At 61.9% G+C, this 56,871-nt stretch carries 51 protein-coding genes and 1 pseudogene (1 of these 52 cut by a window edge); 24 read left to right on the top strand and 28 right to left on the bottom strand.

Annotated features, from left to right (window positions below; translation table 11 throughout):
• Positions 1-168: 168 nt before the first annotated feature.
• The 4 genes from AArcSt11_RS07455 (at position 169) to AArcSt11_RS07470 (ending at position 3,366) form a co-directional block, all read left to right on the top strand.
• A complete protein-coding gene (locus AArcSt11_RS07455) occupies positions 169-1,191 on the top strand; it encodes a Cdc6/Cdc18 family protein (RefSeq protein WP_250595952.1) in 1,023 nt (340 codons plus the stop codon).
• 249 nt (positions 1,192-1,440) lie between these two features.
• Positions 1,441-2,391: a hypothetical protein gene (locus AArcSt11_RS07460; RefSeq protein WP_250595953.1), complete on the top strand. Its 951-nt coding sequence runs from the start codon at positions 1,441-1,443 to the stop codon at positions 2,389-2,391.
• A 1-nt stretch (position 2,392) separates the two neighbouring features.
• Entirely contained in the window at positions 2,393-2,710 is a 318-nt protein-coding gene (locus AArcSt11_RS07465; protein WP_250595954.1) for a DUF8156 family protein, read from the top strand.
• Entirely contained in the window at positions 2,707-3,366 is a 660-nt protein-coding gene (locus tag AArcSt11_RS07470; protein WP_250595955.1) for a 3'-5' exonuclease family protein, read from the top strand. The genes AArcSt11_RS07465 and AArcSt11_RS07470 overlap by 4 nt, the downstream gene beginning before the upstream one ends.
• Before the next feature lie 72 nt (positions 3,367-3,438).
• Here AArcSt11_RS07470 and AArcSt11_RS07475 read toward each other — a convergent pair whose 3' ends face one another.
• A complete protein-coding gene (locus tag AArcSt11_RS07475) occupies positions 3,439-4,833 on the bottom strand; it encodes an ATP-binding protein (RefSeq protein WP_250595957.1) in 1,395 nt (464 codons plus the stop codon).
• Positions 4,834-5,050: 217 nt separating this feature from the next.
• Here AArcSt11_RS07475 and AArcSt11_RS07480 point away from each other — a divergent pair, with 217 nt between their 5' ends.
• Positions 5,051-7,216 (top strand): type B DNA-directed DNA polymerase, encoded by a 2,166-nt coding sequence (locus tag AArcSt11_RS07480; RefSeq protein WP_250595959.1) that lies wholly within the window; start codon positions 5,051-5,053, stop codon positions 7,214-7,216.
• Between the two features lie 55 nt (positions 7,217-7,271).
• Here AArcSt11_RS07480 and AArcSt11_RS07485 read toward each other — a convergent pair whose 3' ends face one another.
• Positions 7,272-7,433 carry a hypothetical protein gene (locus AArcSt11_RS07485; protein ID WP_250595961.1) on the bottom strand — a complete coding sequence of 54 codons (162 nt, stop codon included), beginning with the start codon at positions 7,431-7,433 and terminating at the stop codon, positions 7,272-7,274.
• A gap of 162 nt (positions 7,434-7,595) precedes the next feature.
• Here AArcSt11_RS07485 and AArcSt11_RS07490 point away from each other — a divergent pair, with 162 nt between their 5' ends.
• The 3 genes from AArcSt11_RS07490 to AArcSt11_RS07500 are packed head-to-tail and all read left to right on the top strand — an operon-like array spanning position 7,596 to position 10,965.
• Positions 7,596-8,501 carry a DUF4129 domain-containing protein gene (locus tag AArcSt11_RS07490; protein WP_250595963.1) on the top strand — a complete coding sequence of 302 codons (906 nt, stop codon included), beginning with the start codon at positions 7,596-7,598 and terminating at the stop codon, positions 8,499-8,501.
• Complete coding sequence (locus AArcSt11_RS16945; protein ID WP_250595965.1) at positions 8,498-10,474, top strand: DUF58 domain-containing protein; 1,977 nt, start codon at positions 8,498-8,500, stop codon at positions 10,472-10,474. Before AArcSt11_RS07490 ends, AArcSt11_RS16945 begins: the two co-directional genes overlap by 4 nt.
• On the top strand, positions 10,471-10,965 hold the full coding sequence (locus AArcSt11_RS07500) for a DUF7519 family protein (protein WP_250595967.1): 495 nt from the start codon (positions 10,471-10,473) through the stop codon (positions 10,963-10,965). Before AArcSt11_RS16945 ends, AArcSt11_RS07500 begins: the two co-directional genes overlap by 4 nt.
• Here the strand turns inward: AArcSt11_RS07500 and AArcSt11_RS07505 are convergent.
• A complete protein-coding gene (locus AArcSt11_RS07505; protein WP_250596312.1) occupies positions 10,962-11,912 on the bottom strand; it encodes an AAA family ATPase in 951 nt (316 codons plus the stop codon). The two genes, AArcSt11_RS07500 and AArcSt11_RS07505, sit on opposite strands and share 4 nt — an antisense overlap.
• 389 nt (positions 11,913-12,301) lie before the next feature.
• Between AArcSt11_RS07505 and AArcSt11_RS07510 the strand changes: the two genes are divergently transcribed.
• Positions 12,302-13,393: a Gfo/Idh/MocA family protein gene (locus AArcSt11_RS07510; RefSeq protein ID WP_250595968.1), complete on the top strand. Its 1,092-nt coding sequence runs from the start codon at positions 12,302-12,304 to the stop codon at positions 13,391-13,393.
• Positions 13,394-13,452: 59 nt separating this feature from the next.
• Positions 13,453-14,586 (top strand): geranylgeranyl reductase family protein, encoded by a 1,134-nt coding sequence (locus tag AArcSt11_RS07515; protein WP_250595969.1) that lies wholly within the window; start codon positions 13,453-13,455, stop codon positions 14,584-14,586.
• On the opposite strand, the gene uppS is transcribed toward AArcSt11_RS07515, so the two are convergent.
• Positions 14,578-15,498 carry a polyprenyl diphosphate synthase gene (gene uppS, locus AArcSt11_RS07520; protein ID WP_353617714.1) on the bottom strand — a complete coding sequence of 307 codons (921 nt, stop codon included), beginning with the start codon at positions 15,496-15,498 and terminating at the stop codon, positions 14,578-14,580. The genes AArcSt11_RS07515 and uppS overlap by 9 nt on opposite strands.
• A gap of 352 nt (positions 15,499-15,850) precedes the next feature.
• Between uppS and glmS the strand changes: the two genes are divergently transcribed.
• Together glmS and AArcSt11_RS07530 are read left to right on the top strand one after the other, a co-directional pair.
• Entirely contained in the window at positions 15,851-17,653 is a 1,803-nt protein-coding gene (gene glmS, locus AArcSt11_RS07525) for a glutamine--fructose-6-phosphate transaminase (isomerizing) (protein ID WP_250595970.1), read from the top strand.
• Between the two features lie 64 nt (positions 17,654-17,717).
• The gene (locus tag AArcSt11_RS07530) at positions 17,718-18,479 is read left to right on the top strand and encodes a hypothetical protein (RefSeq protein WP_250595971.1); all 762 of its coding nucleotides are present in this window, start codon (positions 17,718-17,720) and stop codon (positions 18,477-18,479) included.
• Between the two features lie 91 nt (positions 18,480-18,570).
• Here AArcSt11_RS07530 and AArcSt11_RS07535 read toward each other — a convergent pair whose 3' ends face one another.
• The 3 genes from AArcSt11_RS07535 to thrS form a co-directional block, all read right to left on the bottom strand.
• The gene (locus tag AArcSt11_RS07535) at positions 18,571-19,281 is read right to left on the bottom strand and encodes a phosphoribosyltransferase family protein (protein WP_250595972.1); all 711 of its coding nucleotides are present in this window, start codon (positions 19,279-19,281) and stop codon (positions 18,571-18,573) included.
• A 96-nt stretch (positions 19,282-19,377) separates the two neighbouring features.
• A complete protein-coding gene (locus AArcSt11_RS07540; protein ID WP_250595973.1) occupies positions 19,378-19,953 on the bottom strand; it encodes a cadmium resistance transporter in 576 nt (191 codons plus the stop codon).
• A gap of 106 nt (positions 19,954-20,059) precedes the next feature.
• The gene (gene thrS / locus AArcSt11_RS07545) at positions 20,060-22,009 is read right to left on the bottom strand and encodes a threonine--tRNA ligase (protein WP_250595975.1); all 1,950 of its coding nucleotides are present in this window, start codon (positions 22,007-22,009) and stop codon (positions 20,060-20,062) included.
• A 266-nt stretch (positions 22,010-22,275) separates the two neighbouring features.
• Between thrS and AArcSt11_RS07550 the strand changes: the two genes are divergently transcribed.
• On the top strand, positions 22,276-23,637 hold the full coding sequence (locus AArcSt11_RS07550; RefSeq protein ID WP_250595977.1) for an acyl-CoA thioesterase/bile acid-CoA:amino acid N-acyltransferase family protein: 1,362 nt from the start codon (positions 22,276-22,278) through the stop codon (positions 23,635-23,637).
• A gap of 10 nt (positions 23,638-23,647) precedes the next feature.
• On the opposite strand, the gene AArcSt11_RS07555 is transcribed toward AArcSt11_RS07550, so the two are convergent.
• On the bottom strand, positions 23,648-23,965 hold the full coding sequence (locus tag AArcSt11_RS07555) for a DUF7991 family protein (RefSeq protein WP_250595979.1): 318 nt from the start codon (positions 23,963-23,965) through the stop codon (positions 23,648-23,650).
• A gap of 96 nt (positions 23,966-24,061) precedes the next feature.
• Between AArcSt11_RS07555 and pdhA the strand changes: the two genes are divergently transcribed.
• Positions 24,062-25,087 (top strand): pyruvate dehydrogenase (acetyl-transferring) E1 component subunit alpha, encoded by a 1,026-nt coding sequence (gene pdhA / locus AArcSt11_RS07560; protein ID WP_250595981.1) that lies wholly within the window; start codon positions 24,062-24,064, stop codon positions 25,085-25,087.
• Here the strand turns inward: pdhA and AArcSt11_RS07565 are convergent.
• Entirely contained in the window at positions 25,084-25,479 is a 396-nt protein-coding gene (locus tag AArcSt11_RS07565) for a DUF6276 family protein (RefSeq protein ID WP_250595983.1), read from the bottom strand. The two genes, pdhA and AArcSt11_RS07565, sit on opposite strands and share 4 nt — an antisense overlap.
• Position 25,480: 1 nt before the next feature.
• Positions 25,481-26,176 carry a V-type ATP synthase subunit D gene (locus AArcSt11_RS07570; protein ID WP_250595985.1) on the bottom strand — a complete coding sequence of 232 codons (696 nt, stop codon included), beginning with the start codon at positions 26,174-26,176 and terminating at the stop codon, positions 25,481-25,483.
• A gap of 102 nt (positions 26,177-26,278) precedes the next feature.
• On the opposite strand from AArcSt11_RS07570, the gene rnhB reads away from it, so the two are divergent.
• Positions 26,279-26,923 (top strand): ribonuclease HII, encoded by a 645-nt coding sequence (rnhB, locus tag AArcSt11_RS07575; protein ID WP_250595987.1) that lies wholly within the window; start codon positions 26,279-26,281, stop codon positions 26,921-26,923.
• 14 nt (positions 26,924-26,937) lie between these two features.
• Here the strand turns inward: rnhB and AArcSt11_RS17065 are convergent.
• Positions 26,938-27,087 (bottom strand): annotated as a pseudogene (locus AArcSt11_RS17065) (CBS domain-containing protein); the annotation flags it as partial.
• 195 nt (positions 27,088-27,282) lie between these two features.
• Here AArcSt11_RS17065 and AArcSt11_RS07580 point away from each other — a divergent pair.
• Positions 27,283-28,089, top strand: coding sequence for a ZIP family metal transporter (locus tag AArcSt11_RS07580; RefSeq protein ID WP_250595989.1), 807 nt, complete (start codon positions 27,283-27,285; stop codon positions 28,087-28,089).
• A gap of 133 nt (positions 28,090-28,222) precedes the next feature.
• Here the strand turns inward: AArcSt11_RS07580 and AArcSt11_RS07585 are convergent, their stop codons facing one another.
• From AArcSt11_RS07585 to AArcSt11_RS07600, 4 genes are all read right to left on the bottom strand, one after another.
• Positions 28,223-29,113, bottom strand: a complete 891-nt coding sequence (locus tag AArcSt11_RS07585; RefSeq protein WP_250595991.1) for an NAD+ synthase — start codon at positions 29,111-29,113, stop codon at positions 28,223-28,225.
• 122 nt (positions 29,114-29,235) lie between these two features.
• Positions 29,236-30,861 (bottom strand): preprotein translocase subunit SecD family protein, encoded by a 1,626-nt coding sequence (locus AArcSt11_RS07590; protein WP_250595993.1) that lies wholly within the window; start codon positions 30,859-30,861, stop codon positions 29,236-29,238.
• Entirely contained in the window at positions 30,858-31,739 is an 882-nt protein-coding gene (gene secF, locus AArcSt11_RS07595) for a protein translocase subunit SecF (RefSeq protein WP_250595995.1), read from the bottom strand. The genes AArcSt11_RS07590 and secF overlap by 4 nt, the downstream gene beginning before the upstream one ends.
• A 58-nt stretch (positions 31,740-31,797) precedes the next feature.
• Positions 31,798-33,213, bottom strand: a complete 1,416-nt coding sequence (locus AArcSt11_RS07600) for a hypothetical protein (protein ID WP_250595997.1) — start codon at positions 33,211-33,213, stop codon at positions 31,798-31,800.
• Positions 33,214-33,318: 105 nt separating this feature from the next.
• Between AArcSt11_RS07600 and AArcSt11_RS07605 the strand changes: the two genes are divergently transcribed.
• Positions 33,319-33,843: a hypothetical protein gene (locus AArcSt11_RS07605; protein ID WP_250595999.1), complete on the top strand. Its 525-nt coding sequence runs from the start codon at positions 33,319-33,321 to the stop codon at positions 33,841-33,843.
• Here the strand turns inward: AArcSt11_RS07605 and AArcSt11_RS07610 are convergent.
• The 7 genes from AArcSt11_RS07610 to AArcSt11_RS07640 form a co-directional block, all read right to left on the bottom strand.
• Entirely contained in the window at positions 33,840-34,325 is a 486-nt protein-coding gene (locus tag AArcSt11_RS07610) for a pyruvoyl-dependent arginine decarboxylase (protein ID WP_250596001.1), read from the bottom strand. The genes AArcSt11_RS07605 and AArcSt11_RS07610 overlap by 4 nt on opposite strands.
• Positions 34,326-34,356: 31 nt before the next feature.
• Positions 34,357-35,361: a hypothetical protein gene (locus tag AArcSt11_RS07615; protein ID WP_250596002.1), complete on the bottom strand. Its 1,005-nt coding sequence runs from the start codon at positions 35,359-35,361 to the stop codon at positions 34,357-34,359.
• A 64-nt stretch (positions 35,362-35,425) separates the two neighbouring features.
• The gene (locus AArcSt11_RS07620) at positions 35,426-36,025 is read right to left on the bottom strand and encodes an HTH domain-containing protein (protein ID WP_250596004.1); all 600 of its coding nucleotides are present in this window, start codon (positions 36,023-36,025) and stop codon (positions 35,426-35,428) included.
• Between the two features lie 140 nt (positions 36,026-36,165).
• Positions 36,166-37,401: a proteasome-activating nucleotidase Pan2 gene (pan2, locus tag AArcSt11_RS07625; protein ID WP_250596006.1), complete on the bottom strand. Its 1,236-nt coding sequence runs from the start codon at positions 37,399-37,401 to the stop codon at positions 36,166-36,168.
• 118 nt (positions 37,402-37,519) lie between these two features.
• On the bottom strand, positions 37,520-38,545 hold the full coding sequence (locus tag AArcSt11_RS07630) for a sugar ABC transporter permease (RefSeq protein WP_250596008.1): 1,026 nt from the start codon (positions 38,543-38,545) through the stop codon (positions 37,520-37,522).
• Entirely contained in the window at positions 38,542-39,504 is a 963-nt protein-coding gene (locus AArcSt11_RS07635) for a carbohydrate ABC transporter permease (RefSeq protein WP_250596010.1), read from the bottom strand. Before AArcSt11_RS07635 ends, AArcSt11_RS07630 begins: the two co-directional genes overlap by 4 nt.
• Before the next feature lie 20 nt (positions 39,505-39,524).
• Positions 39,525-40,739, bottom strand: a complete 1,215-nt coding sequence (locus AArcSt11_RS07640; protein WP_250596012.1) for a substrate-binding domain-containing protein — start codon at positions 40,737-40,739, stop codon at positions 39,525-39,527.
• A gap of 287 nt (positions 40,740-41,026) precedes the next feature.
• Here AArcSt11_RS07640 and AArcSt11_RS07645 point away from each other — a divergent pair, with 287 nt between their 5' ends.
• A complete protein-coding gene (locus AArcSt11_RS07645) occupies positions 41,027-42,166 on the top strand; it encodes an ABC transporter ATP-binding protein (RefSeq protein WP_250596014.1) in 1,140 nt (379 codons plus the stop codon).
• Positions 42,167-42,290: 124 nt separating this feature from the next.
• On the opposite strand, the gene AArcSt11_RS07650 is transcribed toward AArcSt11_RS07645, so the two are convergent.
• Positions 42,291-44,366, bottom strand: a complete 2,076-nt coding sequence (locus AArcSt11_RS07650) for a DUF7997 domain-containing protein (protein ID WP_250596016.1) — start codon at positions 44,364-44,366, stop codon at positions 42,291-42,293.
• Between the two features lie 166 nt (positions 44,367-44,532).
• Between AArcSt11_RS07650 and AArcSt11_RS07655 the strand changes: the two genes are divergently transcribed.
• Entirely contained in the window at positions 44,533-46,593 is a 2,061-nt protein-coding gene (locus tag AArcSt11_RS07655) for an alpha-amylase family glycosyl hydrolase (RefSeq protein ID WP_250596018.1), read from the top strand.
• A gap of 126 nt (positions 46,594-46,719) precedes the next feature.
• A complete protein-coding gene (locus AArcSt11_RS07660; RefSeq protein ID WP_250596020.1) occupies positions 46,720-47,769 on the top strand; it encodes a TrmB family transcriptional regulator in 1,050 nt (349 codons plus the stop codon).
• Here AArcSt11_RS07660 and pepF read toward each other — a convergent pair.
• Positions 47,761-49,551: an oligoendopeptidase F gene (gene pepF / locus AArcSt11_RS07665; RefSeq protein WP_250596022.1), complete on the bottom strand. Its 1,791-nt coding sequence runs from the start codon at positions 49,549-49,551 to the stop codon at positions 47,761-47,763. The genes AArcSt11_RS07660 and pepF overlap by 9 nt on opposite strands.
• A 72-nt stretch (positions 49,552-49,623) precedes the next feature.
• On the bottom strand, positions 49,624-49,854 hold the full coding sequence (locus AArcSt11_RS07670) for a hypothetical protein (RefSeq protein ID WP_250596024.1): 231 nt from the start codon (positions 49,852-49,854) through the stop codon (positions 49,624-49,626).
• A gap of 187 nt (positions 49,855-50,041) precedes the next feature.
• Between AArcSt11_RS07670 and AArcSt11_RS07675 the strand changes: the two genes are divergently transcribed.
• The gene (locus tag AArcSt11_RS07675) at positions 50,042-51,748 is read left to right on the top strand and encodes an ATP-binding protein (RefSeq protein WP_250596026.1); all 1,707 of its coding nucleotides are present in this window, start codon (positions 50,042-50,044) and stop codon (positions 51,746-51,748) included.
• A gap of 82 nt (positions 51,749-51,830) precedes the next feature.
• Here the strand turns inward: AArcSt11_RS07675 and truA are convergent, their stop codons facing one another.
• Complete coding sequence (gene truA / locus AArcSt11_RS07680; RefSeq protein WP_250596028.1) at positions 51,831-52,664, bottom strand: tRNA pseudouridine(38-40) synthase TruA; 834 nt, start codon at positions 52,662-52,664, stop codon at positions 51,831-51,833.
• A 98-nt stretch (positions 52,665-52,762) separates the two neighbouring features.
• Between truA and AArcSt11_RS07685 the strand changes: the two genes are divergently transcribed.
• Both AArcSt11_RS07685 and AArcSt11_RS07690 read left to right on the top strand, forming a co-directional pair.
• Positions 52,763-53,797: an amidohydrolase family protein gene (locus tag AArcSt11_RS07685; protein ID WP_250596030.1), complete on the top strand. Its 1,035-nt coding sequence runs from the start codon at positions 52,763-52,765 to the stop codon at positions 53,795-53,797.
• Positions 53,798-53,898: 101 nt separating this feature from the next.
• Positions 53,899-54,063, top strand: coding sequence for a 30S ribosomal protein S14 (locus tag AArcSt11_RS07690; protein ID WP_250596032.1), 165 nt, complete (start codon positions 53,899-53,901; stop codon positions 54,061-54,063).
• On the opposite strand, the gene AArcSt11_RS07695 is transcribed toward AArcSt11_RS07690, so the two are convergent.
• Complete coding sequence (locus AArcSt11_RS07695; protein WP_250596034.1) at positions 54,060-54,503, bottom strand: TIGR00725 family protein; 444 nt, start codon at positions 54,501-54,503, stop codon at positions 54,060-54,062. The two genes, AArcSt11_RS07690 and AArcSt11_RS07695, sit on opposite strands and share 4 nt — an antisense overlap.
• Positions 54,504-54,535: 32 nt before the next feature.
• Positions 54,536-55,861, bottom strand: a complete 1,326-nt coding sequence (locus tag AArcSt11_RS07700) for an oxidoreductase (protein WP_250596036.1) — start codon at positions 55,859-55,861, stop codon at positions 54,536-54,538.
• Between the two features lie 117 nt (positions 55,862-55,978).
• Here AArcSt11_RS07700 and AArcSt11_RS07705 point away from each other — a divergent pair, with 117 nt between their 5' ends.
• Positions 55,979-56,871, top strand: partial view of a heme-binding protein gene (locus AArcSt11_RS07705; RefSeq protein WP_250596038.1) — the 5' end (the start) only. It continues 967 nt past the right edge of the window; the window shows 893 of its 1,860 coding nt (coding positions 1-893); its start codon is at positions 55,979-55,981; its stop codon lies off the right edge, out of view.

The raw sequence follows: 56,871 nt of genomic DNA on the forward strand, positions 1-56,871 counted from the left end.
GTAAGTTCCATTGCCGAACGTCGAACGTTTCCGGAAACTAGCCTGTTCCACGAACAAAATGTACGAGTGAGACACTCTACTCGATGAAAGCACTCACGTGAGGTCGATTCCGGAAACCTCCCAGACACACTTTTGTGACCAGACGAAAAACCAGGGTAGCGAACAGAGATGATCCGCGATGCTCGCGTCCTCCGTGCTGGTTTTGTCCCGCGAGAAGTCGAGCATCGCGATGCCGAAGTCAATCACCTCTCTAGCGTGCTCGAACCAATTGCCAACGGCGAACCCGCAGATACCGCCATCGTTACTGGACCCAGTGGAACCGGAAAGACCTGTCTCTCAAAGTTCGTCACCGAACGGCTCCGTGAGGAGGTGCTTGACGTCGAGGGCACCTACGTCAACTGCTGGCGCAACTACACCCGATTTCGGGCGCTGTACCAGATTCTCGATGATCTCGGCAAGACGATCGACATCCATCGCCAGTCGACGCCACACGACGAACTGATCGAACGTCTCCAACAGTACGACGGACCGCGGGCAGTCATCATCCTCGACGAGGTCGACCAGCTCGAAGATCCGGGAGTACTCTACGATCTACACAGCCTCCCGCAGTTCGCGGTCATCTGTATTGCTAACGAGGAAGAACAGTTGTACAGCCGTGTCGACGACCGGCTCGTGAGTCGCCTGCGATCCAGCGAGCACGTCCGTATGGACAAGTACCATAACGACCAGCTCTTCGACATCCTGACCGCCCGTGCGAAATGGGGTCTCGAACCCGATATCATCACCGACGACCAGCTCTATCACATCGCGGATGCGGCCGCTGGCGACGCCCGGCTGGCGATCGGCATGCTTCGTACCGCAGCCAGCACGGCTGCTCGCGAAAATCACGACCGGATCACCGGCGACCTACTCCAGGACGCCGCCGGTGATGCCCGCGCACAGATCAGACAGAAGAGCCTCGACTCGCTGACTCCACACCAGCAGGTCGTCTACGAGATCGTCAACAAGTACGGCCCGGTCGGACCGAGTGAGATCCACGACCGCTATACTGAGGAAGTCGAAGACCCCCGGACGAAACGGACTGTCCGAACATACCTCTCGAAGATGGCCCAGTACAACCTTCTCGAAGCGGAGGGGACGAGCCGGGACCGAGAGTACTCGCTGGTCGAGTCGCCGACGGCATCGCAGTAGTCGGGTTTTTGTGGAACGGAACCGGTTCAAACAATCCCGGAGCCATCAGTAGCAACAGTCATGACCAGAACTGGAGTGACCCTGCTCGATGACTGATCGAGCCGTGACGCTTCCGGAACCGTTCCCAGAAGTCGCCCCGATCGGTGGAAATCAATGGAGGGCCAGCAGTCCCTCCCGGACAGCAACCGTTTCCTGAAACGTGGAAGTGCCACACCGCGGCTTATCCACCCTGTCGGCATCTAGTAACATATGCTCGAAGACGCACGACCAGCATCGGAGTCATTGCGGGCCAACCGACCGACCAGAAGTGCGGACGAGAATCGCGATCTCGTCGATCGCGCCGATCCAGCGACCGAGAACCAGCTACTCCCGTCTCTCGACGATGGCATCACGCTGCTCGACGTCGAGGGGAGTCGGGGCGTCCCGATCCTCCAGTCACTCGTACTCGACCATCTCCTCCTACACGATGGCCCTGCCTTCTGGGTCGATGCAAACGGACACGCGACGACCACGACGCTCGCCCGGATCGCGCCCAGCCAACGGTTGCTCGACCGAATTCGGGTGGCACGTGGATTCACCGCCTACCAGCACTACGGCGCTGTCTGTGATCTCACGACAGCGGTGAACCGGTCAAGCAAGACATCCACGGCCGATATCGGGGCGGTCGGTCGAGAGACACCAATTCGCGACGAAAACACGTCGCCGCACACCCCAGCTCTCATCGTCGCCCCGGCCGTCGATGCGCAGTACCGCGCCGACGATACGCTCTGTAAGACACATGCCGAGACCCTGCAGGCCCGGACGCTCGCCCAGCTATCGACCTACGCCGATGGGTACGACGTTCCAGTGCTCGTCACCCGGAGTGAGCGTAATGACTTCACCGCAGCAGTCCCAACGGCTGCAGACCATCACATAGAGTGTGAACAGACACGAATGGGTCCACGGCTCCTCGGCGAGGATTTCGAGACGCTCGTCTATCCCGTTGACGACGGCGCGTACTATCAGACAACGTTCGCATACTGGCGAGAAGTACTCACAGCTCGCGCTACCCAGGTCGGGATGGACCCGACGACATCGTCGCCCTCGACTGCAACTCGGGATGGCGTCGGGACGGGCATCACAGCTGCTGGGGAGAGGGCGTCGACTACTACTGATCCACTGCTCGATGCATGGACGGCAACTGGCACTGGAGGCCGATAAGATGGGCCGGACGAACCCAACCTATCGGGATGCGTTGCGAGCGATCGAGGAGCGGTGGGCGGACTTTCGACGAGCACTCCGGCGTCGTGACCAACCCCACTTTGACCAGTTGTTCGAGTACGCCCGCGAGCATGCGGATGCGAGCGGCCTGTTAAACCATCAGAACCCACTCCTGCCCGCGCTACTCAGCATTGATCTCGAACAGGAAGAACGCCTCGACGACCACGAAGCGCGCCTCGATGAACTGGAAGCCGCGCTCGAAACAGCGGACGATCAGCGGGAGTTAGTCGATGCTGACCGCATGGAGACCGACCAATGAGTTCCCTCTCGACCGTCGCGTTCGACATCGAGACGACCGGCTTCACGGTCGGTGACCGGCTGACAGTCGTGGGATTCGATGCTGAGATCGGCTCGCACGTGTTCCTCAACACCGACGGGAAAGCACCCTCCGAAGGGCTCGAAGAGAAAATTAACAACCCGGTGACGACGCCCGTGGTGCTCTCGATACACGATAGCGAGGACGCTCTCCTACACGCCGTCACTGAGTTCATTGAGTCGACGCTCGCTGACCGAGATATCAAGCTCGTCGCGTACAACGGCGAGACGTGGAACGGTGGGTTCGATCTGCCGTTTCTCCGTACACGGCTCAACCACCACGACCTCGGGTGGCCGTTTGAGGACATCCCGTATATCGAGGCGATGGACGTGTTCCAGTCCCGCTTCAATACCACCGAGAACTCGCTTGTTGCAGTCTACGAGGAACTGATCGGCGGGGACGTAGGAGACGTCGATCCGTTCAAGGACAGCGCGTCTGCCGTAGATGCGTGGGAGCGCGGTGAGTTTGAAGCCGTCGTGTTGCACAACGTTGCCGACATTCGTCGGACACGGGCACTGATGGATCTGGCAGAGCGCTATTGCTCAAAATCGGATTTCTCCATGAAGTCGCTCGATCCAGTGGCCAACGACCAACGGTGAACGGACGAAAGAAATCGCGTCATCAATATTTCACCATCGCCACAAAACAATACCCCGCTCACTCACCCAAGCCTAGGACGACTCTGAAAGAAGCGTCTCCAATTCGGACAGGCTAAAGAGCGACCAGTTGTCGTCAAGTGCTTCGGCTACGCCGTCGGCGAACCCAGCCTTCGAGAACAGGGCAAATTCCTGGTCGCGCTGGTCTGGCCCCCAGCGAACTCTGTCAGCTTTGTCGCGCAACTTCGCAGCGACCGAGTAGCCGATGGGATCAGTTGTCCACTTACATTCTGCGAGCAGTATCCGGTCATCGTTTGGCGCAAGGCCGACGATATCGATCTCGTCTTCGCCGTACCACCATCGACCGACTTCGGAGTACGGCCCGAGTTCGTCGCTTCGAATTGCTTCCCAGACCGCTTCTTGACAGACATCCTCGAACGTCGTTGCGACATGGTCGGGAAGTGCCGGTTCGATTGTCCCCTCATACACGACTGATGGAGCTTCCTCGATACTCGACCGGTTGGGTTCGACAAAACGGAACCAGAATCGCAGGAACTCATCTGCAACCTGATATCGGGAGCGTTTGGATTGTTTTGCCGACGCAGTTACTGGGACTTCCCGATCGATGAGACGCAGTCGTCGAAGGGTCTGCAAGTACTTCGACAATGGGCCAGAACCGATGCCAGTCGCGCCAGCGATTTCGTTCGGGGTTGTGTGCCCGGTCGCGACTGCCTCAAGGATACTCATATATCGAGCCGGGGTTCGTAGCTCGGTGCGTAGTAGAAACTCGGGCTCGTTGTAGAGGACAGCTGTTGGTGAGAGGATCTCAGTTTGGATGTTTTCAGCGAGTGATCGGGCGTAGTCAAAGAGCTGTATATACATCGGAGTCCCACCCGTGATCGCGTACGACCGTATCGCGTCGTCGAGATCGTACGTGAGGAGCTCGCAAGCCTCTCGAAAGGAGAACGGTTTGAGATCTATCTGCCCTGTTCGGCGGCCGTAGAGCGGGCTCTCGTGGCCAAGAATCTCCGACTCCATTGTACTGATGCTGGAGCCACACAGCACGACCATTGATTCGGTGTTCTGGAGCTGTTGGTCGACGAACGACTGGACGTACGAGAGGAGCGAATCGTTCTCTTCGACCAGATACGGGAACTCATCGATGACGACGACGAGTTGCTCTAACGCGAGCTTCTCACCGAGGTACTCGAATGCCTCATCCCATCCATCAACGCGGGGGATTCGGTCGTTACAATACGTAGCAATTTGTTCAACGAACTTCTCACGTTGTCGGTGTTCGGCTTCTTGTGATGCGAGAAAGTAGATATGTGGCTGATCGGAACAGAACTCTTTGAGGAGTTCCGTCTTCCCAACACGGCGGCGACCATAGACGACGAAAAACTCGTGGCCCGGCGATTCGAACGCTGTTTCGAGGGCGTCGAGTTCCTCGTGCCGATCGTGGAAGGTCATTCTCTAGATAATGATTACTGCGATAATGACTTATGTCTTTCCCGCGTTGCTGCACAACACCTGGAAGCGACTGGTTGATTCCGGAAATCACAGTGGAAACACAAGAGCCGGTCGTGGAGGCCCAAATCGACTACAATCAGCGTTCTGAAGTCCTGTATATTGACTCCGGAAGGGACACGCCACGAATTATGCACGAGTCGGATCTCATACTCATCAGATGCCGTTTACGATCGACTTTCTGGACGATGGGCGCGTTCTGGAGTGGGAGGCAACCACTGCTGGCGCAGTCGTCACCGAGACTGACGAGTACACGCCACGGTTCTACGTTGCTACTCGCGATCCTAACGCCGATCTCGATCTCACGGCACTCCAATCGATGTACGACCAGCATCCGGACGTTGACGCGACCGAGATGGTTTCTCGACGTCCCGGTTTTCGACGTGATGAGGAGTCGGTCCTCGCTGTCGACGTCGAGCACGTCAACCGCGTCACTGGGCTCGCCCGGCAAACACGGCAACTGTCAGAGTATCCGGTTGGTGACCTTGCCTGCTTCAATGTGGACCTCTCACGGGAGTTCCGCTACTGTCTGGAGAACAGCATCGATCCGACGCCAGCGAACGAGCTATCGACGCTCCGACTCGGCGTCCCGGTGACCGAGACGAGCAACGACGTGTACGAGGAGTTGACTGTCGCTGGCGAAACCATCACTGGGTCGGTGAGGGATATCCTCACTGGCGTCCAGACGAAAATCGAGACACGTGATCCCGATGTCCTGGTGTGCTCGACGAGCGACATCATTCCGACGCTGTACGAGATGGCGACGGCGGCGAACATCGACGAGTTCACGCTGAGTCGGTGGCCCGGCGTGGACTACCAGCAACTTGCGAGCCAGTCGACGTACTCGAGTTACGGTCAGGTGGGACACTCCCCGGCGCGGTACAACGTGCCCGGTCGGGCCATCGTCGACGAGTCGAACACGTTCTTTTACGGGGAGACGAACCTCGACGGCGTCCTCGATCTCGTGTCACGCTCGACGAAGCCGGTCCAGGAACTCGCGTGGGCGTCGATCGGGAACGTGCTCACGGCGATCCAGATCTGCGAGGCTCACGACCGGGGCGTCCTCGTCCCGTGGAACTCCTGGCGTCACGAGTTCTACAAGCCGATGGGGACGCTTCACGACGCCGACCGGGGTGGGTTCATCTTCGCGCCCGAAGTCGGCTTACACGAGAACGTCCACGAGCTCGACTTTTCGAGCCTGTATCCGAATATCATCTGCACGCGAAACGTCTCCCCAGATGTGATTCGCTGTGACTGCCACAGCGACCGCGAGGACGTCCCCGAACTCGGCTACTCGATCTGTGACACGCGAGGCTATCTCGTCGACGTATTGCAACCGATCATCGACGCTCGCGACGAGATCAAGACAGCCATCCACCGTGAAAACCAACGTGACAATCCCGACGAGGATCGGCTGGCGGAACTCGAAGGGCGGTCGGGAGCGCTGAAATGGATCCTCGTCGCTTGCTTCGGCTATCAAGGGTTCAGCAACGCAAAGTTCGGCCGCATCGAGTGCCACGAGGCGATCAACGCATTCGCTCGCGAGATTCTGCTAGAAGCCAAAGAGCGGCTGGAAGCCAGCGGGTGGCGCGTTGTCCACGGTATCGTCGACTCAATCTGGGTGACACCGGATCCCGACGTCGACGACGATGAGCGCGAGGCCCTCGAAACCCTCGCAACGAACATCACTGAGGCGGTCGAGATCCGGCTCGAACACGAGGCACAGTATGACTGGGTGGCGTTCGTCCCCCAGCGCGAGAGCGATGCTGGCGCACTGACCAAGTACTTCGGGAAAGTTGCAGGTGCGGACGAGTTCAAGATCAGAGGTCTCGAAGCCCGACAACGCACCACTCCGCCGTTCATCGAGGATGTCCAGCGAGACTGCCTCGACCGGCTTGCTGGCACACGATCTCCCGACGCAGTGCTCAGACGTCTCGAACGAGCAATCGAGGCACTGCATAACGGAGAGGTTGCAGTGGACCGACTCGTCAAGCGCAATCGAGTCTCAAAGCCACTCGAAGGCTATACGCAGAACACCCAGAACGTGGCAGCCCTGAAGCGGGCACGCGATCACGGTCTCGCTGTTCATCCGGGCCAAGATATCGAGTATGTCGTTGTTGACGACGAGAAGACCTCTCGGGACCGCGTCTCACTTGTCCATGAAGATGTCGAGACCTACGACGCCTCGTACTACGAGACGCAGCTCGTCCGAGCTGTTGAAAGCGTCTTGTCACCGCTCGGCTGGGACCGAACGGAGATTCAACGTACCATCGCTGAGACTCGGGAAATGAACCTGTCTGCCTTCACCGAGTTCGACGACAGCTAAGTGTTGGTGAGAATTTCAACAGAGCCATTTCCTGGGTTTGTGACAGTGGTATGGTCTAGTCTCCCAGAACGTCGCCATTGGGAAGGTCGTCTCGCCGCTGCTCTGTTAGGTCGAAGTCAATCACCCGCGTTTCATCGGGCATTGCCCTGACGTCGATTCCACGCCACTCGCCGTCGACGCCGACAGGAGCTTCGGAGTAGCCAGTTCGGTCGTTCACCCGGAAAAGAAATCACGATTTCTGAAATCGGGATTTTTCATCCGCCTTGCTCCCCACCGAACACAGTCGTTACCCCACGATTGCACACCATCTTCTTGACGTTGGTAGTACAATGTACTCATACGATCGTATCGTCACAAACCGGGGCGCGATTCGAACGAAATGAACGAGTCCACACGATCGGCGATAATCGCCGGAATGGCCATTTTTGCAGTCGCCTACGCAGCAGCGACGCTGGACTCGACGGTTCGTCCCGAGGGAGGAGGTGGAGACGGAACTGTTGGGACTGGTGACGGCGGCAGTGGGGTAGTACCAGTCACCCAATCGGAGTCGCCTCCCGGCGAGACAATTACGATTCCGTACCTCGACGAGATACTTGCGATTCTCGCCGTCGTGTTACTACTGGGGCTCATTGCATACGTGGTTCTCTACCGGCGACAGGCACTTGCCATGTTTCTAGTGCTCGCCGTCTCGCTCGTGGCAATGTACCTTCTCTCAGCAGTGCTGGATCCGACAGCTGTCCCGCCGGATATAGCAGGACTGGAGCCAGGTGACGAGACTCCGGTCGGCGACGGCAGTGGTGAGGGCTGGGGCGATGGGAGTGGCGTCGATCCAACACAGCCATCCCCACCAGCACTACTCGTAGTGGTCGTGGTGGGACTCACTATCATCGGTGGGGCCCTTGCACTGTTGAGCACACGGACCGAGGACAGCGACGAGTCTGTACACCAGTCTACTGGGGACGGTGAGAACGCTGCGGCCATCGGCCGAGCAGCAGGACGGGCGGCCGACCGGCTCGAAGCGGAGGAGAATGTCGATAACGAGGTGTACAGGGCCTGGCGGGAAATGGCCGACTTGACCGATGTCGATAACCCCGGATCAACTACTCCGGGGGAGTTCGCCGCTGCTGCCGCCGAGACGGGTCTTGGCCGTGACGACGTAACTGAACTCACCCGTCTGTTCGAGGACGTTCGATACGGCAACACACAACCATCCGAAGAGCGGGAACGCCAGGCAATCACGATTTTCCGTCGGATCGAGAACCGATACGCAGAAGAAGAGCCGTGAACTATCGCCGCGTCGCGCTTGCGATCGGTACTCTCTCACTTGGGCTCAGTCTTCTTGCGATCGTCTTCCCCGGACTGGTAGCGGTCACGCTCGAACAGGTTGTGATCTCCGTGGTCGGTGGCGTGGTCCTCCTGCAGGCGCTTCGCGTTATGCTGGTTCGCCGACGCGAGGATCGCGATGAGGCTGTGCCACCTGACCCGGAACGGCCGATTTCGACCTCGCCACCAGGTGAGGAGTTAGAAGACGAACTCGAGCGGTTTCTGGGCGACAGGCGACTCTACTTTCCCCGGGTTCGTCTTCGCGAAGGACTCCGTGCAGCCGCTGTTACTGTACTCTCCCAGTACGGACCCCATTCCACAGCCGAGGCGGAGGAGGCAGTCGATGCAGGAACCTGGACTGACGACGTGTATGCGGCTGCGTTTCTCGGTGACGAACGGGCCCCGACGCCGCCGCTCCGTGTTCGTGTGGGGAACGCTCTTCGACGTGAGTCACCACTCGAGCGTCACGTTCGACACGTCGTCGACGCGATTGCCGCGGCTGCTGGCGTGGCCGCACCCTCGAACGAAGGAGCGAGCAAACGTTCGGGACAACAGGCGGACCGACGAGCGGAATCCAGCAACAGGACAGCGCGGAATCGATCTACGGGACGGGCAAACGACGTCAGAAACACCACTGACCCCGAGACGAACGACACTCTCAGACGTGCAACACACTCGACGGGGCACTGGACGGGCGTCAGTGTCGTGGCCCTGGTGAGCATCGGCGTCGGGATTCTCGTCGAGCAGCCGTCGATACTGCTTGCAGGCACCGTCGGCATCGGCTACGCGGCGTACGCCCGCTCATCGGCGCTGGCGCCTCGTAGTGTCTCCCTCTCTCGAACGCTCAGTACTGAGCGGCCGGAACCGGGTGAGGAAGTCGAGGTAACGGTCACCATCACAAACGACAGCGAGCAGGCGCTGGCGGATCTGCGACTCGTCGACGGTGTCCCAGCATCGCTCGCCGTGACGGATAGCTCACCGCGTATCGGCACGGCACTGCGGGCAGGAGAGAGTCGATCGTACACCTATGCAGTGACTGCCCGTCGAGGCGTCCATACGTTTGGGCCAGCGACGCTGATCGCACGCGACCTCGCGGCCGCAGCCGAGCAGGAGCGAGAACTCTACACGGAAACAACGCTGACCTGTATTCCGCCGCTACGCGCGATACCGGAACCGATCCCGCTTCGAGCACAGGCGACCCGAGAGGTGGGTCATATCGAGACGGCGACCAGCGGAGACGGGGTCGAGTTCTATGCGACCCGGGAGTACCGCCCGGGCGATCCGATGAGTCGGATCGACTGGAACCGTCGCGCCCGGACTGGTGAGCTCACAACGGTCGAGTTCCGGAACGAGCGTTCGGCGAGCGTCGTCATCGTGGTCGACACCCGCGAGGAAGCGTACGTCTCGCCCGATCCGGACGCCGAACATGCACTCGACCGTGCGGTCGACGCCGCCGGACAGCTGTTCGTGACGCTGGCCGATTCGGGAGACAGAGTGGGTATCGCTTCACTGGGCGACAACGCCTGTTGGCTCGCCCCAGGCACCGGTGTTGATCACAGGGACACCGCACGAGAACTGCTCGCAACGCATCCTGCGTTCTCCCCGGTGCCGAGAGAGACTCGATCAGTGGTGGTTCAACACCGCAACCGCCTCAGAAAACGACTGTCTGCGGGTACACAGGTAATCGTTCTCACACCGCTGTGTGACGAATTCGGGGGGCAGTTTGCCAGGCGGCTCGAGGAACACGGCTATCCGGTCACGGTGATCAGCCTCGATCCGACCGCCAGCCAGACGACTGCACAGCGATTCGCACGGGTCGCCCGACGACTTCGGGTTTCGAACCTTCGAAGCAACGGGATTCCGGTTATCGACTGGGACTGGGACGACTCGATCACTGCCACGCTTGCCCGATTCAACGAGCGGTGGTCGCGATGAACCCCATTGATCGAGATCCGGCACAGCACAGCAGTCTGGTAGCAGGGTGTGCTGCGGTCGTTGCGTTCGGGCTCAGCGCGTTCTACTCGTGGCCGGCCCTCGCTATCGGCGCAGTAGGACTGGCCCTCATCCTCGTGGGGCTCATCCGTGGACTGTATACTGCAGTCACGGTGGGTGCGTTCGGCCTGTTCGTGGGCGCGATTCTCGCTGGTGTAGAGACCACGGCAGTTGGCCCGGTGCTCATCAGTGTCACTGCTGCAGTACTGGCGTGGGATATCGGCACGAACGCGATCAGCGTCGGGGAACAGCTGGGACGAGCAGCTGACACGAGACGTCTCGAAGCAGTCCACATAGCCGCGAGCACTGGGGTTGGCATCATAACGGTTAGCATCGCATACGGACTGTACATGACCGGCACCAGCGATCAACCGATCACGGCCCTGTTCTTGTTATTGCTCGCTGCAGTCCTGTTGCTGGAATCACTACGCTAGTCGACAGTCGGAACTTCGACCGCTTCGAGCACACTGTCGATTACCGCCTGTTTCTCCACGTCGTTGACCCGTGCATCGGCAGTCAGCACGAGTCTGTGGGCGAGCACCGGTTTGGCAACCGTCTTCACGATATCCGGGGTTACGTACTCACGGCCTTCGATAACCGCCTGCGCTCGTGCCGTTTCGAACAACCGCTGTGCACCGCGCGGCGACACGCCGACGCTCACACGTGACTCCTCCCGCGTTCTGCGGCTGATATCGAGCATGTACAGGATGAGATCCTCGTCGACGCGGACGGTCTCGGGAACACGCTGTAGCGCACGAACACGATCGGGAGTGAGTACGGGATCGACAGAGGGACTCCGTTCCTCTCGACCATCTCGCCGAAACAGGAGTTCTGCCTCCCCCTGGTAACTCGGATACCCCATGCTGGCCTTCACGGCGAACCGATCGATCTGTGCCTCGGGCAGAGCGAAGGTACCCTCCTGTTCGACGGGGTTCTGTGTCGCGATGACGAAAAACGGGTCCGGCAGTTCACGGGTTTCCCCATCGGCCGTGACCTGTCGCTCTTCCATCGCTTCCAGTAGTGCACTCTGGGTTTTCGGTGGCGCCCGATTGATTTCATCAGCAAGCACGACGTTCCCGAAAATGGGCCCTTCGTTGAACTCGAAGGTACGATCGCGCTCGTTGAAAACGTGGGTGCCAGTCACGTCTGCTGGGAGGAGATCAGGGGTAAACTGCACACGTGAAAACGACAGGCCCAGTGCCGTGGCCATACTTCGAGCAGTCAGTGTTTTTCCGGTTCCCGGGACGTCTTCGAGGAGAACGTGGCCCCTGGCGAGCACACCAAGCAACACCGTTTCGAGAAACGACCGGTCAGCGATAACCGCGTTTTCGACTTCGGTCAGCACAGCATCACACTGTGCACTTGCGTCGTCGATGCTCATGGTCATATGTTGCCTATTGACTACCAGGGGACAAAGATTGGCCTCCTCGCGAGAACCGCAGTAGATGGTTCGTCGGCACGACACCCCGGACGGATGTCTCCCAGTCGCTGACAGAGTCCGTATCGAGCGGTGGTTCGCGTAGTTGAGTGACGCGATTCACGCCCGTCCCCAGAGCGCGAGGCGTTCTGGTGTGCGAACGAGAGCTTTGCTCTCGTCAACGCCGTGAACGGCGGGATTCTCTCGCTGTAAGAAGATAGAAGACAGTCGTCAGACTCCCGAGCACCCCACGTTCCATCGGCTGGCAGAACCGCCCCGGCCATCGCTGGATCGATCCCGACTGAGCCCTCGAATCGCATCGTTTTTTCTCCCGAGCCCGAGAACTACGAGGTATGTCAACGACTATCTATTTCATCGGCGCCGGTGCGATCGCCCGCAGCCACGCCGAAGCCGTCGAATTGCTCCCGAACGCCGACGAGATCGAACTCGCCGCAGCGGACCCGACCCCAGCTGCCCGCAAGCGGTTCGCGGAGGCCGTCGATGACGTCCGCCTCTACGAGGACAGCGAGTCGATGCTATCGGAGGCGGTCGATCCGGACGACTTCGTCGTTGTCGCAGCGCCGCCGTTTACCCACCACGACGAGACGATCGCGGCGCTCGAAAGCGGCCGACACGTATTATGCGAGAAACCGCTGGCGCCAGCCCTCGATGAAGCCGAAGCGATGCTCAAGGCCGCGAGGGAGAACGACCGTCTCCTCGGCTCGTGTAACTGTCGTCACTACCGGACGCCCGGCACCGAGCGCGTCAAGCAACTGATCGATGAGGGAGCGATCGGCGATCCGTACCACGTCACGTGGATCACCCGCAGCCAGCGGGGTCGCCCCGGGATCGAGTATCAGCCGGAATCGAAGTGGTTCCTCGACCGCTCGAAAGGTGGCGGCGGGATCGTCATGGACTGGGGCCCTTACGAGTTCGCCACGCTCGAAGACCTCCTCGTACCTGATAGCGTCGACGTCAAACACGCCTGGACTGCCCAGCCCGAGACGGCTGTCGATCCCGAGGACATCCCGTTCGACGTCGAAACGCACGGGGGTGCGACGCTCGTTTACCGCACCGACGAGCGCGACGTGCAGGTAACCTATGAACGAGCGTCCGGAACACACGGCGAGGAACGAGACGTGACAGAAATCGAAGGGACCGAGGGTGCGATCCGGTGGGACTGGACCGAGGTCGGCACGTCGACAGTCACGCTGGCGACCGACAACGATGGTGACCTAGTCGAAGAATCGATAGCCGTCACCCCGGACGAAGATATAGAGGCGCACGATCGGCCCCTCGTGTATTTCGACCGTGTCGTGCGGGGCGGGGACGCACCGATCCGAACCGGTGCGGAGGCGATCACGTCAGTTGCGATGATCAACGCGATGTATCGGTGTGCCGAGTCGGGAGAGCCCCAGCGAGTGGACCTATCGAAGATTGCTTGATCGAGACACCCGTCAACGCACGGAGTATATATTCTCGGCCGCTGACAGACAACTAACGAATGTACGACTTCGTCGTCGTCGGCTGTGGCCCCCCAGGTGCGCGGTTTGCTCGACGTGCGTCCGAAGAGGGCCACGACGTCCTCGTCTTCGAGAAAGGGGAGATCGGCGATCCACTGGCCTGTTCGGGCCACGTCAGCACCGACATCTGGGACTTTACTGGCCCTGACGCGCGCAATGAACTCCTCCAGAACGAAATTCGTGGCGCACGCTTTCACGTCGACGAACCGCAACGCACCGCGAACTCCGCAGACGAACGCGCTCGCGAGGCCGGACGCCAGCTCGACCACGCGGGACTGTTCTACCGGGACGAGACGATCTCGAACGTCATCGACCGGGTCGGGCTGGATCGCCACCTCGCCGACCTCGCACGCGATGCCGGTGCGGACGTCCGCGATCACCACACAGTCACCGAAATCGAAGAGCACGAAGATCGGGTCACAGTGACCGCCTCGACACCGGAAGACACGATCACTGTCGAAGGGAAGATGGTGGCTGGCTGTGATGGGCCGCGTTCCCGTGTCCGGGACGCCCTCGGTCTCGATGACCCAGACGAACTCCTGCATGGCGTGTTGGGGTTCGATCCTACCCCCGATCACGCCGACTATGTCGATGTCCATCTCACTGCGCCGCGCTTTTTCGCGTGGCGAATCCCGCGGGGCGATGCTGGCGTCGAGTACGGACTGGCGGCTCCACCGGGCGATAATGTGAGAGAGCTGTTCGAGCGGCTCCAGACTGGGTACGGCGTCGACCTCGATCGAACCTGCTCGGGGGCGATCCCGATCGGCCCACCCGAGCGCATCACAACGCGACGGGGCTTTCTCATCGGCGACGCCGCCGCCCAGACCAAACCGTTTACTGGCGGTGGGATTCTCTACAGCATGACTGCTGCCGATCATGCCGCGCGAACGATCGATCCGGACTGGCCGCCAACCCTGCAGGCGTACGAACACGCCTGGCGCGAGGAGCTGTCCCGCGAGATTCAACTGGGGCATCTACTTCGGCGCGCGTACAGCCTCCCGGAACCGATCCAGCGCACTGGCTTGCGCGCGCTCTCGGGCGAGATCGGCGTCCACATGGACCGCCCCACGTCGCTGTTCTCACGGGAGCAACTCGGCGCACTGCTCTCACGCTGAGTCGGCGTCGTCCTCGACAGGAAGCGCGGGTCCGACTCCGTCCACGTCCGGAACGTCGTTCGACCCCTCGAGGATCCGTCGTGCCTCTTCGGTTCTGGTATCCCCAAGTCCTTTGACGAGTGTGAGCGCGCGGCTGAGTCGCGTACGTTGCCAAGCTTGCTCACGATGCTGGTACGTACGGATACTGCGGAGGAACTCCGGTTTCGAGAACTCCGGCCAGTACGGCGTGCAAAAGTAGACCGCAGCCTCGTTGCCGTTGGCATACCACGGCAGGAAGTTGCTCGTCCGCTCGTCGCCGCCCGTCCGGATGATGAGGTCGACGGCGCGAACCGGGCGATCATAGAGCTGGCTCTCGACTGTTTCGACGTCCAGATCGGCGGGGGAAAGCGTGCCCTCTTCGACCTGCTGAAGGATCCGCCGTGTCGCCGAGAGCAGTTCCGATCGACCGCCATATGCGAGTGCGATATTCAGAACGAACGAATCATACTCGCGTGTACGCTCTTCGGCGTAGTCGACAACCTCCTGTACACGGTCCGGCAGGCGTTCGATATCGCCCAGTGTGCGAATACAGACCCCGTTCTCGTGGACTCGATCGGCGTCAGCGAACTCGCGAAGCTTCCCCTCGATCAGGTCGAACAGGGCCTCGCGCTCGTCGGCCGGACGCTCGAAGTTCTCCGTCGAGAACGCGTACAGCGTCAGTTCTTCGATACCCAGTTCCTCGCACCATTCAAGCACCTGTTCGGTCGTCTCTGCTCCTTCTCTGTGACCGTTCGTCACGGCGTCACCGCGTTCCCGGGCGTATCGCCGGTTCCCATCCTGAATCACGGCGACGTGTGTGGGCACCTCGTCGAGATCGGTCCGTAGTAACTGCTCGTACAGTGACTGCACGCGTCGTTCGAGCCACCCTTGCATTACTAGAGTACAGATCCCCCTCCATGATGTACGTTTGCCAACCGATTGTCATATGATGGCCGCGCAGGGAAACGGAGTTGGCTGTTGACCCCCATCTCGTCGGCCCGAGTCGCGTTCGAGCAATTGACATCCCCCTCGGCCTGAAAGGCGGGGGTTTTTCCCTGTATTTCCGTAAATTCTGGAGCATGGTCGGGAAAATGAACACGGCCTCCACAGCCCTGCCCGCAGGTTACACACACTCCGGAGGAAATGGCAGCATCGGACTCCGGACGACCGCTGTGCCGGACGTAACTGCAGTGACGAGTGCGACGCTACAGGGACCGATAGATGTCGGGCGAGCTGTTGTCAGATAATGTGCGGGATCATCGGCTACGTTGACCGTTCGGGCAATCCGGCCGTACTCGACGTACTGGATACTGGTCTCTCCAGCCTCGCATACCGGGGCTACGATTCGGCTGGCGTCGCGCTCGCAGACGACGATCTCACCGTCATCAAGCGTACGGGGGAGGTCGACGCGCTGACCGAGGCGCTCGCCACGGTGGCTCCGGACGACGTATCGGCCGGGATCGGGCACACACGCTGGAGCACGCACGGACCGCCCTCCGACGCGAACGCCCATCCACATACCGACTGCACTGGCGAGGTTGCAGTCGTACACAATGGCATCATCGAGAACTACGAGACGCTCAAAGCCGAACTCACGCAGCAAGGCCACGTCTTCGAGAGCGAAACCGACACGGAAGTGATCCCCCATCTCATCGAAGAGGCGCTGGATCGGGGCGGCGATCGGATGTCTGCGTTCAGGGATGCGATCGACCGACTAACAGGGAGCCACGCGGTCGTCGCAGCCTTCGCTGACGGCCACGGACTCTTCGCGACGCGACGGGACTCACCGCTGGTCGTCGGCCTCGGGGATGACGGCTACTATCTCGCCAGTGATGTCCCGGCTTTTGTCGAGTACACCGACCGTGTCTCCTATCTCGACGACGGTGAGTTCGTCCGTGTGACTTCGGACGGTGTAACTGTGACTGACAGTGAGGGGACCGAGATCGACAAATCGGTGTCGACGATCGACTGGGATCCCGAAGATGCCGAAAAAGGTGGGTACGAACAGTACATGCTCAAAGAGATCACAGAACAGCCGCGGGCGCTCAGGAAATGCCTCCGCGGGCGCGTCGATGAGGAGGCTGAGCAGGTTTCGCTGGATCTGGAGCTCGAGCGCGAGTCAGTTGACAGGATCCACCTCCTCGCGTGTGGATCCAGCTATCATGCCGCTCTGTATGGTGCACAGCTATTCCGTGCGCGGGGGATTCCCGCCCAGACGTTCCTGGCGAGCGAGTACGGTGACCGTGCTCTTGCCGGTGACACTCCACTCGTTATTGGCGTCACCCAGAGCGGTGAGACTGCCGACACACTTGGGGCGCTCCGCGCCGCACAGGCGGCAGGGGCGGAGACGCTTACCATCACCAACACCGTTGGGAGTTCCGCGGCACGCGAGTGTGATCACGCCCTGTTCGTCAGAGCCGGTCCCGAGATCGGCGTTGCCGCGACCAAAACGTTCGCGAATCAGCAGACCGCACTCCACCTGCTCGCGCTGTGGCTCGGAGGTGGCGACGCCGACCCCAGTCACATTGCTGCACTTCGTGCGATCCCGGAGCAGGTCCAGTCGATCCTCGACGACGATAGCGCCCGCGAGGTAGCGGCCGAGTTAGTCGACTCCGCGGCCTACTTTTTCATCGGCCGTGGCCCACAGCACCCGATCGCACTCGAAGGCGCACTCAAACTCAAAGAGATCTCCTACGAACACGCCGAGGGCTTTGCCGCTGGCGAACTCAAACACGGTCCGATCGCACTCGTTACGACCGAGACGCCCATCATTGCGATGGTCACCGGTGACGACGAGCGGGCCAGGAAGACGGTCGGGAACGTCAAAGAGGTACAGGCTCGCGGCGCGCCGGTCGTTGCCGTCACCGATGGGAAAGCAAACGTCGAACAGTACGCCCAGCACGTCCTCTCGGTACCCGAAACGGAGCCCGAGATCGCCGCCCTGCTCGCGAACGTTCAGCTCCAGTTGCTTGCCTACTGGATCGCACGAGATATGGGGCGGCCGATCGACAAACCCCGAAATCTCGCGAAAAGCGTCACGGTCGAATGAGGAACGTGTTTAATCGGGTGACGGGAAAAGTTGATAGCGCTCACTGCGCTAATTTCGGCACCGCATGTTCTCGAAGCCCCAACACGGCTCGCCGCTGTACGACCGGCGACTCCCGGCGAGTATTCTCGTCGTCATCGGCGTGCTACTCGGCGGATTGACACTCGAACACGTCGTGACCCATCCCGAGCCGCCCGCCTGGTGGGCTGCGGAGTTCCTCGTCGTCGTGGGGCTCACTGCGACAATTCTCTACAGCGCGTACTGGCTCGCAGCCAGCGAGTTCGAGCCGGCAGCTCTCTGGGACACTATCACGTGGATGCTCGTCGGCGTAATCGGCTTTACAGGCCTTGCAGGCGGGCTCATCGTCCACCAGGCTGGTGAGGGCGGTAGCGTTGCCGAGCCGACGTTCGTCCTGCTTGTCCTCTCGATGATCGGTGCGTTGCTGGGGCTCGCACTCGGCGTGGCACTGCACTCCCGTACTGCTCTGATCTCAGTGGCGAGCGACGAACACGAGCCATCGTCCGACCACTCGACCGGCGCTGTGGTGTCTGTCACTGACGATGGCGAACAGCTGCGACATCGCCAGCAGCGGATCGTACTGGAGATACTCGTCGACGCCGCACCCGAACCGGTCACGCTGGGTGCAGTGCTGGAAGAACTGGAAGCGCGTGATCAAAGCGACGTGACGCCCGAACAGCTACGCACCGAACTGCGGCAGGACGTGCTCCCGAACCTGCTCTCGACCGAGCTCATTGAGTTCGATAGAACCCGTCGAACCCTCTCGTTCGCCGGACCGGACTGCGTCGCGGACGCCTTCCGGTCGGAATAAATCGAGCGCTCATAGTGTTTCGTCTCGCCAATTACCGCCGACCGACGGTACCGGCCTGGCGATCGGCGGTAACCAGTGAGACGAAACACTATCAGAACTCGATGAGCGCGTTCACCGGTGCGTCCGTCCGCTCGCGGGCGCGCTCGATGCCGTCGTCGCCGACCGCGATCAGGGTGAAGACGCCGCCAATCTCCGCGCCGGCGCGCTGGGCGATATCGAGCAGTAGTTCCTGCGTCTCACCCGACCGAATGAGATCGTCGACGACAAGCACGGTGTCGCCCTCGTCGATCGCGGCGGCCGGCAGGTAGTAGGTCAACTCGATTCCCGACTGGAGGCGCTGGCGCGACTCGATGAACTCCTCGACGGCAGTCTCTTTGGACTTTTTCGCATAGGCTGCTCGCCCGCCGTAGTAGCTCGCGATAGCAGCGGCGAGGGTAATGCCGTCGGTCGCGGCGGTGAGGACGACATCGGGGCGGTCGAACTCGAAGGACTCGGCGGCGACAGGTGCAACGAGATCCAGAAACGACTGATCGAAGACGATCGTCGAGTTGTCGACGTAGCCCTCGTCGTCCGTTTGCACGCGGGCTTCGAGTTCCTCGGCGAGCGCGTCGCGGCCGACCCCGGTGACGACCTCGCGGGCCCGCTCGTCGCTCGGCAGGACGTGCCCGTTGACGTAGCGGTTGAGATCGCCCGCCGGAAGGCCGGTAAGCTCGGCCAACTCGTCGTATGTGCGCGTCTCCTTGAGCATCCGGAGGACGGAGACGGCGCGCAACTGGAGAGCCGCCTTCTCTGCTCTGTTCATACGACATATGCACGCTTCCACAAGCATGGTGGTTTCGATCCCTGAATAGTGGAGTCTAACCCACATACGTGGTCTATCAGACTGGCAAGGCCGACATCATACGACCAGACCGCTCAGGATGACGTAGCCCCCCACGACGACGAGCACAGTGGGGACGAGCCAGCGGTCGAGTCGGTCGGAGATCCCCTCGGTTGCGACGCGATAGACGAGGGCCAGCGCGACGAGAAACACGACCCCAGCACCGACCAGATACACGCCGATGACGATTGCCAACGTTTCCGGCGAGAGATCGGCGAAAAAGGGGATGTATACGGCGATGTTCTCGCCGCTGAGGCCGATCCCGGCGACGGCAACCACGCCAATACGCCCGATCGTGGTCGGCACGACCGACGATTCTTCGACGACGGTTTCGGGCGGGCGGCTGATGAGTCCCCACAGACCGATACTGAGCGGAACGACGCCCAGGAGAAACGTCCAGTCCGCCAGGATCTCACCGGCGATGAGAGCCCCGAGGACTGCACCGGCGAGACCGACAGAAAATCCCACGTAGTGCCCGACAAGTACCTCCCAGGTTCGATAATCGTTGTCCGCACAGAATGCGCTGATGACGACAAGCGCATCCAGATGCGTTACGGCGAACAACCACACGCCAAGCAGCAAGACCGTCTCCACGAATATCCCAGTTCTCTTACCGGAATCCCATAGTAGTTTTCGGTTGACTCTCCCGTGTCGCCAGCCCTGCTCGCTCTGAAACCATTCGCCTCACTCGATTCGCCCCTCACTCGGCGAGAAAGTCAGGTTCGGTCCGTTTCTCGTCGCGTTCGCTTCGGAGGTGATCGAGGAACTCGTCGATCTCGACGTCGTACTCCTGTTCCTCGAAGCGGTCCCGGACGGAGATGTTACCGTCTTCCTCCTCGTTGTCGCCGACGATGATCATGTAGGGTACCCGATCGTCGTGGGCGGCGCGGATCTTGCGCTCGATGGTCGAGTCGCGATCGTCGACCTCGACGCGGAACTCGTCGAACTCGTTTTTGACGCGGTGAGCGTAGCCCAGATTCGCGTCGCTGATCGGGAGCACCCGGACCTGCTCGGGGGCGAGCCAGAGGGGGAAGTTGCCCGCGAAGTGCTCGATCAGGACCATGAAAAAGCGCTCGTAGCTACCATAGAGGGCGCGGTGGATCATCACCGGCTTGTGGTCCTCGTTGTCCTCACCGACGTAGGACAGGTCGAAGCGCTCGGGCATGTTGAAATCGAGCTGGACCGTCGGTCCGTCCCAGCGGCGACCGATGGCGTCCTCGAACGCGAAGTCGATCTTCGGGCCGTAGAACGCGCCGTCGCCCTCCTCGACCTCGTACTCCATCGAACGACTTTCGAGCACACTTTCGAGCTGGGACTCGGCGCGCTCCCAGATCTCGTCGCTCCCGACGCTTTTGTCGGGCCGGGTCGCGAGCGCGACCTCGTACTCCAAGTCGAAGGTCGTCAGCACGTCGTCGATCATGTCCATGATCTGCTCGACCTCCTGGCGGATGTCCTCGGGCCGGACGAACAGGTGGCCGTCGTCGATGGTGAACGCCCAGACCCGCGAGAGCCCCGAGAGCTCGCCGCGCTGTTCCTTGCGATAGACCTTGCCGTTCTCGGCGTACTTGATCGGCATGTCCCGATAGGACCACGAGCTATCGTCGAAGATCGCGGCGTGGCCCGGACAGTTCATCGGCTTGAGACCGTACTCGTCCTCGTCGACATCGAAGACGAACATGTCGTCCTGATAGTTCTCGTAGTGGCCGCTTTTCTCCCAGAGGTCGGTCTTGAACAGGTGCGGCGTCTCGACGTACTCGTAGCCCGCATCGAGGTTCAGGTCGGCGACGAACGATTCGAGTTCGCGCAGGATCGTCTTGCCCGGCGGGTGATACAGCGGCAGCCCCGGCCCGGTGACGTCCTGAATCGAGAACAGGTCCATCTCCGCGCCGATCTTGCGGTGGTCGCGACGCTCGGCCTCGCGCTTTCGCTCGTGGAACGCTTCGAGATCGTCCTCACTCTCGAACGCGGTGCCGTAGACCCGGGTCTGCATCGGGTTCTCCTCGTCGCCGCGCCAGTAGGCTGCGGCAATCTCCAGCAGGTCAACGGCACCGATCTCGCCGGTCGACTCGACGTGTGGGCCGGCACAGAGATCCTCCCACTCGCCCTGGCTGTAGAAGGTGACCGTGTCGTTCTCGTCGGCGAACTCCTCCAGGAGTTCGAGTTTGTACGGCTGGTCGGCCAGCCGTTCGCGGGCCTCCTCGATCGACACTTCCTCACGCTCGATCTCGTAATCGGCCTCGATGATTTCTTCTATTTCGGCGTTGATCTCCTCGAAGTCGGCCTCGTCGAGGTCGATGTCGTCGAAGTCGTAGTAAAAGCCCTCGTCGGTCGGCGGGCCGATGGCTAGCTGGACGTCGTCGTACAGCCGCTCGACGGCCTGTGCGAGACAGTGCGAGGCCGAATGGCGCATCACGCGGATCGCCTCGTCGGAGTCCTCGGTGACGATCTCGATGTTCGCGCCGCTTTCCGTGATCGGCTCGTCCTTCGAGACGAGTTCGCCGTCGATACGACCGGCGACCGTGTCGCGGCCGAGGCCGGGCCCGATCTCGTAGGCGACGTCCTCGACGGTCGCGCCGCGCTCGACGCTGAGCTCGGAGCCGTCGGGCAGTACTACCGATATGTCGTCCGCTGAATCTACATCCTGAGACATTGGTACACCTCCGGCTGGTCGGGGGTGACCAGCGAGAGAATCGGCAGGCGGGAGTTGTAGTTAGTTACGGGCGAGCGCCCGGCCTGTAAAGCAGCCACCTGCCATCTGTACGCCACAGTACCGCTGGCGGTAGGAAAAGCGTTGCGGAACGACCGGGATTCCAGCGGATAGACAACCGGAGGGAAATGCCATCTATTATTAGATAAGATCTACAAATATGCAAAATTTCCATAAGTTATATAGTAATAGAGAATAAAATAAAAAATATGGATAGAAACCCTGCCGCAGGAGGCCGTCGGACGCGTCGAACTGTACTCGGAACGATCGTCGGTGGCGGACTGGCCGCGCTAGCCGGCTGTGCAGGACTCCGCGGCGGTGGTGCCACCATCGAGTCGAAGTCGGAACCGCTGGTCGACGAGGCACTCGATCTCCGGGTGACCGGACTGGACGCCGAGCAAACGGTGACGGTGGTGGCCGCGATGGAACTCGCTCAGGGCGGAGTGTCCACCGTCTTCAGGTCGCGAGCGATGTTTCAGGCTGACGAGGACGGCGTCGTGGACCCCAGCGACACAGCCCCGATCGAAGGTACCTATGACGCTGCAGATCCGATGGGTATCGTCTGGTCGATGATTGGGGGACTCGATCTGCCGCTGGACCCGCCGTCGGTCGGCGAAAGCGAGGGTCGAACGCAGCCGGTGACCGTCGCCGTCTACGGCGGCGAGGAGCAACTCGCCAGCCGACAGATACCCCGAGTGCTGGCACCGACTGGCATCGAACAACGGGAGCCGGACGACGACGACCTCGTCATCAGAGCCGCGCTGCCGGAGGGGGCCGGTCCACATCCCGGCGTGCTGGTACTGCACGGCGGTGACGGTCAACCGCCAGGACAGTACGCCCTACAGCTAGCCGCTAACGGCATCGCCGCCTGCGTGGTCCAGTACTTCGGCGACCATCAGGCCATTCCCGACGAGCAGGTTCACGTCCCGATGGAGTACTTCGACCGGGCAGTCGACTGGTTCAGCGGGCTCGATAGCGTCACCTCGGAGGTAGGAGCCGTCGGCTTTTCGCTGGGCGGGACCGTCGCCCAGTTACTGGGTGTTCGGCGAGACGACATTGGCGTCGTCGTCCCGTACTCGACGATTCCCTACGTGTTCGGATTCTCTCAGTTCGATGGCAGCCCGTTTTCCGACAGCGACGAACCGCTTCCGTACGTCGAGCTACCGTGGACGGAAAGCGAGTTCAGTCAGGACCAGCGACGCACCCGACCGGCGATCGAAGCCGGATTCGGGCGGGCAAGCGAAGAACAGATCGAGGCAGCACGGATCCCCGTCGAGGAGATCGACGCACCGGTGCTCTACGTGACCGGCGAAGACGACACCACCGCTCCCGCAACGGAGTACACCGATCGTGCGATCGACTGGCTCGATAGCGCCGAGTATGCCCACGAGTACGAGCATCTCGCCTACGAAGACGCAGGTCACAGCATATTCGCACCGTACAGTCCCACCCCTGATCGGGTTGCTATTGATGGCCGACAGCACGGTGGGACACCTGCCGGGATCGCCGCCGCGGAAGCCGAGTCCTGGCCAGTAGTCCTCGACTATCTGCGATCGGGGCTTGAAAAGTAAGCTCGACTGATCACGTCGTATCGGGAAGTTCGACCTCGTCCGGGTGGGGCATCCAGAGCAGATCGATCGTGATGCCAAGCGTGAGCGGAATCCCGATCACGACGATCAGCGCCGTCGTGCGGTCGGCCGCGGCGGTACCGATGCCGAACGGACCACTGAGCAGCATCGTCGAGGCGACCAGCAACATCGGAATCAGGATCGCCGCATATAACGCTGCACCCCAGTTGGTCGTCAACCGAATCCGGAAAAAGCGCGTGACGATCGCCGCCATCGCCGTGTGGACGACCAGTAAGATCCCGTATCCGATCACCGTACTCACTGCAACCATACACGGACTAGTCGCCGCTCGGTCTTTGTCCTGTCGGAAAGCGACGACCGCCTGAGGCGGGACAACCGTTTTGCCACGAGCGCGTGAGTGTGGAGTATGCACCGGGCGATCGCCGAGCGTGACGTCGAGGAGACGGCGGTGACCGAGTCGGAAGCCATCGATCTCTACCGCGAGATGGTGCGCGCCCGGACGTTCGACGATCGGGCGATCGCCCTGCAGCGGCGCGGCTGGATGAGCGGCTACCCACCCTTTCGTGGCCAGGAGGCGACGCAGGTCGGCGTCGCCCACGCCATGGCGACGACCGACTGGCTGGTCCCGACCTACCGCTCGAACGCCGCCCAGATTGCTCGCGGCGTCCCCATGAGCGATCTCTTTGCCTTCCGGAAGGGGTACGCCGAGTTCCAGTCGGGTCACGATATTCCGGTATTCCCGCAGGCCGTTCCGATCGCCACCCAGCTCTCCCACGCCGTGGGGCTCGGGATGGCAGCACGACATCGCGGCGACGAGACGGCGATCCTGACGCTCTTTGGTGACGGCGCGACCAGCGAGGGTGATTTCCACGAGGCGATGAACTTCGCCGGAGTGTTCGACGCCCCGGTCGTCTTCTGCTGTGAGAACAACGGCTGGGCCATCTCGCTGCCGCGCGAGCGCCAGACTGCCAGTGAGACGATCGCACAAAAAGCGACCGCCTACGGCTTTGAGGGAAAACGGGTCGATGGGATGGACCCCATCGCAGTCGCCGAATGCGTCGCGGACGCGCTGTCGACCGCCCGCGAGTCCGGCCCCGTGCTGATCGAGAGCCTGACCTACCGGCTGGGCGCACACACGACCAGCGACGACCCCTCACGATACCGCGAGGAAGAATCGGATCTCCCGGAGTGGCGCACTGGCGACCCCATCGAGCGCTACGAGACATATCTCCGCGAGCACGGACTACTCGACGACGAGACGATCGCGGACATTCGTGAGGACGCCGACGCTGCGGTCGACGACGCCGTCGAGCACGTCGAGGCGATGGCCGACCCGGAGCCCGACGACGTGTTCGATCACGTGTACGACCGACTCCCTGCGGAGCTACGGCGGCAGCGCTCGACAGTGGGCCCTGTCGGGGAACAGAACTAGCCGACGAACTGCTCGACCTGCGGGAGTCGTCGTTCGAGGTCGGCATCCGGCTCCAGCTCCGGATCGGCGGCGAGGCGATCGAGCACGAGAAAGACGTCGACACCACGAGTTTCGAGCCAGCCAACGAGGGACTCGATCGCGGCGCGGTTGTGCGCCAGCGACTCCAGCAGGTTCACGAGTACGACGACGCCGACCGTGGCCTCGCTGTCGGCAGGCATTGGGTCACTGAGCGCGGATACCGTGGCCGAGTCGGCAGGTGACTCGTCGGTGGGCGACATCGAGAGACAGCTAGAACAGATCGCGACCCGGTCGGCGTTCCCTGGGACGTACTCACGCAGTCGCTCCGGCACCGCGGCGACTGTCGCATCGTCGCCACAGGCCGGACAGGCCATCTCAGTCGCTCGCCTGCGCCTCTTCGAGGGCGGCGGCTTCCGCCTCGGCTTCGGCCTTCTCTTCGGCCTCGGCTTCTTCCTTTTTCTCCTTGATCTTCTTCATGCGGAAGATCTCCTCTCGCTCCTGCTCTTCGAGCTTCTGCTCGATGTACTCCTGATTGTCGTACAGATCGGGCAGCAGTTTGAACTCCAGAGCGTTGACGCGGCGTTTCGTCGTCTCGATCTCGTCAAGCATCTTCTTCATCGCGGTCTCGACCTCGGCGGCGAGGATGATCGACTCAAGCAGCTCCTCGTAGCTCTCGGCGACCTCGTCGATGCGCGAGGAGGTGCCGAGCACGCCGTAGCCGCGCTGGTCGAGCGTCTTTCGTACCCGGGTGGACTCGATCTGGGGGACGACGACGCCCATGATGTTTTTCGACTCCGTGGTGATCTCGGGGTGTTCGTGGAGCGCGGCGGCAGCACCGCGGACGGCCACGTCACCCTCCATCGCGCGGGCCATATTGATCGTCCGCTGGGCGTCCTCGTAGTTGGCTTCCATATCCGCCCGGACGTCCTGTGCCTGATCGAGGATGTCCATGAACTCCATGATGAGGCCGTCACGCTTCTTTTCGAGCGTGTCGTGGCCGCGTTCGGAGAGCTCGATGCGATCCTCGATCGCCATCAGGTTCTTCCGAGTGGGCTTTACGTCTTTGGCCATTTGCTCTCTCCTAACGAACCCAGCCGGATAACTGTTACCAGATTCGGCCGCGAGCGCCCCCGAGCGAAACCGATTTGACGGCCGAGCGAGAGCGTCGAAGCGATGGGACGGTTCGGAGCCGACGAGGCCGGGCGGGGACCGGCACTGGGATCGATGTTCGCCGGCGCAGTCGCGGTGGGGGACCCAGACTACCTCCCCGACGGCGTCGCCGACTCGAAGCAACTCACCCGGGCGCACCGGGCCGAGCTATACGAACAGTTGTGCGACGACGACCGGATTCGAACCGCGGTCGCGGAAATCCCGACTGGCCGGATCGACGATCCGGAGACTGACATGAACACGCTGACTGTCGAAGCACAGGCAGCGGCGATCGGGCAGGTCGTGTCGGCGGGCGACGAGGGCGTCGTCGACGCCTGTGATCCCTCCGAGTCACGGTTTGCCCGGCGGGTCGCCGATGCCGTCCCGGCCACCATCGAGATTACGGCCGAACACGGCGCGGACGACGCGTATCCGATCGTCGCCGCCGCGAGCATCGTCGCCAAAGTCGCGCGGGATCGCCACGTCGACGCGCTGGCGGAGCGCTACGGCGCGGTCGGGAGCGGCTACCCGAGCGATCCGACCACCCGCGAGTTCCTCGAAGAGTACGTAGCGGAACACGGCGCACTACCGAGTTGTGCCCGTGAAAGCTGGGGAACGTGCGCGGACGTGCTGGCGGCAGCGGAACAGACCGGACTCGACGGGTTCTGATAGTATGTAAGACGCCTCCGCGTGATGACACCCTCGAACCCGTCGCTATTCGTCACGACGACCCCACGACAGTCTGTATCCTCGAACTTCGCAACGACTTTCGATACTGGTGTATCGCCCGAGACTTCCGAAGACTCCGCCGAAATGAGTGAACTGACATCCATGGTATTCAACTCCGGTCCGGTCTCCGATCCAGCCTTCTGGAGAGACCCTCAAATATCACGGCCCAAATGGACCGCTGATGACAGATAGACAGCAGACGCCCGCGTCACGAGGCGCGGCGAGAATACCACGTAGAGACTATCAGGCCTCATCGTGAGCCAGCACGCTTATAGCTATTTCACAAACATTGTAAAATAATGATCGGACCGGAGCTCGTACTCGTGCTATCAGCAGGAGTGTTCACCGCTGTCGTCTGTGGGTTTGGTACGCTCCCATTCTTTTTCGTCGATGAAATTGGGGACAGGCTCACGGTCGTTCTATGGGGGTTCGCAGGCGGAGTGATGTTGTTTGCCTCGGTCTTTGGGTTCGTGTTCGAGGGGCTCGGGGAGGGAACACTGTGGCAGGTGGGAGTTGGCCTCGTAATCGGTGTTCTCCTCGTCGTGCTCGCGGACCGAGTGATCACGGGATACGAGTTTGCTCCGCGTGAAATGGCACAGGCCGACTTCCAGAAACTCGTCCTTATCGTCGGCGTCCTCACGGTCCACAGTTTTCCGGAAGGAGTGGCTCTTGGCGTCGCATTCGCTGATCTCGGTATCGAAGGTGATCTCATCGTCGGCGGGCTGGCCGTCCCGGCGCTGGCCATCTTCATAACGGTGGCCATCTCGGTGCAAAACATCCCCGAAGGTCTCGCAGTTGCGATCCCGCTGAAGACGTTTGGCGTGCCAAACTGGCAGATATTCGGCTGGGCGGTGTTTTCGAGTATCCCGCAACCGATTGGTGCTGGAATAGCTTACGTCTTTGTCACGTGGGCACGTGAATTTCTGCCGTACGGATTTGGATTTGCCGCCGGTGCAATGATCTATCTCGTGTTACACGACATCTTCCCGGATGCGCTCGAACACGGTGAGAACGCCGGTCTTCCAGGCCGGGGCCGGAGAGAGCTCGCGATTGGGGTTGTTCTGGGGGTCGTACTGATGATCCCAGTTATACTTCTGACAGAATAGTATCGGTCTTTCAGGCGCATTCGAAGCCGGGCTCACAGCTCTACTGAGACCATGGAAAAGACTGGTGACGGCCAGTGAGGGTGGCATCCTCTGTCTCACCGGTCTCCCACGTCGTCCGACTGAGAGTCCCTGCTCACCGGTAGAACGGCTGCCTCGACCGATCGGCGTTTCGCTCACCGATGCCCGGCATCGGCGGCAGGGTCCGTTTGTGTGCGGCGTCGAGATACATCGTCGCGACGTCTTCTGCAGTCTCGACCGGAACGTCGACGCGTTCGGCGGCCGCCTCGATATCGTACTCACGATCAACGAGGAGCCGGAGCAGTCGATCGAGCGTCCGGTACTCCGCACCGAGCTCCGTCTCGTCAGTCTGGCCCGACCAGAGCCCGCCGGTCGGCGGTTTGCTAACGATCCGGCGCGGCACACCGACACGGGGAGCCAGCGACCGGACCTCGGTCTTGTACAGGTCGCCGATCGGAAACAGATCCGCTGCCCCGTCACCGTACTTGGTGTTGTAGCCAAGCAGTAGCTCCGAGCGGTTCGACGTCCCGGCGACAAGCAACGAGCGGGTGTTTGCCGCGTAGTACGCACAGAGCATCCGGAGTCTGGCGAGCACGTTCCCGGTCGCAACACGATCGGCATCTTCACCGATCTCCGTCCCGACAGTTTCCTCGAACGCCTCCAGCAGCGGCCGAAGCTGTATCTCGTGAAACTCGATTCCGAGTCCGTCGGCGATCGTCCTGGCCTCTCTCGCGTGGACGCTGTCGGTCTTGCTGGCTGGTAGCCCCAGTCCCAGCACACGGTCACTACCCAGCGCTTCGACGGCGAGCGCAGCAGTCAGCGTCGAGTCGATCCCGCCACTCATTGCCACGACGACACCGTCTGCGTTCGCGTCCACGACGGTTCGGCGGATGAACTCCACGATCTCTGCCCGTACCGCATCGAGGCCCTCCCCCGTGGTGAGAAATGTTGGCCCTTCGCTCTCCCCCAGATACCGCTCGAACGTTGTATCGTCTCCAGATAACATTGGTGAATCCAGCTCTTTCTCCCAGTAGAATACCACACACTTTGCGTATTTAGTGCTTCTCCATGAATACCTAGTAGTGTTTTGGGGAGTTGGTGTGTGAACCGAAAACAAAGCGTCGACGGCTACTTGTCCGTCTTGATTTTCCGCAGGATGCTCCCGTAGGCCGGGCGGGTGATGAACACCCCGATCAGCACGCCGATGATCGTGATGATCGCGAAGCCACGCAGGTCCCCGAGCGAGAGGAACGCGAGCGGGCTCATCGCGATGATCGTCGTCGCGGCGGCCGCGCCGATGATCCAGAACGCCTTGCGGAACCGACTGTCGAAGACCCGTTGTGAGGAGACGTCGCCCTCGGCCATCACCTCGTCGGCGATGATGATCAGGTCGTCTACACCGGTCCCGACGACGGCGATGAATCCGGCGATGTGTGAGAGATCCAGCGGTAACTTGATCGCGGCCGCAAAGCCAAGCAGGAGGAACACCTCCGAGAGGGCGGTCACCGACATCGGCGCGGCGACGCGTGGGTCACCGTACCGGAGGAACACCATCAGTACAACGGTAAGTACGGCGAGCACGCCAGCGAGCAGCGAGTAGTTCTTGAAGTCGTCCGCTCGTGACGAGGAGATTGTTTGACTTGTCCCGTCGTCGAGGTTCAGCGTCGTCGGCAGGCTACCGGCTTCGAGGCTGATACGGATATCCTCTGCACTCTGCTGCTCAGTTGACGTGGCGACGAACGTGGGACGGTTTACCCACGTTCCGTCGTTGAAATCGTCGGCCAGGCTCTGTTGCATACTCAGCCCGCTGACCGTCTCACCGTCGAGTTGGATCAGTTGACAGTAGCCGTATCCGCCTTCGGGATGCTCAGCAGGCCAGCTACATTGGTTAACACCATCCGTCGTGATACCGCTGTCGACAAGCGCGTCCGCGTAGTCCGGTGCAGCATCATCACGGATTACCACCGGGACCTGCCACCGATCGCCATCGTCACTCCGCTCGACCTGTGAGACAGAGGCGATATCCTCACGGGTGAGGACGACTTCCTCCTCGTAGCCAGCCTCTGTGTCGGCTGGGTAGTGGAGAACGATCTCGACGAGGTTCTGGTCGCGGATCAGTTCGCGGAGGTCGTCCGCCTCACTGCCGGGCGACTGGACAGTGATGAAGTGTTGCCCGCCGGAAGATTCTTGACGGACGGTACCACCTTCGAAGCCGGACTCGCCCATTCTGGTATCGAGGATATCGACCATCGACTCGCGGGTCTCTGCAGTAACACCGCTTCGAACGTCAGTGTCCGAACCAGTATAACCCGCGTTCTCTATGGCAACCTCCAGATCGTCAACAGTGACATCCCGGTGGAACACCTCGACCGTCCGGTCATTCACGGTTTCGCCACCGACATTAGCTCGAACTTCGTGGTCACGGAGTTCGAGGTCCTCGTCGTTAGCGACCAGCTCCTCGTAGACGGCGGTCTCGACCTCGCTGTTGACAGTAGTACGATCCTGGCCTTCAAGTTGGACATCAATCCCTTCAGCGGTCGTCCCAACGATCGGTGCGCGGATCCGCGCACCGCCGGAGAGTTCAACGCCGTACTGGAGGTTCGTCCAGTTGCCTACCGAATCGCCTTCCTCGCGTTCTCCAAGCGTGTCACCGAAACTCGCCCCCGGAACGAACAGGAAGAAACACGAGAGTGCGATCAGCGCGACGAGTAGGAGGATCCGCCAGTTACTGCGGGCAAACTCGCGCACGTTCATCGGTTGATCCCCTCGAACTTGTACCAGCGAAGTAGGCTCAGGTTGAGCATGTACGTATTCATGAGGTCAGCCATCAATCCCACCACGAGGACGAAGCCGATCTGCCAGAGGAGACCGATTCCGAACAGGTAGGCGACGACGGTAAGGACCGCCATTGCGGTCAATGACGTGACCGTCATCGTAACGCCAGTCTGCATCGCCCGATATGTGCTCTCGTAGAATTTCCCGCTTCGACGTAAGATGTGATTGTTGAGCAGGATGTCGGAGTCAACGCTATACCCGATCAACATCAGGAGTCCGGCAACGGTTCCCAGCGAGAGTGGGATACCGACCAGGTTCATTGCCGCCAGCGGGATCATGATATCCGAAAAGGCGGAGACGACGATCGCAATGCTCGGAACAAACGTCCGGAAGAGGGCGAAGGCGAGGACGGCCATGCCGAGGAACGCAGCGGTCACTCCGTACAGGGCCGTACGTTGGTTATCACTCCCGAAGCTCGCAGAGAACGTGCTCGCTTCCAGCACGACTCGATCTGTTCCTTCAGCTGGTGTCAGGTTCTCCTCGGCCTGTTGCTCCATCGCTTCTGCGTCGTCCGAGGGGGACTCGATGGACCACTGGTTATCTTGACCGGTGATCTCATTGATGTTCTCGATTTCTTCATCGAACGCATTTTCTATGGCGTCTCTGTCGTCACTCGTCTCGACGGTCAGTTGGGTACCACCTGCGAAGTCTATCCCGAGCGTCGCCGGCGCACCGGTGAAAATAAACCACCCTATGATAACCGCAAGCGCGACCGCCAACACGGCCAGCGGGATAGCCGCGAGTTGGCGGTTCGTGTACCGGTCGTAATCCGGCTCCGGTACATCGAACTGTCTCATATATGCCCGTGTCTCTGCGTGGCCGCTGGATAAGTTTTCTTATCTGGAGCCACCGCGCTCACGCCTGGACGTACACCGCCTCGGTGGTGGGTAGCGAGAGGAGCCACAGCGAAACCATCGTGTAGAGCACCATCACGGCGATAAAGGGAAACTGGCTCCGGATCGCCTGGAGCCGTCCGGGAAACAGCTCGAAGGAGGTCGCGTGGGCCACCCAGATTGCGAGGATGTGGCCGACGAGGACGCACCCGACTTCGAGTAAGTCGGCCCAGGCCGGGAGAACGACCTGCGTGAACGCCGCGGGCGGCGGCGGCGACAGTGGACTCGCGACGGCGGTCCACAGCGATGGGCTGAGCGCGACAAAGAAGTTGAAGTAGTGCGCGAGATGGTAGCCCGCCGCGATGCCGAGCAGCGGTGGGGCAAACCGGAGTGCGAGATATCTGTCCGATAGATACGTCTCCGCGCGTTGACGTGCACGGCGGGAGGCGATCGAGTAGGCCGCCAGAAAGAGGGCGTAGCCCCCGACGAGCAAGAGCAGGTAGGAAACGACCGGTGGCACCCCAGCACCGACGAGCGTTTCGACCGTCGTGACCCCGGGGGCAGTGACGATAAATCCGCTGTAGGTGAGCTCCCAGACGAGCAGGATGACGAAGGCGACACCGGAGAGATCGGTAACGAGATCAGTCTCGCCGAGTCGCGCGCCGGGCGAGCGAAGTTCCCAGCCCGCGTCGCCACGCTGGAACGGCCCGACTGCACCGTAAAACCGGAACCACAGCGAGATCGGATCGGCCTGCCGAAACCAGTCCTCGGGCGAAAAGAGGATCGCGCCGGTGAGGGTGTAGATCGTATAGCCGACGACACCCCAGGCAAGCACCGCGGGCGCTTCCGTCACTGGGGCGACGATCTCGATCCAGATCAGCGCAAGGAGGGCGACGACTGCGGGCCATCGCCCCACACCGGGATACTCGGCGAAGCCGTTTGGCACCAGCTCGGCGACGCGCCGCCACGGGTTGATCGCGGGCCACGGGTTGCCAAAGAGATACGCGACCATCGTCAGCCCCGAGCGGATGCCGACGAACACGAAGAGGACAGCGAAGCTCGCACTCCCGAGCTGGGGGCCGGTAAAACCGGTGTAGACGACGAGCACGAGCGCGAGTCCAGAGAGGAGCGCGCCCACTGTGCCGACGACGGCGAGCAGCGTGTCGCCACGAGGGATCGACGGGCGTCTCGACCAGTCGTGGTAGGCCCGGATGAACTTCCGATCGGTCATCAACATCGACAGCATCGCTGAAGCGGCGATTACCGCCCCGCCAGTTATCAGGAACAACCACGTCGGTACTGCGACCTCGCCGCGCTCGCCCTCTAGCCCGGCGACAACGTTCGAGGCCGCGACGACGTCACTCAGTGCCAGCAGACCAACGACTACCACGAGCGCGCTCAGACGGCGACTGGAACCAATGAACGATCGACCGGCCATGTCATCGAAACAGTTCCAGTCGAGCAATATTTAGCTGTCGTCTTTGGGGGAGAGCTGGTGAACTGATCACAAGGTTTTTTCGATAAATACACATTGAATAAATAGATGATCAGCAGGCGTCACCTGCTCGGAGTGCTGCCAGCAAGTGTAGCGATAAGTGGCTGTACATCCGGACAGGATTCGTTCGAGTCAGAACGCTGTCCGCAGCTTCCCGAGACAACCGAGCAGTATTGTACTACCGGGGAGGATATACCAGTAGAGCTTACAGTTGAGCCAGAGACAGTAAGTCGAAATGAAAAAGTAGCGATCACAGTATCCGTCTCCGATGGATCTGTGGGGATCAATCCTGGGACATACGGCTACTACCAGTGGGAAAATGGCTCTTGGAGGGCACGCGTACTTGAAGAATCAAACCATTGGATGGAACTCCATTCAGAGGACGAATTTACGTGGGAGTTGTTATTTGACAAACATACAACGACGAGCCACGAGAACCCGAAACGAATGCGGATCCCATTGGCACCGATGACAGTATCAGCAGAGAACGCGTTCAGTATTCTCACACGGACCGAAGAACGATTGCTCTCATTGGGCGCAAGAATTCGGGAGGAAAGGCCGGGAGATGATTAGTGTGCCTGAAACATCGACTCGCTGTGCCCATACGTCGCCAACACCAGCACCGTCGTGTACTCGTCACGCGCTGCCTCGGCCTCGACGATCCGGGTCTCGGGCTCGCCGAACGTCCAGTCTCGCAGTTGCTGTCCGGCTTCGAGCCCATCGAGGACGCGCTGACTCGTCGTCTCCGATGGAACCCGGCCCGCTGCCTCGTAGAACAGTCCGGGACCCGCTTCGCTTCGAACCCAGCCGAGTCCGGCGCTGATCGACGCTCCATCGGTCGCGGATGCCCGCCCCTGGACCACTGTTAGCTGGTTGCCGGCCGGCCCAAGATCAGGAGCCGTACCGGCGACCTCGATCTTGGCGTCGGCCGGGATCATCGAGGAGACGGTGACGAGATTATAATTGTGAACGCCAGCGTCGGCCAGCGCGGCGTCGTACGACGCCATCTCGGTGGGGCCGTCACCGACGCCCCAGACGATCCGAATCGTGTTCATACCGGACGAAGGTGGTCGGACCGATAAGGCGTTACGATCCTGACTCACCGGTTCCCGACTCGTCCTCGTACTCGCCGTCTTCGTCCACGTCACCCTCAGTCGCGCTGTCCTCGGCGACGCCGACCGCGCGCGTGCCGTGTTTGCCGTCTTCGGTCACCGAGACCGACGTGGGGGCAGTCTCCTCGAACTCGACCCGCAGGACGTACGTGTCGACCGACTCGTCTGCCGTGCACTCGTACTCACCATCGAGGTCGACCTCGACATCGGCGACGGTCACGTCGAGCTCGTCCGCCTCTGCGTCGAATTCCAGTTCGGTTACTTCGGTCGTTTTGCAGCTACTGGAGCCAACGACGAGGCTGCCCTCGATCGTCACGTCGTATTCGCGGATGTCCACCGTCGGCGGCTCCTCCGCCTCCTCGAAGGTGCCACGGTCGAGGTCGAGCGTCACGTCGGCAATTCCCTCGGGCAACGGATCGATTCCGTGGTCCGCATCATCGGTCTCGTCGGAGGTTCGGTTCATAACACCGTCCCGGTCGAACGTCGCTTCGCGGCGCTCCTCGAGCGCGTCCTCGACGGCTCGAACCGTCTCGGGAATCCCATCGTCGAAGTCGGCGGTCAGTTCGTAGGCCGTGCTGGCGATATCGTCCGTACAGATCCGTGGTTCGTCGTCGGGCGAGTCGTCTTCCGTCTCCACGTCCTCGCAGACGACATCGAGGCGTGCTGCATCCGCGTCGTATTCGACTGTGGTCGCCTCGACGGTCTTGCACGAACTGGAGCCGTACGTGATCCGTCCGGTGACCGAAACGGTGTCCTGGTCGAACGAGACCTGTGGTGACTCGTCGATATCCCCGGCGTCATCGTCGAGAGAGAGGCTCCAGTCGACAAGTTCGTTAGCGACCGGGGCGTCGCCAGCGTCAAAGCCGTTCCCCTCCCTGTTTCCACCAGTACCGCCACTACCGGGATCCGGGTCTTCGACACATCCGGCCGTAATCGCGAGGCCACCAGCGACCCCAGCAAGGAGCGTTCGCCTGTTCATACAGCAGGAAAGATCGTATAGCCGTGTAAAACCGCGGTTGACTCAAACAGTCGTTTGAGCTATCTCACGGTGGGGGCGGACGCCGGATTAACCTCCGACGAGTGCCCGGCCCGTATTCGATCCGATCACATTCCTGACAGACACCGATACCCTGCACGTTGGTCAACAATTCGTCACACGCACAACATCGGTCCGGCAGCTGTCTCGGTGCCGTCGGTTCCAGTGAGAACATCTGCATGCTGTCGGTTCTCAGAGCCGCTATCGCGTCGGTAACGCTGTAGCGCTCCCCGCTACGGGAGTGTGGAAAGACGTTGGACAGTTGCCCCCCGGCGTATACCGTGAGACAGATGACCGGCGTCCGAAGAATCGTTCGCCGTTCCCCGGTGAACGACGACGTCGTGGTACGTACGTCGAAGGGGGGTTGGATACTCACGTCGTGGTCGTCAGCCCACGCCTCCATCTCCCGAAAGGCATCGATGACTCCAGTGTACGGCGTCCGCTCGGAGAGCACGATTTTGTCGGGCCATGCGTGGACGGAGGCGCTTTCGATCGTTCCCTCGGATTCGAGCTGACGAACGGTTTCGATCTTCGAGTCGATCGGCTCGACTAGCTGTGCCGGTCGGACGTAGACCGAGATATCGAGTGGTTCTGATCGGGTGGACATTCGGTGTGACATACTCGCCCACAGTACCCTATAACCGTAGTTGTACGATAGTCACGTTCGATTCACCCAGAAGAGGTATGGAGGAGACGTAGTGGCCAGATCCGTCCGAAACCGCTGTGATTGTTGGCGAGGACACCAGGTCAGTACGCGTAGTCGACGTAGCCCGGCGACGTGATCGGATCGCCTGCGCTGTCCTCTTCTAGCTTCTCGATTGCCGCCTCGAAGTCGCTCATCCGGACGTCCGTACGATCCTCACGGATCGCGAACATCCCCGCTTCGGTCGCAATGCTGGCCATCTCCGCGCCGCTGTGTCCTTCGGTCTCGCCCGCGAGTTCGGTGAAGTCGACGTCGTCGGCGAGGTTCATCCCGCGTGTGTGGATCCGGAGGATCTGTTCGCGACCGTCGAAGTCGGGCTCGGGAACCTCGATAAGTCGGTCGAACCGACCCGGGCGCAAGATTGCGCGGTCGAGCATATCAAAGCGGTTCGTCGCCGCGATGATCCGGACCTCGCCGCGGGCCTCGAAGCCGTCCATCTCCGAGAGGAGCTGCATCATCGTGCGCTGAACTTCCGCGTCGCCCGACGTTTTCGACTCGGTCCGTTTGGCCGCGATCGCGTCGATCTCGTCGATAAAGATGATGGCTGGTTCGCGCTCGGTTGCCAGCTCGAAGAGATCCCTGACCAGCCGAGAGCCCTCGCCGATGAACTTCCGGACGAGCTCGGAGCCGGCCATCTTGATGAAGGTGGCATCGGTCTCGTTTGCGACGGCCTTGGCGAGCATCGTTTTGCCGGTCCCCGGTGGGCCGTACAGCAGGACGCCACTCGGCGGCTCGATGCCTGCTTCACGGAACTTCTCCGGATTGATCAGCGGCTCCTCGACTGCCTCCCGAACCTCCCGGATCTGCTCGTCGATGCCACCGATATCGCCGTAGGTGACATCTGGCGACTCGTCGACCTCCATCGCCTGTGCGCGGGCGTCCGTCTCGCCGTCGAGGATCGTCTGAATCCCAAAGGAGTCGTTGACCGCGACGCGGTCACCCGCAGTGAGGTCTTCTTCCATACTCGGTGGAAGCTCCGTCAGGACCTCCTGATTGTTGCCGTGCTGTTTGACGATCGCTTCACCATCGGAAAGCTCTTCGACCGTCGCGATATACAGCGACGACGTTTTGAGCGCCTCGTTCTCGCGTTCGAGGCGGTCGGCTTCGGTCCGGAGCTCGTCGCGACGGCTACCGGCCGAGTCGAGCTGTTCGGTTAGCTCGTCGTGTACCTGCAGTATTTCAGCGAAATGCTCCCGCAACGCCTCGAGGCGCTCGGTATCGGACATATCGGGGTCTAGGTCGAGCCGGGGGCGATCCGGAAGAGAGGGACTGTGCGCCATTAGTATGGACCTTTGTTGCCCACGTTAAAAGTGCCTTTTGGGTCCGGTAGCACTGTCCAGAACCGACAGTCGGGAACGGCTTGCAAAACGGAACCGGATGGATGGACCGAGAACGGGGTTATCCTTCCATACCGCCGAAGGACAGCCCGCTTTCGACGTACCGCTGGCTGAAGAAGTAGATCAGCGCCACCGGTAACGCATAGACCAGTGCGTACGCCGAGAACTGCCCCCACGGCGTACTGAACTCGTCGATCAGCCGGTAGAGTCCCACCGAGAGCGGATGTTTGTCCGCGCTCAGTAGAACCTGTGCCAGGATGAACTCGTTCCAGCCCGCGAGGAAGACGAAGATCAGCACGACGGCGAGGCCTGGCTTCGAGAGCGGGAGGATGATCTCCCACATTACGCGCCATCGCGACGCGCCGTCCATGATCGCCGCTTCCTCGTAGGACTCGGGGATGTTGTCCATGAACGTCTTCAGCAGCCACGTGTTGAACGGGATCGCACCCGCTGCGTACAGGACCGCGACTGCGAGGAAGCTGTTCAGGATCCCAAGCTGGTTGAAGACCACGTAGATCGCGATCAGCGCCGCGATCGAGATCCCACCACCGACCTGCGTCAGCAGGACGTAGCCATACAGCGTTGGCTTACGGCCGTAGAACTCACGCCGTGAGAAGGCATACGCGGCCGGAACGATCAGCACGAAGGCGAATACGACCGTCGGGATGACCAGTTGCAGGCTGTTCGCCAGGAACGACCCGGTGAACGCCTCCCACATCCCCACGGTCGGGGCCTCCTGATAGTTGGGCCGGAAGAAAAAGCCCGAGTCGTACCAGAGCCACTCGAACGCACCGAGGTTGTACTCCGACGGCGAGGCGAAAAAGCCCTCCTGATACAGGCTTGCCGCACCCGTCCCCGCTGCCAGGGCCACGTTGATCATGTAGTACAGTGGGAACAGGATGACCAGCAGGATCGCGATCGCACCGAGCGTTGCGCCGGCTGTCAGTCCCACATCTCGGTAGGACGCGCGGCCATCGCGGAGCGCTCTGACCGTTCCGACTACCTCACGACCCGCGCGGATCGGTGCCTTTGCGCCGTGAACGACGTCATCCTTGATATCACCAAGGATGCTTTTGCTCATACTCATTGTTCCGAGAGTCCCTCCGCGAGTCTACCTTTCCTGACGTTGATCCACATGAATATCCCGATGAAGATCAGGGCGATCACCATGATCGCAGCACCGATCCCCATCCGCGGCGGCGACTGGAACGCCTCGCGGTATCCGTATAGCAGGATGAACTCGTTGTACCGGGATGGGCCACCGTTGTTGAAAATAAACGGCACCAGGAACTGCTGGAACGACGTCGCGCCAGTCAGGATCGACGCGAACCAGACCGGTCGCTTGATCGCGGGCAGCGTCACGTGGACAAAGCGGTGCAGATAGCCCGCCCCGTCGACTTTCGCCGCGTCGTGCAGCTCGCTGGAAACGTCCTGTAGGGCGCTGACGATGATGATGAGCATGAACGCGTACGCCAGCCACAGTTCCGTGACGACATAGGAGGCGAAGGCCATCCAGCGGCTGAAGAACCAGCCGATCGGCTCGGGGTTCTGTCCGAGCGCATTCCCGATGTTGATCCAGACTTCGTTGGCAATCCCGAAGCGTGCCGGACTGAACATCTGTCGCCAGACGGTGATCGTAAAGACCGGCGGGAGCCCGAGCGGGATGATCGCCAGCGCGCGCATGTAGCGCTTGCCACGCACGCGGTCGTGCGTGAACACGAGCGCGAGCGCTATGCTGAAGATGATCTTGAGGACGACACTGATGAAGACGAACAGCCAGGTGACGCCCATCGAGGTCCAGAACTGGCTGTCCTGAACGAGTCGACCGTAGTTATCGAGCGCGATGAAATCGTACGTGCCCCGGATCAGATCCTCCGCCCCACCGGCGTTGGTAAAGGACAGAAAGATCAGATACATGATCGGGTAGAGCATGAAGATCCCGTAGGTCAGCAACCCCGGTAGGACCAACAGCCCCGCCTGATCGTCTTTCGAGGGCAGACGCTGTGCTACCCAGGACCGGTCGGCGTTTTCACTGGAAAAACTCATGAAAGAATGTGGCTAGTGGATTATTCGTCCCAGCTGTCGCGGATGGATTCCCCTGCGGCAGAGAACTCCTCGGCAATGTCTCCGTCGTCGGTGAGGACTGCCGTCATTGCATCTTCGAGTGGCTCCCAGACCTGGTTCATCCGGGCGTCGACCGGCATCGCGACACCCTGTGCGAACGCGGACTGGAAGGCGGCGACCTCGTCCGGGAGGCCATCCTCGTCGATATCCTGAAGGACGGGGATGTAGAACTGCTCGTCGGCCCACCGCTGAGCGAACTCCTCGTTCGTGGTGTAGTACTCGCCGAACTCGATGGTCACGTCCTTCCGGTCCTCGTCCTCGTTGATCATGTCCGAGAAGTACCAGACGTCGATACCGGTGTACGGCGAGGCCTCACCGCCCTCGATCGCGGGCAGTTCGGCAACCTCGAAGTCGGCATCCTGGTCGTTGAAGTCGCTGACCGCCCACGGTCCGTTCATGTGGATCGGGACGTCGCCTTCGGTGAACGGAGTGACCTGTGCGTCGTATGCGAGGTCACGCGGCATGAACTCGTACAGGTCGCGAGCGATCTCCATGCCTTCGTGCATCTCGTCGTCGTCGACTCCGAGGTGTGCGTCGCCGTTCTCGTCTACCTCGAAGATACGGGAACCGAAGGCCTGCAGTGCCCAGCTGAACGTGTACACGTTCACGTCCTGGGAGAACCCGTACTCGCCCTGCTGTGGGTTGTGGTACTCCTCGGCGATATCGAGCATCTCGTCGAGGCTCTCCGGCGGCTCGTCGATGAGCTCGGGGTTGTAGAACAACGAGATCGTCTCACCTGCGGCCGGGAGGCCAACGACAGCATCGGTGCCCGGCGGCTGGACTGCCTCGACGGCAGCGTCCGTGAACACTTCGTCGAGGTCGATCGTCAGGTCCTCGGAGGCGTCCGCAAGGAAGCCTCGGTCCCAGTGGTTGCCGACCCAGTCGTGTGCCCACGACCACATTTCGGGCCCTTCGCCCGCTGCGACGGCCGTTTCGACGCGGTCTTCGAGGTCACCGACCTCGGAGACGGCGACGTCGTGGTCCGTTTCGTCCTCGAACTCCGCGACCATGTCGTCGAAGATGGCCAGCTCACCTTCGCCGAGCTCGTGCCAGATGGCCATGTCGCCTTCTGGCCCGTCGTCGCCGCCGAGACAGCCTGCGAGTGCGCTTGCTGCAACAATTCCGCCTGTGCTTTTAAGTACCGTCCGTCGGTCCATATCCATGGGTGAATCATTGAAGAATTATAACTTCCATTATTTAATAGTTGGGGTTTCGATCCCGGTGCTAGTAGCATACTACCCACAGAAACCAGTATACTCCTTCCACAGATCAGCATCCAACCGTCACAACCACCGGATACAGCGGGCAATATGTTCGGGACCCCGCAGTACCACGACCGCGTGTGGGACCGCTGCAACGGCGGCCGCAAGAAAGAAGACCTATTTCGTCACATTTCACAACGTTTGAGTAAGAGTTATACGTCCCGATACCGGGACAAATAATAATGGCAAGCATTACAGTGAGGAACCTTCGGAAGGAGTACGACCAGGGAACCGTCGTGGCCGTCGAAGGGCTCGATCTGAACATCGAGGACGGGGAGTTCGTTACCGTCGTCGGTCCCTCCGGTTGTGGAAAGACCACTACCCTGCGCATGCTTGCAGGCCTCGAACCCGCAACTGAGGGGACGATCCACATCGGCGATAAGGACGTCACCGACCTCCACGCGAAGAACCGCGACGTGGCGATGGTGTTCCAGAACTACGCGCTGTACCCACACAAGACCGTCTTCGAGAACATGGAGTTCGGGCTCCGGATGAGTACCGACCTCTCGCCGGAAGAGCGTCGTGACCGCGTGCGCGAGGCCGCAGAGATGATGGGCATCGAAGAGCTGCTGGGCGACAAACCGGATCAGCTCTCGGGCGGACAGAAACAGCGTGTCGCGCTCGGCCGCTGTATCGTCCGCGAACCGGGCGTCTTCCTGTTCGACGAGCCGCTCAGTAATCTCGACGCCAAGCTTCGGACGACGATGCGTACCGAGATCCAGCGCCTGCAGGAGGAACTCGGCGTTACCTCCATCTACGTCACGCACGACCAGGAGGAGGCGATGACGATGGGTGACCGAATCGTCATCCTCAACGACGGACAACTGCAGCAGGTCGGTCGGCCGAAAGACGTCTACGAGAACCCGATCAACGAGTTCGTCGGTGGCTTTATCGGCTCCCCATCGATGAACTTCATCGATGTCGAGGCCACGTCGGTCGGCGACGGGATCCGCCTCTCGGAAGTGGACGGACCCTTCCAGTACACCCTCTCCTCGGAGTACGGGGGCGATCTGAACACGAGCCTCAGCGGCCAGCGGTTCACGCTCGGAATCCGACCGGAGAACGTCAAACCAACACGTAGCGCGGGCGATCAGACGGTCACCACGACCGTCGAGGTCGTCGAGCCGATCGGCTCGGATAACTACCTCCATCTGGATATCGGCGACGACTTCATCGCACGCGTCGAAGCCGACTTCGAGCCCGAAGTCGGCGATCAGATCGAGGTGACGTTCAAACAGGAGCACGTCCATCTCTTCTCGCCCGAGACGGGACTCGACGTCCTTTCGACCGAAGAGCAACAGCGGAAAGCCACAGCGGCCTGACGACAGCGCGACTCGTCGGGAACCGAACCGCCTTCCGACCCACTGCTTTTGTCTTTTTTCACCGCCAGCAGTGGCGCTCTCGATCAGTCGCTAACTGAAAAGATTCCAGTGTTACAGCCCGAACTCAGTCGTCAGCTGGCGTCGCTTGCTGGGTCTCGTTGCCGGCCATTTCGGCGAGTTCGGTCTCCGTTGCGAGCCGAAGCGCGTGCGGCCAGCCAAGCGGTGTCGCACAGTCGGGTGTCCCGTCGTCGAAAAACTGCTCGGCCAGATACGTCGAGTCGAGACAGAGCGGACCGTCGGGGCGGATCGTTTCCATGAGATCCGTCGCACACTCGAGTAGTTCGTCGGCTTCGGCTCGGTCGTGTTCGTCGAGAACGCGGGCCAGCTTGGTCGCTGAATTTGCCCCCCAGGCAGTCGAGACCGTCCAGATCTTTTCGTCGGACTGTTTGCGCATTCGCCACTCGTCTCCCTCGAACCGGAAGAGACCGCGAACGTCACTTTCCTCGGGGTCGCGATAGAGACCCTCGATCGTCGTCGAGAGGTGTGAAGCGAGCCGATCGAGTCGCTGCTCGTCGATCTCGCTGATCGCCGCGTAGTCGTGGTGGGCTCCGGCCAGTGCAAGAGCGCTGGAATCGAGCCGCTCGTCGAGTTCGCCATCCTGCAGGCGGATCGCATACGCGCCCCGCTCGGGCATCCAGAGCTCGTCGATCGCGTCGTAGACAGCGTCGGCCTGCTCGGCCGCGTGTGCGGCAAGCTCGTCGTCGACCGGTGCACGAGCAACGGCGGCGTACGCGTGCAGGAAGGTCGCAGCGGTGTGTGCGAACCGGCCGGTCATGTTCTCCCAGGCGTTCTGTGCCGTCTGTGGGAGCCCGTCGTCATCGAGCGTGTCGTCGAGGCCGTCGATCGCGTCGGTGATGATCTCCTCGACCTGTGCCGGATCCGCCGGCGAACCGATCCGGAGATACGTCGCGAGGAAGGAGACGACGCTGCCGGTCTGGTCGGCCTGGTAGTCCGATCCGTCCTGGGGTCCGTCGTCGGCGTCGACGCCCTCACGCTCCTTGCCTGCCTCGATGCGGCCGTGTGCCCAACCGGGCGCGAGCGAGCCATCACAGGGCCAGACCCGGTGGGGCCAGGTTCCGTCAGGTCGCTGTGTCTCGGCGTAAAACTGCGTACTCGCTTCGTGCCACGCGGAGAGATCGAGGTCGGTTCGCGTGTCGGCTTCGAGCAGGAACCGCGATATCTCGGCGTCGTCACGGAACCACGTGTAGCCGTAGCCGCCGGAGTAGGTGTAGGTCGGATCGAAGTCCGGCCCGGCGATTCGCCCCCCTGTGTGCGTCGAAAGTAAGGACAGCACCCGGAGATCGTCCGTCGGGATCCGCTCGTCGTCGAGCCCGGAGTGCCAGTCTGGCATCTGTGCGCGTCCCGCTTCGAGCACCGTCTCGCTGGAGTCATACCGCGTCGCGAGTGACGTCACTTCTTCGAGCGCGTCGTTCTGTGGGGTCTCGGCGATCTCGGTCAGCAGCGACACGACCGTCGCGGTACCGTCCTCGAAGGGGATGGCCGCGAAGGCGGTGCCGCCGAGCTTGTTCTGTTCGTAGCGCCCGTCGTCGATCGCACGGGGGAACTCGACCGGCCCATCCTCGTCGAGCACCTCTTCGATCTCCTCGGGGACCTGGCCCAGAAGCGTCTCGAACTCGGTCGAAGCCGCGAGATAGTCGTGTTCACGTCGGTGATGCACCTGGAGGGCATCGGGGTGGGTGAGCTGGCCGACGCGAGTCGACGTCGCTTCGGGCGCGAACGTGACCGACACACAGAGATCGGCGTCTTCGACCCCGTCGATCTCGACGTTCGTGACGTGTGCGCGGTCGAGTGTTAAGTCACGCTGTCGGATCGTCACCGAGCCGTCAGTGAACTCGGTTTCGACGACTGCGGTCCCCTCGGCGTAGCTCTGGGCCTCGGTGTCGAGTTCGTCGAACCAGATGATCTCCCCGTCCGTCCGCAGACCGAACGCCAGAGATTCGATGCCCGCAAGACCGGTCAGTGGATACGAGAAGTCACGCAGCGAGCCGTCACGCTCGACATGGACGAGCCGGCTGTCGATGCCCGAAAAGATGCCGGTGGTCGACCGGCGCTCGCCGGGGAACTTCGTCTCGCTACCGAGGGTCTCCTTGTAGTCGCGAAGCGCGGTCCTGAGTTTCATTACCTGTTAAAAATTCACCCAGCGATATAAATATTGTTGAAAAAGTAATTCACAGATAGAGGTGCTGAACGGGCGGCAGACGTCATTTCAGCTCCGTTCCGACGATCGATCGACATGCTGCAGCTGATGCGATCCGTTTACTTTGGTGGGGCAGAAGTAGCCATATATGACCGATCCCGGACCCCCACGAACGACCACGGTCGGCGAGCCGATCCAGCTAGCTCCGTGGGACCCCGACCCTGACGAACACTATCACTGGCGTGTCGAGTCGGAACCCGAGGGGAGCGAGGTAGTGCTCGGCGACGCCCCAGTAGTCGAGCTGTGTCCCGACAGTTCGGGGACCTACCAGTGCGTCCTGTCCGCTCCGGACGGCGAGCACACCAAGCGAATCCGCGTATTCGAGGACGACAGCCGTCCCGCACAGTTCGAGCTACCGGTCGACGAGTCACCAGTCAGGCCCGACGACGACAGCGAACTGGTGATTCACGGCCCGTTCAACGAACATATCGTCGGTCCCGAGCGCCCGCACCTCGACGGTGACAAATACGTGTACGAGACCGAACTCCCGCCGGGTGAGCATATGCACTTTTTCGGCGACCCAGACGGCGACGTCCGGGCAGTACGTGACAAACTCACGGTGCCCGGACCGGGACGGCCACGAATTCAGCTCGACGCCGAGCTCACCGGCGAGGAGGTCGTTCTCACCGCGACGCCGCGCGCGCCATCCGCGGATGAGTACGCCGACAGCGACGTCGACGTGGAGTTCTACCTCGACGACCGGGATGGGGTCGACCGCACCGCACTCTCGGTAACGGGCCACGAAGCCCGACTCCCCCGCTCGGCGATTGATGGCGACGTTCGCGTCCACGCTGTCCCTGTCGCCGAGCGCCACGGCGTCGCCGACTACGTGCGGATCGACATCGATTCCGAGACCGTCGCGCGGCCGAACGAGCCGCCGGAATGGGCCGAGTCGGCGACGATCTACGAGGTGTTCGTCCGGGAGTTCGCGGGCGGCCGCCTCGACACGACGTTCGAGCGCATCGAGGAACGCCTCGACTATCTCGACTGGCTGGGCGTCGATTGTCTCTGGCTGACGCCGGTGCTGGAAAGCCCGACCCGTCACGGCTACCACATCACCGATTACTTCGACACCGCAAGCGATCTCGGCACTCGCGAGGAGTTCGAGGCGCTGGTCAATGCGTGTCACGACCGCGGAATCCGTGTGGTCTTCGACCTCGTGATCAATCACACCGGGGCTGACCATCCGTATTTCCAGTTGAGCGCGGCGGGCGTCGACGGCTACCGTGAGTGGTACGAGTGGGAAGATGGCGAACCACGACACTACTTCAACTGGTCGACGATCCCGAACCTCAACTTCGAATCGCTCGCTGTCCGCCGGTTCCTGCTCGACGTGGTCGAGGAGTGGGCCCCGGTCGTCGACGGCTTCCGGACCGACGTTGCGTGGGGCGTCCCCCACAGCTTCTGGAAAGAGCTCCGCGAGCGGATCAAACGGGACGATCCGGAGTTCCTGCTGCTCGACGAGAAGATCCCTCACGAACCGGAGTACCACGAGGCCGAGTTCGATCTGCACTACGATACGACGCTGTACCAGCAGCTACTCGACGTGGGCCGTGGCGACGCATCAGCCGAGTCGCTGCTCGACGTCCCGGACAGGATCGCCGACGCCGGGTTTCCCGATCACGCCCTCCAGATGCGGTACGTCGAGAACCACGACGAGGACCGGTATATCGAACAGTGTGACGAGGCGGCGCTCCGGGCAGCGGCCGCCGCGACCCTGACGTTCCCGGGCGTCCCGATGCTGTACTACGGACAGGAGCGCGGGATGACGGGCTACCGCGATCGAATGGCCTGGGTCGACGGCGACGACGAACTGACCGCGTTCCATCGACGACTGCTCCGAACCCGCGACGAGGAACCCGCGCTCCGTGGGGGCGATGTGACTCGCGTGGAGTGCCAGGTCGTCGACGGCGAATCGGATCGAGTGGTCGCGTTCGCCCGGGGGACCGACGCCGAAGACGGTGAGGATCCGCTCGTCGTCGCGCTCAACTTCGGCGCGGAGCCAGCGGTCATCGACCTCCCGGCGAGCGAGCCGACCGATCTTCTCACCGGCGAAGATGTCGGTGTATCGGCCAGCGAGCGAGACGTGGTCACCGACGGAGTCCGGGTACGTGTAGACGACGCTGTCGTCTGTCGGCGACCAAAGTGAACGGTTACTTCGTCTGGGAGCTCGGCTTCGACGCCCGCCTGACGTCCGAGGCCGTGGCATGGTAGCCGATCAGCCGGAAGCCGCCCATCTTTAAGTTAGTTGATGAGCAAATACTTCACAGTTAATATGGATGGACGGGGACTCGGAGACCTGCTAGAACAGTTCGGGCTATCCGAAAAAGAGATCGACACGTACCTCGCGATTCTCGAGCGCGGCGAGGCGAAGGCGAGCGAGATCGCCGACGAGGCGGATGTCTCGAAACGATACGTCTACAGTATCAGCGAAGAGCTCGACGAGCGGGGCTTCGTCGAGGTCAAAGACCACGAAGTACCGACGAAGATACGGGCCATCGCTCCGGAAGACGTCATCGAGCAGCTCTCGGGGACGCTCGATACGATGGAGCCCGAACTCGAACGGCGCTTTACTAGCACCGAAGAGTCGATCAAACAGTTCGAGGTTATCAAGTCCCGGTCGACGGTTCTCAAGCGGATCGAGACGCTGCTGGAACGTGCCGAAGAGGAGGTAACGCTGATCCTGCCACCATCACTGCTATCCTCGCTTCGGGCGACACTCGTCGAGACGGTCGAGCGAGACGTGATGGTCCTGCTCCTCCTGAGCGGACCCGAAGCGGAGAACACGCCGGTCGAACAGCTCGATGGGATCGCCAGTGCCGTCCGATCCTGGCAGGCCCGTGCACCGATGATCATCACCGTGGATGCGGAGTTCGGTCTCATCGCACCCAACGAGATGCTCTCGGCGTCGAACGCCGACGCCAACGCCATCTCGCTCGTCCAGCGCCAGCTGGTTCCGGTGATCGTCGGGTCGTTCTTCGGCAACTACTGGCCCATCGCCACAGAGCTGTACGTCGACGAGCCGATCGAGCTCCCGATAACGTTCACCAGCTTCCGCCACGCCGTCTTGCAGGCCGCGCTTCGGTCGAATCAGGGAGAGACTCTCACGGCAGTCGCCACGGGGCGGACGGTCGGGTCGGAAAACGACACGGAGACGATCGAGGGTCCGGTCGTTTCGGTCCGACAGGGGATGGTCAAACCGGCGACGAACTCGTTCCCGGTCGAGAGCGCCTTCACGATCGACGACGACGGCGAGTCAGTCTCGGTCGGCGGGAGCGGCGCGTTCATCGAGGACTTCGAGGCCGAGACGGTTCGATTAGAGTAACTCCTCGAACTCGTCCAGGTGCGTGTCGTACGTCGAGAGTGCGGACTCGATCGGGTCTGACGAGGACATATCGACGCCCGCATCGGCGAGCAGTTCGAGTGGGTACTGCCGCGAGCCCTGTTCGAGGAAGCCGAGATACCGATCGACCGCTGGCTGGCCCTCCCTGACGATACTGTTGGCAAGCGCGACCGCCGCGCTAATCCCGGTGCTGTACTGGTAGACGTAGTACGCCCGGTAGAAGTGTGGGATCCGCATCCACTCCCGGGCGATCCGGTCATCGATCGCCGCGGGCTCGTAGAACTCCGCCTTGAGGTCGCCGTACAGTTCATCGAGCCGGTCCGGCGTGAGCGCGCCGCCGTCCTCGACGATCTCGTGGGCCTGATGTTCGAAGTCCGCGAACATCGTCTGTCGGTACAGCGTCGAGCGGAACCGTTCGAGATACTCGTTGAGGATGTGCCGTCTGAACTGCGGGTCCTCGACGGTGTCGAGCAGGTGGCGGGTGAGCAGCGACTCGTTGACCGTACTCGCCACCTCAGCGGTGAAGATTTCGTAGCTGCTGTAGACGTAGGGCTGGTGCTCGCTGGTGTACTGCGAATGCATCGAGTGGCCCAGTTCGTGGGCCAGCGTGAACATCGAGGAGACGTCGTCCTGATAGTTCATCAGAATGAATGGCTGGGTGTCGTACGTCCCGCCGGAGTACGCTCCGCTCTGTTTCCCGCGGTTCTCGTAGACGTCGACCCAGCGCGAATCGAGCCCCTCGGCGACGCGGGACTGGTACTCCTCGCCGAGCGCACCCAGCGCCTCGACGACGTGCTCGCGGGCCTCGCCGTACTCCAGATCGGGGCTCTCGGTCTCGGTCATCGGCATGTACAGATCCCACATCCGGAGCTCGTCGACGTCCAGTGCGCGCCGTTTGAGTTCGGCGTGGCGGTGGAGTTTGTCGAGATTGTCACGAACCGTCTCTACGAGGGTATCGTAGACCTCGACGGGGACGTTCGGGCCGTCCATCGCGGCCTCGCGAGCCGTCTCGTAGTTACGCGCGCGAGCGAGTTTCACGTCCGCTTTCACACTATTGCGATAGGACGTCGCCACAGTGTTCCGAATCCCCTCCCACTCGTCGTAGAACTGTTCGTAGACCTCGCGGCGGAACTCGCGGTCCGGATCTTTCTGCAGGTTCGTGAAGTTCGCTAGCGAGATCTCGACGGCTTCGCCATCGGGGTCCTCGACGGTTGGGAACTCCACGTCGGCGTTCGTAAGGATGTTGTAGATCTCGCCGGACGCACCGGTGACCTCGGAGAGATCCGCGAGCAGCCCCTCGATCTCGGCCGATCGGGTGTGTTCGCGCATCCGGACCACGTCGTCGATGTAGTGCTCGTAGACGTCGAGTTCGGGCTCGGAGTCGAGCAGGGCGTCGAGTTCATCGTCGTCGAGGGACTGCAGTTCCGGCTCCAGAAAGCTCGCCGCGCTGGAGGCCTCGGCCGCGAGCGACTGCGAGCGCGTCGTCATCGCCTGATACTCCTGATCACGGGTATCCTCGTCCCGACGCATCCGCGCGTACGCGGAGATCTGCTGGACATCCCGCATCACGGATTCGTATAGCTCAAGAAACTCCAGCAGGGTCGTACCGTCCTCGACAACCTGCCCCTCGTAGCTCGCCAGATCGTCGACCCGCGCTTCGACCGTCTCGTAGGCCGCCTCCCAGTCCTCGTCGGTTGCGTAGATGCTTTCGAGATCCCACTTGTACTCCTCGTCGATCTCCGATCGGTCCGGTACGGAACTCATTCTGCCGAGTAGTTTGGCGCGACAGGTCAAAATCCTGTTGCCAAGATAACGGATGTCACAGACCGTGACCGCTCACCGACCACCGGCGACTTCGATCGTTCGCGCCAGACCGAGCACGGCGAAATAACACCCAACCGTCAGGAAGAGACCGAACAGCAGCCAGCCAAAGAGCGTCGTACCGAGGCCGGGATCCCGAAAGAGCGGCCCGACGAAGTGATAGCCCCCCACCGCGAGGAGCGCGCCCGCCGTGATGAACAGCGATGCGCGCCAGTACGCACCGTACTCTTCGGGGGACCGGTTCATGTGCCCGCCGAGGGCGTGTGGTCACAAAATCGTTGCCCTCCGGCGGTACCGCGGGGCCGTTCACCCGGACCGTTTCGTCGTTTATCGAGGCCCGTGATTCGGATCAGAGTACATATACCTGTCCTCGAAATGATGACTCAGACCGGTGCTTTTTCGTTATGCAGATCATACATCACTCCCTGTCAGTATGATTGAGTCTCTTTCTTTGCTTCTGACCCAGTTACCTCTGTTTGAGCTATATCTGGCTGCATTCACAGCAGCGGCGCTCACCTGTTTTGTCAGTATTCGTCGCGCTCGCCGGATTGCCGACCGGGACACCCGCCGCAGTCTTGTTGCCCTGCTGGCGACGAGCGGGCTGTGGGCGGCGTTCCACGTGGGGTATCTCGCCGGACCGACAGCCAGCATTCAGTATGGGTTCTACATGCTGGGACTGATCGTCGGGCTCGCAACAGTGGGCCCGTGGCTCTACTTCTGTTCGGCCTACACGGGGCGGGCACTCCACCACAACCGAACGTATCAGAAAATCGCCGTTGCTATCTATCTCGCTATCGTCGCGGTGAAACTCACGAACCCGGTCCATGAACTGTATTTCGCCGCGACGGTGACAACCGACCCGTTTTCGCATCTGATGATCCAGCACGGCGTGATCCACTGGCTGTCGATGGGGCTGGCCTATTCGCTTGCTGTCGTCGGGATCTTCATGCTGTTTGAGCTGTTTGCACAGGTGGATTACGACACCAGACCGTTTGTCGTCCTTGTCGGACTGACCGCACTGCCAGTTGCGTTCGATATTGCTGGCTTCGTGTATCCGCAGCTGGTGGATCTAACCTACTCGGCACTCGGTGTCGCGCTCTTTGCGGTCGGCGTACTGTACATTTACATGGACCGCTTCGAGACGATCCAGCTGGCCGGGCGGTACGACGATCCGGTGGTTGTAATCGGTGATGACCTCGAAATCCGAGATTACAATCGGAGCGCCGAAACACTGTTCCCGGAGTTGGGGGCCGCTCTTGGTGAGAACCTGAAGCAAGAACTCCCGGATCTGGCAGCCAGCATCACGAGCGAGACGGTGATCGAACGACAACAGGATGGCGAGACCAGATACTATCAGCCAAAAACCAACCCATTCAGTGCGAGTCAGGCCAAGCTCGGCCAGTTGATAATCTTCAACGACATCACCGAACAGGAGCGGTATCGGAAGCAGCTCGAAGCACAGAACGATCGTCTCGAATCGTTCACGGGGATGGTCTCTCACGACCTCCGGAACCCGTTAAACGTCGCCCAGGGAAACAGCCAGATCATCAGTGAGCTGTTCGAGGCTGCAAACAACGAGGACGGCAGCTACGAGCCACTTGGCACCGAGACGCTGGCAACCGTCGATGACGCTTCCAGTGCCCTCACCGTGACGCTGGCGCGGATGGAGCGACTGATCGACGATCTGCTGGTACTGGCTCGCGAAGGACAATCGATCGAGGAGACCGAGCCGGTGCCGCTAAAGACTGTCGCTGACGACGGCTGGCAGATGGTTGACCAGCGTGACGCGACGCTCGTGGTCGAGGAGAATCCGACGATTACTGCCGACCCTGACCGCCTGCAACAGCTCCTGGAGAACCTGTTTCGGAACGCCATCGAACACGGCGGAACGGATGTAACGATCCGGGTCGGTGCGCTGGCGGACGACACCGGCGTGTATATCGAGGATGACGGCCCCGGAGTCCCCGAGGAGATCAGAGATGAGGTCTTCGAGTCAGGGGTGACTACCAATCGTGATGGAACCGGCTTTGGGCTCGCAATCGTCAGCAAAATCGCCACGGCTCACGGCTGGACGATCGACTGTACCGAAAGCGAATCCGGCGGAGCACGATTCGAGATCACCGTCGAGCCGACCGAGTGATCCCCTCTGAGTTGTGTAGGAGACTCCCGGCAGGTGGCGGGGAATCTGGACGGAGAACTGCTGGACAGGGCCACAACCCGTGTCAGTCGTCGATTGCGGCGTCGACACCTGCGAGGAGTTGTGCCGCTACTCGGCCCGACGTGACCTGCTCGACGCGCGTCGCCTCGAAGACCTGCCGGGCGCTCTCGGCAGCCTCGGTGTCGACGTCAAAATCGATGCCAGCCGCCAGCGCATCGCTCGGCCCGTAGGTCACCGCCGCGAGTACGAGAGGCTGGGCTGGCGCGGGGGCAACGCCGCGGGGTCCATCCAGCGGCTCCTCGGCAAGCACGCGCTCGACGTCCGCAAGCGGGCGCTCGCCGCGCGCTACCGCGGCGACCAGTGAGACGAGCCGTCGGACGAGCTGGCGGGCGAACCCGCCCGCTGAAACCGTCAGGACAAAGAACGGGTCGTCACGGGTGAGCGCCGTATCGAGCCGCCGTACCGTTCCATCGTCGTCGGGTGTCAGGTTGTGGAAGTCGTGCCGTCCCGAGAGCCGTTCGAGGGCCTCACGCGCCAGCGCGGCGTCCGCCTCGGGCGCGTGCAGGTGGTACGTGTACCGGCGCTCGGTCGCGTGGTGGGTCGCGTGGAATCCGTCCGGAACGTCGGCGCTCGCCCACGCCCGGACGTCCGCGGGCAGTTCGCTGTTCAGCGCGGCGGGCGAAAGCCAGTCGGGAGCCTCGAAGGCGACGGTCTGGGCGAGCGCGGAGACGCCCGCGTCGGTGCGGCCCGCGGCCGCGTAGCCCGACGGTTTCTCGCCGGCGAAGACGTCGAGCGCACGCAGGGCGTCGAAGATGGCGTCCTCGACGGTCGGGACGTCGGGCTGACGTTGAAAGCCGTAGTAGCCTCGCCCGTCGTAGGCGATCCGATATGCGCGCATCACCGCACCGTTCCAGCGGCAACGGTTTGGCCGTTGCGGTGGCGGTTCGCCTGCCTGTGTCCGGAAGTGTATAATAAGTGTATGAGAGAAACGTACGTGTGAAACAGATCGAGGGAACCATTCTGACGGGACGATCGTTCGAGCCCGTTCGCGGGCGTGTGCTCGTCGAGGACGGCCGGATCACGGCGGTCGAAGAGACGTCCGTCGATTCGACGGATATCGTGGTGCCGTCGTTCGTCAACGCACACACCCACCTCGGGGATTCGATCGCGAAGGAGGCGGCGGTCGGGCTCTCCCTGACCGAGGCGGTCGCGCCGCCCGACAGCCTGAAACACCGGCGACTGGCGGCTGCCGATCGTGACGAACACGTCAGGGCGATCGGCCGGACCCTCCGCTTCATGGAGCGGACGGGGACCGCATCGGTGCTCGATTTCCGGGAGTTCGGCATCGAGGGCGCGCGCGTGTTGCGCGAGGCCGCGGCGGACAGACGGATCGAGTCGTTCATCTTCGGGAGCGACGATCCGGCGGTGCTCGAGTACGCCGACGGCTACGGAGCCAGCGGCGCGAACGACGAGGACTTCGGGGACCGACGACGGGCAGTCGCCGAGACCGGCAAGCCCTTCGCCATTCACGCCGGCGAACCCGACGCGACGGACATCCATCCCGCGCTGGATCTCGAACCGGACCTGCTCGTCCACATGGTCCACGCCGAGGAGGAACACCTCGAACGGGTCGAAGAGCAGGAGGTCCCCATCGCCGTCTGCCCACGGGCCAACGCCGTCCTCGACGTCGGCCGCGCACCGCTGTCGGAACTGCTCGCTCACACGACGGTCGCGCTCGGGACCGACAACGTGATGCTCAACCAGCCGTCGATGTTCCGGGAGATGGCCTTTACCGCGAAGACGTTCGACGTGAGCGCCCGGGACGTGCTCCGGATGGCGACGGTCGCGGGAGCGGAGATCACGGGCCGAAACTGTGGATGCATCGAAGCCGGACGTGAGGCATCGATGGTCGTGCTCGACGGCGATTCTGACAACCTCTCCGGCACTGAGGATCCCGTCCGTGCGGTCGTGCGACGGGCGACCGAGCTGGACGTCACGGACACGATCATCCGCGGCGAGTCAGTCGACTGATCGCTCTCCGAAGCGTCGTCCCCGATCCTCCCCAGAGAGTTATTAATATTATATCCTGTGTTAGTAACTTCTTTCAACCTGTGGAGCGTGTGGGGAGTTGTATGACTGACACAGCCGAGGAAACGGCCGACGAGCGCACAGGCCAACAGAAGGAGTGTCGCGCGACAGGTCGCACGGACGGCCTGATCGGCAAGTACGACATCTGGCTCTGTCGGCAGTCATTCCGCGAAATGGCCCGTGATATGGGCTTTCGCAAGTACGACTAGCGCCGGGCCGATTCCACGTATTCGACCGCCGCTTCGGGGGAGTCGACCATCTCGACGCCCTCGATGTCGTGGGTATCCAGCCCGCTGACCGGCAGGCCCGCATCGAGCGCGAGTGCGATCTCCGAGAGCGTCCCCATGTTGCCGTCGACAGCGATCGCGGCGTCCCCGTTGAGCGCGACGAGAGCGTTCCGGGCGTTCCCGAGCCCGGTCGCGATCGGCGTCGTGACGTACTCGTTTGCGGCACTGCGGCGTTCGCCGGGCAGGATGCCGATCGTCTCGCCGTCGGCCTCGCGAGCACCCCGACAGACTGCTTCCATCACGCCGGTCAAACCGCCGCAGACGACGGTGTGGTCGCGCTCGGCCAGCAACGCGCCGAGCCGCCGGGCCGTCTCATACGTCTGGTTGTCGACCGCGCTCCCGCCGATAACGCTCACTCGCATGGGTGGCCGTTTTGGCCACGAACACATACGTGCTACTCCCCGCGCTCGTAGGCCCCCTCTTTCTGTAACTCGCCGTGACGTCGCAGAATGTCGGGCGTCCGACAGACCCCGGGCGCGCCGGTCGCCTGCGGCACCGTACAGTTGTTACAGCTCTCACAGAGCACGCGCGAGTCCGGAGCCGCATCGAGCAGTCGCGCGGGAAGCCGCGGTTCGGCGTAGAACGGCCGGGCCATTCCGACCGCGTCACAGGCCGGTTCGGAACCGTCCGCGCCGAGCAGCCGATCGATCTGCTCGCGCTCGCGGATGCCGCCTTCGGCGAGAACCGGCGCATCGACGCGCTCGCGGACGCGCCGACAGAACGACTCGTTCCAGGCGGGCTCGAAGTCGAATCGCCGCGCTTGCAAACGGTTGAGCAGGGCCACGGCACGGGCGCGGTACCGGCTCCCGAACGCCTCGGCGTAGCCGTCCTGAAACCCCTCCTCGTCCCACGCGCGCTCGGGGTACTCCCCGCGGACGATGCTCATGTCCCAGAACGTCGACGTGACGACGGGGACGATGGCGTCGAAGCCGACCGCGTCGAGCCGCGCCGCGATGTCGACGCCGTCCTCCAGCGTGAGATGCCGCCGGACGGCACGTGGGGCGGCGGTCTCGGCGGGAACCTTGGTCAGGATCGGCACGTCGCCCGCCCGCCGTCGGATCTCGTCGTGGACGACCTCGAGAAAGCGTGTGCGGTTCCGAAGCGTGCCGCCGAACTCGTCGTCCCGTCGGTTGTAAAACGGCGAGAGGGACTGCTGGATGATCCCCATGTTTGCGCCTGCGAGGTGGATGGCGTCGTAGCCCGCATCGACGGCGTAGCTCGCCGAGCGGCCGAAGTCGGCGGCGAGTTCGTACACCTGCTCGGTCGTCATCACGTCCGGATCGTAAGAGACGACGCCGAGCCGGTCGAGCGCACGCAGTTGCCACGGCGGACGCGAGACTGCCAGCTGTGAGAGCCCGGGGTGGTCGGCGCGGTAGCCAGTGTGCCACGTCTCCATGCTTCGCAGGCCACCGTATTCGAGTTGAATGGCGATCTTCGTGCCGTGATCGTGGACCCGGTCGGTGAGCGCGGAGAGTTCGGCCACGAAGTCGGGGTCGTGAACCCGGGTCATCCCCGGGGCAGCACAGCCGCCCTCCCCGCGGACGATCGTCGCACCCTGACAGAGCAGGCCCGCGCCCGCAGCAGCGCCCGGTTCGAGGTCGGCGATCAGCCGGTCGACGGCGTCTGGACCGTTTCCCGCGCATTCGAGCAGCGGCGCGCGATAGAGGCGGTTCGGCAGGGTCAGGTCGCCGATCGTCAGTGGATCCTCCAGTCGCGGCATCTGGTACTACTTGCGCCGCGAACGGCTTCAACTCGGGGGGAGGACGGGGCCGGACACCCGAACAGAGCACAGCGCCAGGAAGCAAACCCCTTAACGACCCCGTCCTAACCCCCGTACATGGACCGACGCGAACCGCCACAGACCGACGAGGGCTGGTACGTGCTACACGACCTGCGAACGATCGACTGGGACGCCTGGACCGAGGCCGCACCGGCCGAGCGCGAGCGCGCGCTCGATGCTGGCGTCGAATACCTCGAAGCCGCCGAGGCTGTCGAAGACGCCGATGCGGGGGCATCAGCGGTGTTCACCGTCCTCGGCCACGAGGCCGATCTCATGCTGTTGCACCTGCGCCCGACGCTCGCGGATCTGGACACACTGGAACGCCAGTTCGAGACGACCGCCTTCGCGCGCTATACCGAGCACACCGGCTCGTACGTCTCCGTCACCGAGGCGTCGGGCTACACCGGCGCAGAGGCGTACTTCGACCCCGACGAGGAGGCCGATCCCGGCATCAAAAACTACATCGAGTCACGGCTGTATCCGAGCCTGCCCGATGCCGACTTCGTCAGCTTCTACCCGATGGACAAACGCCGCGGGCCGGATCACAACTGGTACGATCTGTCCTTCGAGGACCGTGCCGAGTTGATGTCAGGCCACGGCGACATCGGGCGAAGCTACGCGGGCAAGGTGAGCCAGATCATCTCCGGGAGCGTCGGCCTCGACGACTTCGAGTGGGGCGTCACGCTCTTTGCCGACAACCCGACCGACGTCAAGGATCTGCTCTACGAGATGCGCTTTGACCCCTCCTCCTCGCGATACGCGGAGTTCGGTCCCTTTTATTCGGGACGCCGCTTCAGCCCGGCCGAACTGGACGCCGTGCTGGCCGGGGAGCCGGTCGGCGTCGACGATGCGGAGGAAGCGGGAATCAGCGACGAGGGGGCGGCGACGCCGGCGGATGCGGAGTCAGAGCACGGGAACGCGGTCTCAGCGGATGCGGACGACGACAGCGC

The sequence above is a fragment of the Natranaeroarchaeum aerophilus genome, assembly GCF_023638055.1.
Classification (GTDB): Archaea; Halobacteriota; Halobacteria; order Halobacteriales; family Natronoarchaeaceae; genus Natranaeroarchaeum; species Natranaeroarchaeum aerophilum.

Coding starts and splice junctions, on each gene's coding strand:
- thrS (WP_250595975.1), bottom strand. CDS start 22,009: ATGTCTCAGGATGTAGATTCAGCGGACGACATATCGGTAGTACTGCCC.
- AArcSt11_RS07490 (WP_250595963.1), top strand. CDS start 7,596: ATGAACGAGTCCACACGATCGGCGATAATCGCCGGAATGGCCATTTTT.
- AArcSt11_RS07475 (WP_250595957.1), bottom strand. CDS start 4,833: ATGACCTTCCACGATCGGCACGAGGAACTCGACGCCCTCGAAACAGCG.
- AArcSt11_RS07465 (WP_250595954.1), top strand. CDS start 2,393: ATGGGCCGGACGAACCCAACCTATCGGGATGCGTTGCGAGCGATCGAG.
- AArcSt11_RS07675 (WP_250596026.1), top strand. CDS start 50,042: ATGATTGAGTCTCTTTCTTTGCTTCTGACCCAGTTACCTCTGTTTGAG.
- AArcSt11_RS07515 (WP_250595969.1), top strand. CDS start 13,453: ATGTACGACTTCGTCGTCGTCGGCTGTGGCCCCCCAGGTGCGCGGTTT.
- truA (WP_250596028.1), bottom strand. CDS start 52,664: ATGCGCGCATATCGGATCGCCTACGACGGGCGAGGCTACTACGGCTTT.
- glmS (WP_250595970.1), top strand. CDS start 15,851: ATGTGCGGGATCATCGGCTACGTTGACCGTTCGGGCAATCCGGCCGTA.
- AArcSt11_RS07620 (WP_250596004.1), bottom strand. CDS start 36,025: ATGTCCACCCGATCAGAACCACTCGATATCTCGGTCTACGTCCGACCG.
- uppS (WP_353617714.1), bottom strand. CDS start 15,498: ATGCAAGGGTGGCTCGAACGACGCGTGCAGTCACTGTACGAGCAGTTA.
- AArcSt11_RS07460 (WP_250595953.1), top strand. CDS start 1,441: ATGCTCGAAGACGCACGACCAGCATCGGAGTCATTGCGGGCCAACCGA.
- rnhB (WP_250595987.1), top strand. CDS start 26,279: ATGGGACGGTTCGGAGCCGACGAGGCCGGGCGGGGACCGGCACTGGGA.
- AArcSt11_RS07605 (WP_250595999.1), top strand. CDS start 33,319: ATGATCAGCAGGCGTCACCTGCTCGGAGTGCTGCCAGCAAGTGTAGCG.
- secF (WP_250595995.1), bottom strand. CDS start 31,739: ATGAGACAGTTCGATGTACCGGAGCCGGATTACGACCGGTACACGAAC.
- AArcSt11_RS07615 (WP_250596002.1), bottom strand. CDS start 35,361: ATGAACAGGCGAACGCTCCTTGCTGGGGTCGCTGGTGGCCTCGCGATT.
- pepF (WP_250596022.1), bottom strand. CDS start 49,551: ATGAGTTCCGTACCGGACCGATCGGAGATCGACGAGGAGTACAAGTGG.
- AArcSt11_RS07505 (WP_250596312.1), bottom strand. CDS start 11,912: ATGAGCATCGACGACGCAAGTGCACAGTGTGATGCTGTGCTGACCGAA.
- AArcSt11_RS07480 (WP_250595959.1), top strand. CDS start 5,051: ATGCCGTTTACGATCGACTTTCTGGACGATGGGCGCGTTCTGGAGTGG.
- AArcSt11_RS07580 (WP_250595989.1), top strand. CDS start 27,283: ATGATCGGACCGGAGCTCGTACTCGTGCTATCAGCAGGAGTGTTCACC.
- AArcSt11_RS07660 (WP_250596020.1), top strand. CDS start 46,720: ATGGATGGACGGGGACTCGGAGACCTGCTAGAACAGTTCGGGCTATCC.
- AArcSt11_RS07565 (WP_250595983.1), bottom strand. CDS start 25,479: ATGGCCTGTCCGGCCTGTGGCGACGATGCGACAGTCGCCGCGGTGCCG.
- pdhA (WP_250595981.1), top strand. CDS start 24,062: ATGCACCGGGCGATCGCCGAGCGTGACGTCGAGGAGACGGCGGTGACC.
- AArcSt11_RS07530 (WP_250595971.1), top strand. CDS start 17,718: ATGTTCTCGAAGCCCCAACACGGCTCGCCGCTGTACGACCGGCGACTC.
- AArcSt11_RS07590 (WP_250595993.1), bottom strand. CDS start 30,861: ATGAACGTGCGCGAGTTTGCCCGCAGTAACTGGCGGATCCTCCTACTC.
- AArcSt11_RS07510 (WP_250595968.1), top strand. CDS start 12,302: ATGTCAACGACTATCTATTTCATCGGCGCCGGTGCGATCGCCCGCAGC.
- AArcSt11_RS07600 (WP_250595997.1), bottom strand. CDS start 33,213: ATGGCCGGTCGATCGTTCATTGGTTCCAGTCGCCGTCTGAGCGCGCTC.
- AArcSt11_RS07550 (WP_250595977.1), top strand. CDS start 22,276: ATGGATAGAAACCCTGCCGCAGGAGGCCGTCGGACGCGTCGAACTGTA.
- AArcSt11_RS07695 (WP_250596034.1), bottom strand. CDS start 54,503: ATGCGAGTGAGCGTTATCGGCGGGAGCGCGGTCGACAACCAGACGTAT.
- AArcSt11_RS07640 (WP_250596012.1), bottom strand. CDS start 40,739: ATGGACCGACGGACGGTACTTAAAAGCACAGGCGGAATTGTTGCAGCA.
- AArcSt11_RS07470 (WP_250595955.1), top strand. CDS start 2,707: ATGAGTTCCCTCTCGACCGTCGCGTTCGACATCGAGACGACCGGCTTC.
- AArcSt11_RS07700 (WP_250596036.1), bottom strand. CDS start 55,861: ATGCCGCGACTGGAGGATCCACTGACGATCGGCGACCTGACCCTGCCG.
- AArcSt11_RS07500 (WP_250595967.1), top strand. CDS start 10,471: ATGAACCCCATTGATCGAGATCCGGCACAGCACAGCAGTCTGGTAGCA.
- AArcSt11_RS07690 (WP_250596032.1), top strand. CDS start 53,899: ATGACTGACACAGCCGAGGAAACGGCCGACGAGCGCACAGGCCAACAG.
- AArcSt11_RS07535 (WP_250595972.1), bottom strand. CDS start 19,281: ATGAACAGAGCAGAGAAGGCGGCTCTCCAGTTGCGCGCCGTCTCCGTC.
- AArcSt11_RS07630 (WP_250596008.1), bottom strand. CDS start 38,545: ATGAGTATGAGCAAAAGCATCCTTGGTGATATCAAGGATGACGTCGTT.
- AArcSt11_RS07670 (WP_250596024.1), bottom strand. CDS start 49,854: ATGAACCGGTCCCCCGAAGAGTACGGTGCGTACTGGCGCGCATCGCTG.
- AArcSt11_RS07655 (WP_250596018.1), top strand. CDS start 44,533: ATGACCGATCCCGGACCCCCACGAACGACCACGGTCGGCGAGCCGATC.
- AArcSt11_RS07570 (WP_250595985.1), bottom strand. CDS start 26,176: ATGGCCAAAGACGTAAAGCCCACTCGGAAGAACCTGATGGCGATCGAG.
- AArcSt11_RS07610 (WP_250596001.1), bottom strand. CDS start 34,325: ATGAACACGATTCGGATCGTCTGGGGCGTCGGTGACGGCCCCACCGAG.
- AArcSt11_RS07645 (WP_250596014.1), top strand. CDS start 41,027: ATGGCAAGCATTACAGTGAGGAACCTTCGGAAGGAGTACGACCAGGGA.
- AArcSt11_RS07635 (WP_250596010.1), bottom strand. CDS start 39,504: ATGAGTTTTTCCAGTGAAAACGCCGACCGGTCCTGGGTAGCACAGCGT.
- pan2 (WP_250596006.1), bottom strand. CDS start 37,401: ATGGCGCACAGTCCCTCTCTTCCGGATCGCCCCCGGCTCGACCTAGAC.
- AArcSt11_RS07650 (WP_250596016.1), bottom strand. CDS start 44,366: ATGAAACTCAGGACCGCGCTTCGCGACTACAAGGAGACCCTCGGTAGC.
- AArcSt11_RS07585 (WP_250595991.1), bottom strand. CDS start 29,113: ATGTTATCTGGAGACGATACAACGTTCGAGCGGTATCTGGGGGAGAGC.
- AArcSt11_RS07555 (WP_250595979.1), bottom strand. CDS start 23,965: ATGGTTGCAGTGAGTACGGTGATCGGATACGGGATCTTACTGGTCGTC.
- AArcSt11_RS07455 (WP_250595952.1), top strand. CDS start 169: ATGATCCGCGATGCTCGCGTCCTCCGTGCTGGTTTTGTCCCGCGAGAA.